This window comes from Bacillus sp. Root920, from assembly GCF_001429445.1.
Classification (GTDB): Bacteria; Bacillota; Bacilli; order Bacillales; family Bacillaceae; genus Bacillus; species Bacillus safensis.
Window position 1 is genome coordinate 1,483,529 of the sequence record NZ_LMJV01000001.1, and the last position, 55,106, is coordinate 1,538,634.

Genomic DNA, 55,106 nt, shown 5'->3' on the forward strand with positions numbered 1-55,106 from the left:
TTGCCTTTCCGATGGGCGTGCAGGCTACACTAGATGCCGCAGGGAAAAAACTGCACATTTCTCCAGGCGTTGCAGCGAAAGAGGCGATTAAATGAAAATTGTCGATGTTCGTACATGCAGAACGAGTGTACCGCTAAAAAAGCCTTTCAAAACCGCTTTAAGAACGGTGTATGACGCAGCATCTCTGATCGTTATCATCACATATGATCAAGGTGATGTCAGCTACGGAGAGGCAGTTCCCACATCGGTGATTACAGGAGAAACGCTGGAAAGCATCGACTATGCCATCTGTGAAGTGATCAGACCCATTTTGCTCGGGGCTTCCTTGGCAGAGTATGAACAAATCTTTTCTGCTATGAACCGCGTGCTCGCAAGCAACACAAGCGCAAAAGCTGCAATCGATATGGCCATTTATGATGGCTTAGCAAAGCAGGCAGGACTTCCGCTTTATCAATACCTTGGCGGATATCGTCATCAGCTCGAAACCGACTATACGGTCAGTGTAAACCGGCCGCTTGAGATGGCAGAAGATGCGAAGCAATACGCAGCTGAAGGCTTTCAGACGTTAAAGATCAAAGTAGGAAAAGATGATATACACACGGACATTCAGCGGATCAAACGGATTCGAGAAAAAGTCGGACCAGATATTCAGATCAGGCTCGATGCAAACCAGGGCTGGACGTGGAAGGAAGCGATCATAGCTATTCGAAAAATGGAAGCGCTGAATATTGAACTAGTAGAACAGCCAGTGCCGAAAGAAGATATCGAAGGCCTGCGCCGTGTGACGGAAGCAACTGAAACATTGATCATGGCAGACGAAAGTATTTTCAGTTTTCATGATGCGATCAAGGTGCTTGAAATGAGAAGCTGTGATCTGATCAATTTAAAATTAATGAAATCAGGCGGCATAAAAGAAGCATTAAAAATCAATGCCCTTGCCGAAGCATACGGTGTTCAGTGCATGGTTGGCAGTATGATTGAGTCAAAGCTTGGCATTACAGCAGCGGCACATTTCGCCGCAAGCCAGCCGAATATCACCCGCTGCGATTTTGATGCCCCGCTTATGCTGAAAGAGGACATGATAGACGGAGGAATCGTGTACAAAGGAAAAGATATATTTTTACCGCTGCATCATGGGTTAGGCATTCAAGGGGTGAAAGGAGTCTCATGATGATATACGAATCAAAGGTTCCAGTCGCTAACGTTTGGACAGCGCCGCAGTCTCCCCGAGAAATCGATCGAAAGGTACTTCAGGACTCCATCAACATCAAAGAATGGATTGACCAGCAAACATATGAAGAAAAGCTGGCTTTATGTGAAGAGAATTTGATTCAATCTCAAGTACTGCTCGGCGGACGAGTGATTGGATTAGAAGAGACAGATGGCTGGATGAAAGTCGTCATACCGCAGCAGGCCAGCCGGAAACATCCGCAAGGCTATCCAGGCTATATACCTGCTGAGCAATTAAAACAAGTAACAGAGGGAAGTGCGTCAGCTGCATCTCTTATCGTTTGTCAGAAAAAAGCCACACTCTATCAAAACGGGGAACCTGATATGGAGATTAGCTTTTTAACAGAGCTGGCAGCCGCCAAAGAAACAGATGATCAATTTCATGTTGTCACCCCAGTAGGAATAAGAGAAATCAACAAAGCGGATGTACGCCCAGTATCGCAAGCTTTCTCTATGACCGGCAAAGATGTCGTAGACGCAGGAAAACAATTTATTGGCCTTTCTTATTTATGGGGAGGCATGAGCAGCTTTGGCTATGATTGTTCAGGCTTTGCTTACAGTATGTACAAAGCGTGCGGATATCTTTTGCCGAGAGACGCAAGTGACCAAGCAGTTCAAGGAACGCCGGTTACATCAAGCCATTTAGAACAAGGTGACTTGCTGTTTTTTGCAAATGAAAACGGAAAGGGAGCGGTCCGTCATGTAGGGATCTACGCTGGGGATGGGATGATGCTTCATTCGCCTAAAACCGGCAGACAAATTGAGCTTCTTTCCCTTCCTGGCACTTCATATGAAAAGGAATGGGCAGGTGCAAGGCGGTATTTACCAAGTGAGAGGAGGAGCGAACATGACAGTTGAACCACTTTTACAAGTAAACAACCTTAAAAAACATTTTCATCTATCGAAAGGGAGAACCTTAAAAGCGCTGGATGGTGTCTCTTTTCAGCTGAAACAAGGTGAAACCTTTGGTCTCGTTGGTGAGTCTGGCTGCGGCAAATCCACACTTGGAAAAGTACTCATGCGTCTTTATGAACCAACAGATGGTGAAGCCTTATATGAAGGGAAAAGTCTTCACCACCTTTCTAAAAAAGAATCATTTGATTTCAACCGGCAAATGCAAATGGTCTTTCAAGATCCGTATTCCTCGTTAAATCCAAGACTGTCAGTAAAAGATATTATGCTTGAGCCAATGGAGATTCATCAGCTTTATGGGAGTCAAAAGAAAAGGATTGCCCGCGTGAAAGAACTGCTCGAAGCGGTAGGATTAAGCTATGATTTTGCTACCCGCTATCCGCACGAATTTAGCGGAGGACAGAGGCAGAGAATCGGCATTGCAAGAGCACTTGCCTTAGCGCCAAAGTTTATTGTCGCAGATGAGCCGATTTCTGCACTAGACGTCTCCGTTCAAGCGCAGGTCGTGAATCTGCTGAAAAAACTGCAAAAAGAGGAAGGATTAACATTTCTCTTTATTGCACATGACTTGTCAATGGTGAAATATATTAGTGACCGGATCGGTGTGATGTATTTAGGCCATCTCGTCGAGTTGACGACAAGCGATGCATTATATCAAACACCGCTTCACCCATATACACAAGCCTTGCTGTCTGCAATCCCCATTCCAGATCCTGACGTAGAGGACAAGCGCAAAAGGTTTATTTTAAAAGGAGAAATTCCAAGTCCAGTGAACCCGCCAAGCGGCTGTGTATTTCGAACAAGATGCCCTGCCGCAATGGATGTGTGTGCTGAAAAAAAGCCGGCATTACAAGCGGTGGAAGAAGGACATGAAGTCGCCTGTCATTTATATAATAGAAAATAGGACAAGCTAGACAAAAGCCAGCAAGTAGACAAGCTGTTCTACATGCTGGCTTTTTTAATAGATGAACGCCGAATAGGCAATGTGCAGCATCTGAAAGAGCCGCCAGATTTAATAATTTCAGAAAATTCCACTTCAATAACGGTGTATCCGTGAGCGGTTAACGCAGCATTTGTTTCTTGGTTGCTGGGCAAGCTGATCACTTTTTTCTGCCCAATGGATAAAACATTTGGTCCAAGTGTGAATTGCTCTTGTTCACTGATTTCAATCAAATTATAATACGTTTTGAGCAGCTGAAGGTCCTTTTGCTTGAGCGCTTCAGGGTAAATTAATAACTCATCATGAGACAGAATATTCATCACACAATCAAGATGCAAAATGTGAGGAGGAAGGTGAATCGGAATGATGTCATGATCCGGCAGCTCCTTTTTGAGCTGGTAGATAGCGGCTGGACTAGTTCTTTTGCTCGTGCCAACAAACACACGGTTCTGATCCACAAGCACATCGCCGCCTTCAATCGTTCCGTCTGTCAAAGTGACAGCTGACCACCCTTTTGCGTGTGCCCATTCTTTTAGGTATTGTTCTTCCCCTTGCCGAACCGGAGCGGCCATACTTGAAACAAACAATGTATGTCCAATCGTAAACCCAATATCCCGAGTGAAGACTTGCTCAGGGAAGCGGTCATTCGCCGGGAGCAGGATGGGCCGTACTTGATTCTCTTTAAGGGTTTGGATCAATTGCTTATGCTGAGCGACTGCTTTCATTTGAGAAATATTTTCTTTCGCAAAATGTTTCTGGGTTTCGTTAATAATTTGTTTGATTTCCATATAAATAGGACTGCATAAAAGAACTTCTTCTAAATCGTCGTATTCACTCATGCATTGTGGCATTTTGTATAATTGCTCTGCTCTCATAGAATCCATCAAATGGCCTCCTTGTTCATTCATAGTTCTATTATTCCTTCTTCTAGCCATGGTTGAAACATTTCCGAAAGAAAATCTCTCACATAAGACTAAAGCTAAAAGTTTAGACAAACCTAAAAGAATAGTGTTTAATAAAAGTCGTTCCGCATCCACGAAAACAGCAAGAAGGAGCTATGATGATGAGTGAAGAAAATTTCAAATACTGCAAGGAATCGAAAGTTGTTAAAACCAGCAGGGTGTTCCCTCTCGATACGAATAACCACCAAACGTTATTTGGCGGGAAATTAATGAGTTATATAGATGACATTGCCTCCATCTCGGCTGCAAGACACAGCCGCAGTGAAACGGTCACAGCTTCAATGGATTCTGTTGACTTTTTAGAGCCGATTGGACAAAAGGAGTCCGTATGCTTGGAATCCTATGTCACATGGGTGGGCACGTCTTCTATGGAAGTGTTCGTCAAAGTCATTAAAGAAAACTTGATGTCTGGAGAGCGCAGACTCGCAGCAACTTCATTTCTGACATTTGTCTCATTAGATGAAAACGGAAAGCCTAAACGAGTCCCGCAGGTGATGCCGGAAACAGAGGAAGAGATCATGCTTCATCAAACAGCGAAGCAGCGGGCAGAGGAAAGAAAAAGCCGCCGAAAGCATAGTAAGGCGCTTGCTGACGCACTTGGGACAGATAAGCCTTGGGCGTAAAAATCACCCTTTAAGCGGTGATTTTTTTCTGGAATGGTATCTTGCATGGCAAGATAGTGTATGGTAAGATAAAGCTATCTTGTGATGCAAGGTACTGGAATCGGAGGAACAATCATGACAACATCCACACAAATGCTAAAAGGAATTTTAGAAGGCTGCCTGCTGTCGATTATTTCTGAGGGCGAAATTTATGGGTATGAAATGACGAAGAAGCTCGCGCATTATGGGTTTGATCAAATAAGTGAAGGCAGTATCTATCCGATTTTGCTGCGTATGCAAAAGGAACAGCTGGTGACCACCGTCACAAAAGCGTCAGCGACCGGCCCGAAAAGGAAATACTATACGCTCACACAAGCGGGAGAACAAGCGCTCACAGAGTTTATTGACCGCTGGAATGAGCTTTCAAAAAATGTAAACCGCTTATTACAAAAAGGGAAGTGAGATTATGGTATCAAAAGAAACAAGACACATTCTACTAGAGCTGCAACTTTATCTCATATCAAAGGGAAAAAATCAGGATGAAATCGATGAGCTGATGGACGAACTGACAGCACATGCGGTTGCGGCTGAAAAAGACGGCAAAACAGGTGAGGATGTGTTCGGCGGAGATCCGCGGAGCTATGCTGATGAACTGGCAAAAGAGCTGTCAGGGAATCATAAAGACTGGGTGCCGTTCGTCAGTGCTTTCTTAATTGGATCGCTTTTTTACATGATTTTAGCAGATGCAATCAGCCAAAACTTATCCTATTCTTGGTTTGCTTTGATTGGATATCCGCTCGTTTTAGTGGCCAATGTTATCATGATCATTGTGATGTTTAGAGCGTCCGCCTTTCAAACAAGCAGCCGGGTATTTCTCTACTTTTGGATGTTAGGAATCTTTCAGCTGACAGCGATGGTGACAATCAAACTATTGGATCAAAAAGTCGGCACACCACTACTTGTCCTTACTTCTGGCCAGAGGTGGGGCGTCATTTTGCTCATGCTGCTATGTATCGTTGTATTTAATGCAATCTTAAAGGCGAATGTCGTTTCATTGATTCCGATTATCTTTTTCGGACCGCAGCTCATCTTCGAATGGATTGGCTGGACGTCACCAAGTGTGATTTTGCTGCAAAGTCTGCTATCTATTGTGATTTTAATAGGGCTTATATTCATTGTACTGCGCCGGACAAATAAGAAAAATGAAAATACGAATGTAAACTGAGCACATCCTATCCGATGTGCTTTTCTTTTTCTAAAAAAATGTAGAAATGGAATTGTATTTTTCATTACAATGGGGAGAGGACAAAAATGAAAAGGGGTTCTGTTTTTGGATATTGTATGGGGATATGTACTCGTTTTTGTATTGGCTGCCTTGCCTTTTTTTGAAGTGATTGGTGTCGTTCCATTCGCAATCTTAAGTGGGCTGCATCCTGTGACAACGGCTGTGATTGGATTCATCGGCAACTTTTTGACAGTCTTGCTTCTCATTGTGTTCGTGGACCGGTTTAAAGCGTGGTGGTTAAAAAGAAAAGAGGAAAAAGGTGATGAAAAAGGAGAGAAAAAGCAGCTGCGGGCGAGAAAAATTTGGGAACGATACGGTCTGCCTGGGTTAGCGTTCATTGGTCCTTTTATCATCGGCAGTCATTTAGCAGCCTTGATGTGCATGAGCTTTGGAACGAAAAGAAAGCAAGTCGCGGTGTGGATGACTGTCAGTTTAATGATGTGGACAGCGCTGGCTGCAAGTTTAACCGGTGCGGGCTTCCATTACTTTGCCCCAGATTCAAATGGATTGTTCGGAGATATTTTTAGCAAGTAAAAAAGGGGGGATCATCAATGACAGTTCAAACAAGAACAGTATTTGAAACAGAGCGCCTGAAACTGAGAACGATGAATGAACATGATGCGTCATTTTTATATGACGAGCTGTTTCAGGATGAAGAAGTGATGAAGTATTATCCTTCTTTGAAGGATGAACAGCAGACAAAAGAGTGGATTGCATGGAATCAAAAAAATGACCGCATGTACCACACCTCGCTATGGATCATTGAAGATAAAGAAACAAATGAACGACTTGGACAAAGCGGCATTGTCCTGCAAAACATTGAAGGACAAACCGAGCTTGAGATTGGCTATATGCTAAAGAAAGCGGCGTGGGGGAATGGCTATGCTGCTGAGGCTGCAAAAGGCTGCCTTACCTATGGATTTGAAGAAATGAAGGTCAGACGGATGGTCAGCCTAATTCGTCCTGAGAATGAAGCGTCGGTGAAGGTCGCTTTAAAAATGGGCATGAAAAAAGAAAAAACCATTTCAAAATGGGACCAAATCGTTGATGTATACAGCATCACCCGTAACGGAGAAAACGGCTCGCTTACCGAATAAGCAGAGCCGTTTTTTTATGCACGCTGTTCTAACTGAAGCAAATATTTCTTCCGTTCAATCCCTCCGCCGTAGCCTCCAAGCTCACCACTTGTTTGAATCACGCGGTGGCAGGGAATGATAATCGCCAATTGATTGGCACCATTTGCATTACCGACAGCACGAACCAAATGCGGATCGCCTAGTTTCGTGGCTAGATCTCGATAGGATCTCGTTTCGCCTGCTGGAATGCGTGAGAGCTGGTCCCACACCTTCATTTGAAAAGGGGTGCCATGTAAAGAAAGCGGTACAGTAAACTTGGTCAGCTTTTTCTCAAAATATAAGGCCAATTCCTTTGCTAATTGCTGATGGACGTTTGTTTCTCCAACTAAAATGCGGGCATGATGCTTCTTTCTTAATGTTTCAATTTCTTTTTCGAGTCCCCGCCTGTCCATAAACTCCAGTAAATACACATGTGTGGTATCTGTCACACTCATCATCCGCCCGATCGGTGTGGAAATAAAATTAGCATAGAGAATGTGAATCTGCGCTTTTTTGGGAGGATTTCCCATGATTTTTGTAAATGCATCATTGAAGGCACTTGAAGATTCATAGCCGAAAGTGACCTGCTGATCGATTACTTTTTTTCCGTTCAAAATTTCTTTAAAGGCAAGTCCCATTCGGCGTGATCTTGCATATTGAACAAAGGTCATGCCGTAAATGTCTTTAAACTTTCTTCGAGCTGTGGCAGAGTGAATCCCTAATTGGCGGAAGTCCTCTTCCTTCCAGCGTTTCTCAGGATTTTTTTCTACTGCTGAAACGAGTGTTTTGACTTCTTCAGGAATGCTGTTAGGGTATGTTAATGGTGTGCAGCGCTTGCACGGGCGATACCCTGCCAGCAGTGCTTCCTCCGCTGTAAAGAAAAACTCACAGTTTTCAAATTTTGGCTTTCTGGCCGTACATGTGGCATGACAGAAGATACCGGTTGTCTTAATACAGGCAAAGAATGTGCCGTCATATTGCGGATTCTTGTCAACAAGTGCTTGATAAAATTCATGTTTTTGTTCATCGGTCATCATCATATGAAGCCACCTCTTGATTTTCTATAAAATGTTTTTCAGCATTGTTTGGGGTACGACGGATGATCTGTAAATACATCATCCTAAAGTTGAACGTTCATCACATCAATCTGATTTCATTATATCAGCGATGTGATCATTGACGTATCCGGGCTTTAAGGAATGCGGAATAGATCCTTTTTACAATCAAGCATCATAAACATGTCAATCTCCTCCTTTTCTCATTCCTGTTTTAGTTCATATATTTTAGCTGCTTTTGTTTCATTTCTTCATAAAATGCTTCAACTTCTTGTTCGTAAAGTACGGTCTCCATGTCCTTGTATTTCCGCTTGATCGTCAATGTGATAAAAAATAAATGGATTGTCATATACGCTCATTTCCCTTCAGTCCGCAGCACGCGAAACAGCCCGCAAATCTTCTTTATCAGTGGACCTGTTTCTAACACTTAGTATACGGCGGTTCCATAAAAATTCTTTCGAAAAATGAACAAGTATATTTGCATGTGGAAAGCAAAGCGGTAGACCGGTATTTCGGGGTGTGATACAATTTTGACACACAGAATCTGCTTTAAGTAGATCTGCTTATTAAGAAATGGTTTTCTAGGGTTCCGTGCGGGTGGCGCAGTCTGGACCGAGAGAAAACACATAGGGTCTAGACAATAGACCGTATGGACACGGAGGGATAAAAGCCCGGGAGATTTGATCAAACGATCGATTTCCGGGCTTTTTTTATTGCTTGGAATCGTTCAGAAAGGAAGAGAATCGGATGAAATGGGGAAATGTATTGATTGCAGCCATCTTTGAAGTTGGCTGGGTGATGGGGTTGAAATATGCTGACTCTTTATTGGAATGGGCCGCAACCATCGTTTGTATTGTCGTGAGCTTTTATTTACTCCTGAAAGCCACGACTGTACTGCCAGTTGGCACACTTTATGCCGTTTTCACCGGACTTGGGACAGCAGGTACTGTCATAGTAGGTATGGTACTGGGAGAGCCAGTACAGCTAGTGAAATTACTTTTAATCATGGTGCTTTTAAGTGGTGTATTAGGGCTTAAACTAACCACAGGTGAAAAGAAAGGAGAGACTGAATCATGAGCTGGCTTTTACTCATTGGTGCAGGCATTTTAGAAATGCTTTGTGTCACCATGATGAATCAATTCCAGAAAGACCGGCATGTCAAATGGATTTTATTCATTGCAGCTGGATTTTCGCTGTCCTTTCTCATGCTCTCTCTTGCGATGAATACAATTCCGATGGGAACGGCATACGCCATTTGGACTGGCATTGGAGCTGCTGGAGGAGCCATTGTCGGCATGCTGTTTTACGGTGAGTCGAAGGACGCAAAACGTATATTCTTTATCGCACTGATTTTATCTGCGGCGGTCGGGTTAAAAATCATTGAATAAGAAAAGGCTGTCATCTGTCTGCCAGCCTCAGAATGTAGACAAACCCACGCATTCTTTGTCAGACCTGCAATGGTTTTCTATCACGCTGAAAAAGAAGAAAAAGGGCTAAAATAAAAATCATTTTAGCCCTTTTTTGTTACATCGAATGATGATTGGAATCGTTTTCATTTTTGCGGTAAAGCTGACTCACTAGAAGAAAACAGACACCAAATGTGAGCAAAGGAATGAGTCTCTCACCGGCCATAAAAAGATAAATACCTGTGATCAGACATACGATGCCGAGCCAAAAGCTCACTTTACCAAACAAAGTCATGCTTTTCATCTCCATCACTCCTTTTGTGATAAAAGGTCTACTCACATTATATCATGCTAGGTGCAGAATTGAATGAATATTCAATAAAAAATGGACTCTTCATTGCTTTTTCTCTTTCCAGTCCAGTATAATATTTCATTAGAATGAAAACGCAAATGAGGTCATGATACATGAGAACATTGATTACAGAGAAACTTGAATTACACAGACAAAAGCACGAGCAAAAAGGCAGATTACTTGTCAGCTGCCCAGATCAGCCTGGTATTGTATCAGCTGTTTCTTCCTTTTTATTTGAGCACGGAGCGAACATCATTGAATCGAGCCAATACACAACCGATCATGAAAGCGGCCGGTTCTTTTTAAGAATTGAATTTGATTGGAAAGACATCTCGGCGAATATGGATCAATTGAAAAATAGTTTTGAGCCAATCGCAGCATCATTTCAAATGACGTGGAGCATGTCGCGTGCAAGTGAGCTTAAAAAGCTGGCAATCTTTGTCTCAAAAGAGCTTCATTGTCTGCATGAGCTTCTGTGGGAATGGCAAAGCGGAAATTTAATGGCTGAAATCGCAGTTGTGATCAGCAATCATGAAACGGCAAAAGATACAGTAGAATCGCTTGGAATCCCATTCCATTTTGTAAAGGCGAACAAAGACATTCGCAAAGAAGCTGAAAAAGAGCAGCTCGCCTTATTAGAAGAGTACGACATTGATGTGGTTGTGCTTGCTAGATACATGCAAATTTTAACGCCTGGATTCATTGAAGAGCATCCGAACAAAATCATTAATATTCATCATTCCTTCCTGCCAGCGTTTATTGGTGCAAACCCATACAAGCGGGCATATGAGCGGGGGGTCAAATTAATTGGTGCGACTTCTCATTATGTCACCAATGATTTAGACGAAGGCCCGATCATTGAACAGGATATTGAGCGGGTCGATCACCGGGATGATGCGGAAGCCCTAAAAAATATTGGCCGGACAATTGAGCGCAGTGTGCTTGCACGTGCTGTCAAATGGCACCTTGAAGATCGCATTATTGTTCATGAGAATAAAACGATTGTCTTTAATTGACCGCTTGACTTTTCTTTAGCAATTGGTGATAATATAAAAAAATTAACGAGCGTTGAAAAGGAATAGTAAGCAGGAACTGATGCGTAAAGAGAGCAAATGATGTGCTGAAACATTTGCCGCAGACAGCTGCTGAACCTGCCCTTTGAGCCTTAGAGGAAAAATCTAAGCGCGTGCCTGGCGTTACAGGAGTTGAGTGGAATAAGCAGATTGCATGCTTATTCAATGAAGGTGGTACCACGGAAAATCCCTTTTCGTCCTTTACATAAGGAGAAATAGGGATTTTTTTGTGCCTAAAGGTATAGCGGAGGGAATCAAGGATGAAAAAGCAAAGGATCGTCATAAAAATTGGCAGCAGTTCATTAACAGAGCAAAAAGGAGCCATTGATGAACAAAAGATGCAGGATCATGTAAGAGCCATAGCAAAGCTCAAAGAAGCAGGTCATGAAATCATTTTAATTTCATCAGGAGCCGTTGCAGCAGGATTTGGCAGTTTAGGCTATCCATCAAGACCTGTGACCTTAAAGGGGAAACAGGCAGCTGCCGCCGTTGGACAGGGTTTGTTAATGCAGAAATATACAGAGCTTTTTTCACAGTTTCATATGACACCTGCTCAAATGCTTTTAACACGTAATGACTTTTCAGATCGAACAAGATATCGAAATGCGTACGCAACGATGATGGAGCTGCTTGAAAGAAAAATCTTGCCGATCATAAACGAAAATGATTCAGTCTCCATCGAGGAGCTTACCTTTGGGGATAATGACATGCTGTCAGCTCTTGTCAGTGGATTAATTCATGCAGACCAATTGATCATATTAACAGACATCAATGGCATTTATGATGCAAATCCAAATGAGCATCCTGAGGCGAAGCGATTTGATGTCCTGACCCACATTTCAGAAGAATTGTTTTCATATGCAAAGAGCACCGGTTCAAAGGTTGGAACAGGCGGAATGAAATCGAAGCTCTCAGCTGCACAAACGGCACTTTCACTTGGCGTGAAAGTCTTCATTGGCACAGGCACTGGGGAAGACAAGCTGCTTCGCATACTTGCGGGTCAAGGCGACGGAACGTATATCGGTGAACAGGATTTATCAGCTGTGAACAACCGCCGTCAATGGATTCAATTCCACTCACCGGTCTCTGGGAAGATCATGATTGATGCAGGAGCGGAAGCGGCGATTTTGCATAATGGCAGAAGCCTTCTTCCGGCAGGAGTTATTGATGTCGCTGGTGACTTTTCTAAAGGAGAAGTCGTAGAAGTCGTCGGTCCAAACGGATTAGTTGGTAAGGGACAAACCTTGTACGCCTCCGATGAGCTTCTCGGCATTAAAGGAATGCGAAGTGACGAGCTTGCAAAAGAGAAGCCTGAGGTCATACACCGAGATCACTGGGTACAGCATGTACAAAACTGAGGAGGGAATACGATGAATGAAGTTCTTGAAAAAGCAAAAAAAGCAAGTGCAGCCAAAGATCAGCTGCTTCTAAAAACGACGGAACAAAAAAATGCTGCCCTGCACGCCATTGCCAGTGCACTAAAAGCATCTTCAGCTTATTTAATAGAAGAGAACCAAAAAGATGTTCAGGCTGCTGAGGAAAAGCAGTTCACGCCATCTGTCATTGACCGGATCACACTCACGGAAGAGAGAATTGAAGCCATTGCAGATGCGACCCTTCAACTCATTCAGCTAAAAGATCCAATTGGTGAAACGTTAGAAACCATTCAAAAAGAAAACGGTCTGTTCATCGAAAAGGTTCGTGTACCGCTTGGAACGGTTGGAATGATTTATGAAGCAAGACCAAACGTGACAGTCGATGCTGCGACCCTTTGCTTGAAAACTGGGAATGCTGTGATTCTGCGCGGAAGCTCCTCTGCTATTCATAGTAATAAAGCGATTGTAAAGGTGATTCATGAAGCGCTTCATACGACGGATATTCCAGTAGACAGTGTGCAATTAATTGAAGATACTGGCCGTGAAACGGCGAAAACGCTATTCACTTTAAATGAATACCTGGATGTCCTCATTCCGCGCGGCGGGAAGAATTTAATTGATCTTGTCGTGAGAGAGTCAACTGTGCCGGTGCTTGAAACAGGTGCAGGAAATTGTCATATCTACATTGATGAAACAGCGAAAAACGAAATGGCTGAGCGGATTGTGCTGAATGCCAAAACTCAAAGACCTTCTGTTTGTAATGCGATCGAGAGCATTGTCATTCATAAAACATGGGCAAACAACTACGGTGCTTCCTTATTTGAAGCCCTTCAATCCAATGGGGTAGAAATACGCGGTGATGAAGCCGTTTGCGCGCTTGCTCCTAGTGCTGCATTAGCGACAAATGAGGACTATGCAACGGAGTTTTTAGCACCGATCGTCAGTATTAAAATTGTAGAAAACATAGAACAAGCGATTAAGCATATTCAAACATATAGCTCTAAGCACTCTGAAGCGATCATTACGGAAAACGATGAGCATGCAGCCCTTTTCTTAACAGCTGTCGATGCTGCCGCTGTTTATCATAATGCTTCTACTCGTTTCACAGATGGATTTGAATTTGGCTATGGAGCGGAAATAGGAATTAGTACGCAAAAACTTCATGCAAGAGGGCCAATGGGTCTGCCAGCCTTAACGTCTGAAAAATTTGTCATTCGTGGTCAAGGACAAATAAGAGAATAACGAATTTAAAAGAGAGTCTTGTGACAACAGGCTCTCTTTTTCCTTTCATTTTTGTATTTCTCCGGTCAAGTATGATAAAATATGGTAATGTTTTATATTTTGAGAAGATTGGAGAAGGCAACGTATGGCGAAAATCATTCCCTCTTCGGATATTGGAGTGAAAATCAACAAGTGGTATGAATTAATCCGCAGATTTGATTCCGAACAAGCAGAACTGTTAAAGCAGGAAATTCGCACCTCTCTTGATTCAATGGAAGAAGATCAGAATTTGCTTCTCTATTTTTCTTTAATGGAATTTAGGCATGAGGTCATGCTCGATTATTTAAAGCCATTAAAGGAAGGAAAGCTTCGCGCCAACTTTTCCGAGCTTTCGAAAGAAATAGATGAGCATCAAACGCATGTCACAGGCATGCTTGAATACTACTATCATTTTTTTAGAGGCATGTATGAATTCGGGCGGAGGGAGTATATTGCTGCCATATCGTCTTATCAAAAGGCAGAGCATAAGCTTTCTTTTGTATCAGATGATATTGAACGTGCGGAATTTCATTTTAAAATGTCAGAAATATATTATCACATGAAACAAACTCATATCTCGATGCACCATGCTAAACTAGCGCTGGATGTTTATGTTCAGCATGAACTGTATGCGCTTCGCACGATTCAGTGTGAATTTATTGTGGCCGGTAACTACGATGATATGAGAAGGCATGAAAAAGCATTACCACATCTCGAAAGAGCACTTGCGAGATCAAGAGAGTTTCAAAATGTGCGTTTTATTGCCTCCTCTTTGTTTAATATGGGCAACAGTTATTACCGAATGGGAGACTTGGGCCGCGCACTCGAATTAATGAAAGAATCCATCTCGTTATTTGATCAAAATCAATCCGATCATCTTCGTCGATCTATAGACCCTCTTTATACAGCCGCTCAGATATTATACAAACAAGGAAAACACGAAGAAGCATTACACTACAGAGAAGAATGTATGAAGAGAGCAGAAGCTCTTCAAGATGACATTCATATTCAGAAAACCATATTTCTAGAAGCATTGTATTTAAGACAAGATGCTGAGCATATTAAACGAATTTTCCATTTTTTAGAGTCTGCCTATGCATATCCAGATATAGAGGAGCTGGCATTAGATACCGCAAAGTATTATAATGAAATGGGGGATTATGAAAAATCTTCCATGTTCTATGGGGAAGCGGAACATGCTCGAATCTATATTCAGAGAGGGGATTGTTTATATGAATTTTAAAAAATGGGCAGTCGTCTGTACAAGCATCACCATTATGGCATTGTGGCTGGCAGCAGCAAATGCCGACCCAGATAACAGAAACCATACGCTAGAACAACCGAATCCGCAGCATGACACGATCTAAAAGCCCTTTTTAAAGGGCTTTTTTTACTGCCTAACAATTTCCGGACATACTCATAAAAAGGGTTCAGGCAGGAAAACTTAAAAAAGAGTATTTATTGATTGACTCTGTAATTTAAATTGTGTACAATTCAATTGTAGAAAACATTATTGGAGAGAAAGAGGGTTATATTCATGTCAGACGTTTTATTTACAGCAACGGTATCAGCTGTCGGAGGAAGAGAAGGTAAGGTTGTTTCAACAGATGGTGTACTTGAACATGATGTAGCAATGCCTGGAACACCAAGAGCAAAAAAACTTGAAAAAGCAACAAATCCAGAGCAATTATTCGCAGCAGGCTACTCTGCATGTTTTGATTCAGCCCTTCAAATGGTAGCGAGACAAGAGCGTATTCGCTTTGAAAGTGAAGTTACAGCACATGTCAGCTTATTAAAAGACAGTTCAGATGGCGGCTTCAAACTAGGCGTTCAATTAGAGGTAAAAGGAACTGGAATTGAGCAGTCAGCATTAGAAGAACTTGTTCATAAAGCACACGGCGTTTGCCCATATTCAAAAGCAACTCAAGGAAACATCGAAGTAGAACTAGTAGCTGTCGCACAATAATAGACATTATAAAAGGCTGAGGGAATGTTCCCTCAGCCTTTTGATTGTGTTAAATTTTGCAAAAGCTCATGTAAAGAGGCACGCAGTGTTTTTAGCTCTTCTTCCGATCTGCCTGTCCCAGTCAGCATGTGAGACGGAATCGCAGTGGCCTTTTCTTTTAGCTGCTCTCCATATTCCGTTAAACGAATTTGTACAGACCGCTCATCCTCTTTCGAACGTTCTCGGATAATGAGTCCATTTTGCTCCATTCGTTTCAGCATGGGCGTGAGTGTACCGGAGTCTAAATAGAGAAGCTCTCCCATCGTTTTCACATTTAATGTTCCATGCTCCCACAATAAAAGCAGTGCCAAATATTGCGGGTACGTAATGTTTAATTCTTCTAACAACGGTTTATACTGCTTCGTCATCTCTCGTGAACTTGCATATAACAAGAAACAAAGCTGATTTTCCAGCTTCATATGTTCAAATTCATTTGTCATGTCAGTCACCAACTATTTTTTGTCATACTTATCATTGTATAAGATTTTCTTCCTTTTTAAAATAAATACAGACGAAAAATGAAAAATTCTTCAATGTGCGATAAATGTTTGAGAAATGAATAGAACGTGAAAAGGATGAATAGATGAAGGAGGAGATGAAGATGAAACCATTATTCACAGCAAAAGTAAAGGCGCAGCATGGAAGAGCTGGACATGTTCGTTCAGAGGATGGTGTGCTCGACCATAACATTGTCATGCCTAACGCAAAGAAAGATGGAGAGACTGGTACAAACCCAGAGCAATTATTTGCAGCAGGCTATGCAGCTTGTTTCGGAGGAGCACTTGAGCACGTAGCGAAGAAGCAAGGGATAGAAATAGAATCGGAAGTAGAAGGACATGTCAGTCTTTTAAAAGATGAAAGCGACGGCGGCTTTAAGCTTGGCGTAAAGCTGATTGTGTCTGCGAAAGGTCATGATCATGACAAAGTGAAAGAGCTTGTCCATGCTGCACATGAATTCTGTCCATATTCAAAAGCAACAAGAGGGAACATTGAAGTAGAGCTTGAAGTGGCGGAGGAATAGTAGAAGACACCTGCTTACCCGCAGGTGTCCAGCGTGTAGACAAACCCTCGCATTCGGTGTCAGGTCTGCGCTCCGGTGCTCACGAATGTCAAATTCGCTCCGCTCCGCTGCTCGTCCTTCCTAGGGCTGCAAAGGTTTTCTATCACGCTGAAAAGAAGACAAAGGGCTAAAATAAAGATCATTTTAGCCCTTTGTCAACAATCCGCAACACCTGCTTACGAGCAGGTGTCTTTTTTTAATATTCTTTCTTTTTATCGTATGCTTCCCATGCTTCAAATGGTGCAAGGGTTTTTTGAGGTGTCAGCTTGTAAAATGGTATATTTCTTGATTCGTATTCTTTGTTGATTTCTTCATAAATAAATGAGTCATCAAAACCAGAATCCGCTGCATCCTGATGTCCAGCAGCAAAATACACAGCTTTTGGTCTAGCCCAGTAAATAGCGCCAAGGCACATCGGACAAGGCTCGCAGCTTGTGTATAGAATGCAATCTTCTAATTGGTATGTATGTAGAGTTTGGCACGCTTTGCGAATGGCTGTGACTTCTGCATGTGCGGTTGGATCGTTACTCGTTGTCACGTTGTTGCTGCCCTCTGCAATAATCTGACCATCCTTGACAATGACTGCTCCAAAAGGGCCGCCAGTACCACTATTGACTCCTTCTACTGCAAGATCAATTGCGCGTTGTAAAAAATCTTCGTGATTCATTGTCTTCCTCCCTTTGTTCGACTGACTTCTCTAGTATAAACGAATCATGCTAGAAAAGAAATCATCATAGCAGGAGATCGAACAGGCCAATTTGCGCATAAAAAACCCCTGCCGAGTTCAGCAGGGGAGAGACATTCAATTAAGCGTGCTGCGCCAGCTTTTTACGAGCGACTTCAGCAGCTGTGACCATGTTTTTCAAAGCAGCAATGGTTTCAGGCTCTTGTCTAGTTTTTAGACCGCAATCCGGATTCACCCAGAAGCGATCTGTTGGACAAACGTTCAGCGCATCATCAATAATTTTGCTCATTTCTTCAACAGATGGAACGCGCGGGCTATGGATGTCATAAACACCTAGTCCAAGTCCTTTCAAATACGGGTGTTTTTCTAAGTAATCGAGGAATCCGCCATGACTGCGTGAATGTTCAATTGTAATCACGTCAGCATCCAAGTCTTCGATTGTATCGACAATATCCTCGAAGTTACTGTAGCACATATGTGTATGAATTTGTGTTTCATTTTGAACGGATGATGTGGATAAACGGAATGACTCTGCTGCCCAGTTTAAATATTCTGCCCAATCACTTTCTTTGAGCGGAAGTCCTTCTCTTAGCGCAGGCTCATCCACTTGGATCACTTGAATACCAGCTGCTTCTAAAGCTTCTACCTCTTTACGCAAAGCGAAAGCGATTTGGAAAGCAATATCTTTGCGAGAGATATCCGTTCTTGGGAAAGACCAGTTTAAGATGGTAACAGGTCCTGTCAGCATGCCCTTGACTTTTTTCTTTGTTAAACTTTGTGCGTAAACTGTCTCTTTCACTGTCATTGGCTCTGTAAACTCTACATCTCCATAAATGATTGGCGGCTTCACGCAGCGTGATCCATAGGATTGAACCCAAGCAAATTTTGTAAAGGCAAATCCGGCTAGCTTCTCGCCGAAGTATTCAACCATGTCTGTACGTTCAAATTCCCCATGTACGAGCACATCCAGACCAATTTCTTCTTGAATATCAATCCATCGTTTTGTTTCTTTCTTAATAAACTCATCGTACTCTGCATCTGTCCACTCATTTTTGCGCCACTTTTGACGAGCACTGCGCACTTCGGCAGACTGCGGGAAACTGCCAATTGTTGTTGTTGGAAGAAGCGGGAGCTCAAGAGATTCGTTTTGGATACGAAGGCGTTCTTCAAAGGCAGCTGGACGTTTAAAATCTTTCGATGAAAGATTGTTGCGTTCCGCTGTTAGATCCGCATTTGTTCCTTTTGCGAACTCTTTTAAGGTAAGAAGTGCTTGTGCTGCTTCGTTAATATCAGCATCAATGGCAGCTGCTCCTTTTGTTAAACCTTCTTTTAGCAGTGTCAATTCAGCCAGCTTTTCAGTGGCATAAGACAGTCCGTTTAATAGTTTTTCTTCAAGCTGTTCGCTTGGGTGTTTGGCAACTGGCACATGCAGTAAGCTACTTGATGGCTGCAGCCATACTTCTTTCGGCTGAACGTCAGCAATGACTTCAGAAATAAAGGATAATCTTTCGCCAAGGTCTGATCTCCAAATATTTCTTCCATCAATGACGCCTGCTGCTAAAATTTTATCTTTCGGGAAGCCGTGCTTTTTCACTTGATCAAGGTTGCGCCCTTGATCATGGACAAAATCAAGACCGATTGCTTCAACAGGATATGTGACAAGCTCTTCATACGCATCTACTGAATCAAAGTATGTTTGAAGAAGAATGTTCAACCCAGGTACGGCTTCTTTGATCGTTTGATAGATTTCTTTTACGGCTTTTACGTCTTCACTGGAAGCTGTGACAAGTGCAGGTTCATCAATTTGAACCCATTTGACGCCTGCTTCTTTAAGTTCTTTTAAAAGCTGAGTATAAAGCGGCACTAGACGCTGCTGGATTTCTTTTACTTCATTTGCTTCATAACCTTTAGAAAGTGAGACAAATGTATATAGACCAAGTACAACCGGTTTTGTTTCAACACCAAACGCCTTTTTCACCTTTTCGTAAGCTTCAAGCGGTTTGTTGTGTGTGAGTTTAAATTCTGTGCTTTTTTCGTATTCTGGAACGATGTAGTGATAGTTTGTATTAAACCATTTTGTCATTTCACTTGAGACGGCATCTTTTGTTCCTCTTGCCATCGCGAAGTATGTATCTAGCGGGTCTTTTAAGCTGCGGAAGCGCTCTGGAATCCAATTGAACATAACAGCGGTATCCAGCACGTGATCATAGAAGGTAAAGTCTCCAGAAGGAACAACATCAATTTGTTGATCGATTTGTGTTTTAATGGCAGTTAAAAATTGTTCATCCAGTGTGCTTAAGAGGGTTTCGCGGTCTGTTTGACCTTTCCAGTAAGACTCAAGTGCTTTTTTCCATTCTCTGTTTAAACCAATTCGCGGAAAGCCTAGATTACTTGTTTTAACAATTGTCAATTCCAATTCCTCCTCTAAATATAAAAAGACATTTACGCTCATGATCATGATTGATGAGGTAAATGTCTGGTTTAAAAGACAAAATGTGTGTGCGAAATAAGGCGTGAGTATCACTGACGCTTTTCCGACATCTCCTATCAACCGTAGGGGGGTTTGATGTGATAGAGCGGCTGGTATCCTGGCTGGTGAATCTGCAAGCTTTTCATCCTTCCCATCCTAATGACAGTGGATTCCTGAGAAAAGCTCTCCTCACTCACAGTGGCGGGACCGCGCCGGATTTTCACCGGTCTTCCCAATTAAAATTCGACGTGTAATCGAATTACCGACTCTCAAACTATGAATTTATTGTGTTCGATTATATAACGTTCACTTCATTTCGTCAAAGTAAATTTTGAATAATTTTAATTAAAAAAATCCTGAGAAAATTCTATCTTTTCTCAGGACCTCTATTTAAGCTATAGAGATAAAAGATCTGCTTCCAATGTTTTTTCTAAAAGGACATCAGGTGCAGTTAAATATAAAAATCCATTCCCTACAAGGGCTTTCGACTGTTTTAATGGAAGGGTTCTTCTGACAAGCTGAGCATAAACCTCAGGCTCTGTCAGCTTGCGCTGGAACGCTTCTTCTTCGGCATTTTTAATAATGGCTAGTGCACCGCTTACGTGAGGGGCAGCCATTGAAGTCCCTGTGAGCCTGCCATATTTATGGTTAGGAAGAGTGGATAAAATGTCTTCTCCTGGAGCGACGAGGTCGATTTCTTTATTGGCGTTAGAAAATTCAGAGGATTCTCTAGCAAGGGAAACAGAACCGACGGCAATGACTTCATTGTATGCTGCTGGGTAGGAGAACTCTTCCGTACGCTCGTCCCCGTCCCCTTCATTTCCTGCTGCACACACAACAAGCACACCGCTTTTTACCGCATTTTGAATGGCTTCTTGCAGGGCAGGCTCATTGCTTGGACCACCGAGAGACATGGAGATAATATCAACCTTCTGCTCTGCGGCATAGTTGATGCCATCAATGATCCACTCATATTTTCCGCTGCCATTTTCACCGCCAAGAACTTTCACGATGAGCAACTTGGCTTCAGGGGCAACCCCTAAAATTCCGCCATTTTGATCGGTTGCGGCAATCGTTCCTGCTACATGGGTACCATGCCCATTGTAGTCTTTTACATTTTCAGCATCTCCATCGTCATCATCGGTAAAGTTCTTCCCACCGATAATCTGATCTTTTAAGTCGGGATGCTCTGTGTCACAGCCTGTATCAAGGACAGCAATGGTTATGCCTTTTCCTTTGAAGCCACTTGACCAAAGTTCGGGTGCTTTAATCTCCTGAATACTTTCCGGCGTCTCTTTCGCTTCCATCACATTGGCTTTTACTTCATACGGAATTAAGCGAATTTCACCTTTCATAAGAAAGCCCTCCTTATTTTGTTTTCAAAGTAGATTCAGGCTGCATAATGTTATTGTATAAAAGAAACTTTTGATCGGAAAGGGTCAATTGTAATAATTTTTCAAATAATCAATCTATTATCAAAAGTGCAGTTCTCCTCACATATTGACGAAAGAGCTCACCTTTTGAAGAAAACTCTTGATATCATATGAAAAAGAAGGAAATGCTGCATAGTGAGGTTGCACCTGTACAGATGAAAATGGGTGAATAGAACTAAAAGCGGCAGACTAAAAAATAATGAGATGAAGTAACAACTTGAGAAGTAGGCTCAAGTTAAATGTTTTTTCTCAAAAATAATTCCCTCCATAAAAAAATAGATGTGAAGATTGTGACTGTTCCAAATAAGAAAGGCAACATATAATAATGGAAAGACAAGCTTGCCTTTTAGATAGGAGAGATAGAGATGAACAAAGGGAAGATACTCGTAGTCGAAGATGAAAAGAAAATCGCAAGGGTGCTGTCACTTGAGCTTGAATATGAAGGATATGAGGTGACAGTCAAAGAGACAGGAATAGATGGGCTTCAGGCTCTTGAAGAAGATAGCTTCGATTTGGTTCTGCTTGATGTCATGCTTCCAGAGTTAAGCGGGCTTGAAGTGCTGAGAAGGGTTCGAAAGACAAATACAGCGACACCTATTATTTTGATTACAGCAAGGGGAAGTGTTCCTGATAAAGTTAGCGGGCTCGATCTTGGGGCGAATGATTATATAACAAAACCTTTTGATATAGAAGAATTATTAGCACGAATTCGTGCACAGCTAAGGTTGAATATACATGCACAAGAAGAAAAGGAGACAGAGCTGAGCATAGCAGACTTAACGGTCAACGAGAAAACAAGAGAAATACAAAGGGCTGGGCAAATGCTTGAACTCACACCGAGAGAATATGACCTGCTTGTTCACTTACTGAACCATCAGCAGCAAGTGCTCACAAGAGATCAGCTTTTAACAGCGGTTTGGGGTTTTGATTATTTCGGTGATACAAACGTGGTAGATGTCTATATCCGTTATTTAAGGAAAAAAATCGATTACCCATTCGAAAAACAGCTGATTCACACAGTGAGAGGTGTGGGTTATGTGATGAAAGGATAAAGAATGAGATTAAAAAATAAGATTCAGCTTTATACGTCGTTGTCTTTGTTTTTAATGGTGCTCTTGTTTCATACAGCCATTTATTTTATTTTTTCGATGACCTTGACGCAAAAAGATATGTCCCGCTTGTCTGAGGTGGCTGAAAATATTGCGATTGCTTTAAAAAAATCAGAGGAAGAGGGTCTTCCGTCCTCGGAGCTGCTGAAGGCGTACCTGCCTCAAAATGGTATGATCCGTGTCGTGACAGAAACGGGAGAGTCAAAACTGACTGTCACAAAGGAATCAACGTTTAGCTCACTGCCTTTTACATACGAATCTGGCCAGACAGCAGAAATCAAAGAATACAATAAGCATATGATTGCGTTCGCTGCTATTCCGGTCATTTGGACAAATGGTGAGATTATGTCGCTTCAAGTATATGAAGAAATCGAAAATACGGAAGAGAACTTAGCGTTACTAAAAATGATTTTAATCGCTACCGGCGTTTTGTTTATTGTGCTTTCCTATTTTGCAGGCCACGTTTTAACAAAGCAAATTGTCCGGCCGATTAGCAGAATGACGAGTACCATGAAGGCAAGTATGAAAGAGAAGGCGTTTAAACGAATTGAATTAACAGGCGATTCAAAGGATGAACTATATCAAATGGGACAAACCTTTAATGAAATGTCCGAGATTCTCGAGAAGCATTATGAAAAAGAACAGCAATTTTTGCATGATGCCTCCCATGAATTGAAGACACCGATTACCGTCATTATGAGCTACAGCAATTTACTCAAACGCTGGGGGCAAACACGTCCAGAGGTTGTAGAAGAATCCTCCCAAGCGATTCATGATGAAGCGAAAAAAATGAAAAGACTGACAGATCAATTACTGACATTGGCGAAAAACGGCCAGCCGTTATACTTGGATATGAAGCCGGTTGATCTTGGTCATTTGTGCAAGCAGCTATGCCATACACTTGAAGTGGCCACCAATCGAACGATTCAATCTCATGTGCAGACAGATCAGCCGCTGATCGCAGAAGGAGACGAAGAGAAAATCAAACAGCTCTTGACTATCTTAATTGATAATGCGGTCAAATATAGCAGAGAGCCAGTTGATGTGACCTGCGGATGGGCAGGAGACAAGCCATTTATTTCAGTGATTGATCAAGGAATTGGCATAAAAGAAGAGGATCTGCCGAAAATCTTTGACCGCTTTTTCCGTGTGGATGAAGCGAGAAACAGTGAGACGGGCGGAACCGGACTCGGTCTTTCAATTGCGAAGCAAATTGCAGAAGAACATGAAGCCGAGCTGAAGGTAGACAGCCGTATCGGCGAAGGAACAGCCATGACCATTCTTTTTCAGAAATAAATGGGTCTTTTCTCATCAATTTCTCATTTCCTCCTTATAAAATAGGAAATAGGAAGGAGGCGCTGCATGTCTAGAAAAACGAAAATGGTGCTTGCGCTCGCAGGATGTCTTGTGATTCTTGCGGCCTTTGCAATGCTCATGATCCAAACCATTGATCAAAAAATATTAAGTGAAGCAGAAATGAAAAAAATGATCTCAAAAGACTATAATGGAAACATTACACATATTGATTTAATCAATCATAAACAGGACTACACAATGACGCTCGAAAATGCAAATGGCATCTATCAAATCATTGCATCTTCTGCAAGCGGTCAAATGAAAGAAATTAGACAGTTAAAAAGCTATCAGAAGCCAAATGAAAAAAATGCTGAGCTCCAGGCGGAAGAGGCGGCTGTTAAAAAGGTGAGCGGAACCGTCATTCAAAAAAAGGAGACGTCAGATCGTTTCATTTTTACCATCCAATCAAAAAAAGAATTGTATCAAGTTGAGGTCGGCAAACAGTCATTTAAGGTGCTTGAAGCAGAAAAGAAAAAACCAACCTCTAAAGAAAAGAAGCTCACGAAAATCACCGTCGAGGAAGCCATCCAAATTGCCGTCAAAGAAGTTGGCGGAACAGTGGATGATGCTGATCTTGAAACATTCAGCGGTATGCTCGTATTTGAGGTGGAGCTGGATTTGCCTGACGGCAGAGAGGCAGAGGTGCTTGTGAACGCCTATACAGGAGACATTGAGGGCATTACGTACGAAAACTAATCCTTTTCTCATGATATTCTCATGTTTCTTTCCTTCCTTTATCATCTTGTTTTCTTAAGATATAGAAGAAATCAAACAGAGGAGGAAATGAACATGATGAAAAAAGTACTAGTAGCTACAGCATTAACGGGAACTCTTGTCGCAGGTGGTTTCACACTTCAAGCGCAAAATACAAATCAAACAGCAAACGCCGAGCAAGTCGTGCAAAAGAAATCGTCATTTGTTTCAAAGAAACAAGCTGAAAAAGCAGCCTTAAAAGTGGTGAAAGGCTATGTGGATGATGTGGATCTTGAGCGTAAAAAAGGAAAATGGGTGTATGAGGTCGAGATCAAAAAAGGCGGCTTTGAATATAAAGTATATGTCGATGCAAAAACTGGAAAAGCGCTGAATGATCCAGTCAAAGAAAAGAAACAGAACGTGAAGATCACGAAAAAACAGGCTGAAAAAATTGCTCTTGCAAAAGTAAAAGGCACAGTCACAGATTCTGATCTAGATAAAGAAAATGGTGTGTACATTTACGAAATTGAAATCACAACACCAAGCGGCGAGGAAGTTGATTTTGAGATTTTCGCTAAAACAGGCAAAATCCTGAAGCAAGAATGGGATGATTAAGCTATGACCAAACCTTACACTTTCATGTGTAAGGTTTTCATCGTGTAGACAAACCCTCGCATTCGGTGTCAGATCTGCGCTCCGGTGCTCACGAATGTTTCATTCGCTCCGCTCCGGTGCTCGCCCTTCCTAGGGCTGCAAAGGTTTTCTATCACGCTGAATAGAAGACAAAGGGCTAAAATAAAGATCATTTTAGCCCTTTGTCAACAATCTGCAAACCTTACACTTTCATGTGTAAGGTTTTTTCATTGGGACAAACTACGGGAAAGGAGGCGAGAGAATATGAAGAAAAAAGAAGAAGAGCAAACAATGGATCACGCGGAATACGTTCCGCATCCTGATGGAGAAGGATATGCTTTGTTTTTGCATGATTCCTTTCATCTCCTCTCCCAAGAGGATATGAATCAGCCGGAAGAGGAATAAAAAGACATGAAAAGGGCGATGGCTGAGCTGTTTATCGCTCTTTTTTTGAAAAGTAAGCGAATACATAAGGATACTTGGCATCTTGCTTATTGACATCATTCCGCTTTTTCTGTAATCTCAGTGTGTTAACAATATGAGACTTCGTTAGGTGAGGCTCCTGTATGGAGATACGCTGCTGCCCAAAAATGTCCAAAGACGCCAATGGGTCAACAGAAATCATCGACATAAGGTGATTTTTAATGCAGCTGGATTTGATCCTATGCCATACAGTGCTAAAGCTCTACGATTGAAGGAGCAAGTGTTTATTTTGTCATGCTTACAAAGCGCCTTCATTCGGTTGAAGGTGCTTTTTTATGAGAAAAGGAGGTGTGGGGATGGATCATCCCGATTCGAGACACATAAAGAGTATGTCAAAAGATCAGATTGACGCATCAGACAGAGGAGATCCTGACCCCCGCACATTCTAAGGGATTCGGGTATCTCCTGACTTTGGGGAGGTAACAGCGATGATACAGAACATTACGTACGATGAACTCATTTTAAGAATCATTATTTTATTAAGAGACGGCAAACGCAAAGAATTTAAAAACATTATGGAAGAACTTCAGCCATATGATATGGCCTATTTATTTAAAGAACTTCCAGAAAAACACCGAGGCCGTTTCCTCAGCTTTTTAACAATCGATGATGTGACGGAAATGATGGGTGAGCTTGAGCGCGAATACCAAGAAATTGTGCTTGAAAAAGTAGGAAAAGACAAAGCCACCTTCGTCACAAACAAAATGGATAACGATGACCTAGCCAACTTGTTTGATGAAATGGATGATGAGCTGAAAGACCAGCTTTTATCAAACATGGAGGCGGAGGAATCAAAGGCCGTCCAGCTTCTCATGAATTATCCTGCTGAGACAGCAGGCCGGATCATGACCAACCGGTACGTTTGGATTCCTCAGCACTATACGGTTCAGGACGCAGTTGTAAAGCTGAAAAGCTTTGCTGAAATTGCAGAATCGATCAACTATTTATATGTCATTAATGATCAAAAGCAGCTTGTAGGGGTTCTGTCGTACCGGGATCTCATTTTAGGTGAACCAGATGAAAAAGTGCAGGATCTTATGTTTACAAGAGTCATTGCCGTTGGAGCTTTTCAAGATCAGGAAGAAATCGCAAAGCTGATTGAACGGTATGATTTTCTGGCCATTCCTGTTGTAGAAGAGAACAATGTCCTGGTTGGAATCGTCACAGTCGATGATATCATTGATGTCGTCATTCAAGAGGCAGGAGAAGACTATGAGAAGTTCGCTGCCTCTGGTAAAGATATTACATTTGACACGCCCGCTTTTGTTGCGGCATACCGCCGTCTCCCGTGGCTCATTTTACTCTTATTCATTGGGCTGATTTCAGGCAGTATTTTAAATTACTTTGAAGATACCCTTCAGCAAGTCGTCGCCTTAGCCTTCTTCATGCCAATGATTGCAGGAATGACAGGGAATACAGGCACACAGTCGCTTGCCGTCGTCATTAGAGGGCTTTCAAAAGAAGAATTAACGAAAAAAACCATTATGCGCCTGATTTTTAGAGAGCTCCGAACAAGTATTTACATTGGGATTGTCTGTTCCATCATTATTACAGTCGTCGCAATGGTGTGGCAGGGCAATATGATTTTAGGATTTGTTGTCGGTTCCTCACTGCTTGCCACACTGATTATTGGAACGATGGCAGGTACGATCGTGCCTATTATTTTACACAGATTAAACGTCGATCCTGCGATTGCATCTGGGCCGCTGATTACAACATTGAACGATATTTTATCATTGCTTATCTATTTTGGTATTGCGACAGCGTTCCTTCATACACTTATGTAGCAAGAAGACTGTAAAACATGACGTTTTGCAGTGTCAGCGCGCTGACAAACCCTTGCATTCGGTGTCAGTCCTTGCGTGCCGGTGCTCACGAATGTTCAATTCGCTCCGCTCCGGTACTCGTTCTTCCTTGACTTCAAAGGTTTTCAGATCGCGCTGAAAGGTAGACAAAGGACCATCCTTTGTCCGCAATCTAAGCCTGTAAAACATGACGTTTTACAGGCTTTTTTTGTATAAAGATTGCATATAGCGCTTTCATCCTTTACATTTTAAGGAGAAGGTGGGAGAGAAACATGAAGAAATTCTTATTCGTTTTGATGTGTATGTTTTTGCTGAGTGCATGTCAAAGGGAGGACGAGGGGAAAGACCGAAGGCTAGTGGCTGCAGAGCATATGCTTGAAGCCATCACCGAAGGAAATAAAAGAAAAATGGAAGATATCTACGTCGAAGGTGCGGTCCCGAGCCCGGATGACATTCTGAAACTGAAAAAAGAATGGGGCATAGACACGCTTTCTTATGAGGATTTTCAATTGGAAGAAGCCAGCATTCATGTGTTCCATGCGAATTACGAAGATGCAAAAACCGGGAAGAAAAAGGCACTTGCCCTGCGGGTGAAAGAAGATCCTGAAAGAGGTGGCGTGCTGATTGACTTTGTAGGGGTTGTAGAAGGTACTGAAGCTTCCTCTAAATAAAAAGAATCGTTCAAAAGAGCGATTCTTTTTTTGTTTAACGATTTTTATACCGAAAGTGTGCGTTAATCTGACCTTCCAGCATTTTTTTCTTAAATTGTCCGCTTTTTAGCGCTTGTTCTTTTTTCTTCATGTCTTTTAAAATTTCAGCTGTCTGCACACCGTCTTCCCGTTTATTGGCGATGTCCATCAAACGTTCAACATCTGCAAAAGAATATTTCCGTGTGCCTCTTGTTGAGCGCTGGGGGTAAATGAGTTTACGTTCCTCATAATATCGGATTTGCCTGACGGAAAGCCCTGTTAGCTCACTGACAATCCCGATTGAAATGACTTTTTTATCTTTATAAGATACATCTTCCTGCGTCATATACTCACCCCTGCAAGTCTTTTCTTCATATTATATAGAACGAGAAGTGAAAAAACCTATCGTTTGTTAGAAAATATAACACAAAAACGAAAAAAATGAAAAAACCATGGGAGGAAAGATTACAGAGAGTGTGCAATACATCTTACGGCGGCATATAATCATGGTGAATTGACATAGGAGGAGGAGCATATGATGGAGGAAGCACAGATCATTCGTATGGCAAAAGAAATCATCGCATTAGATGTGAAGAGGGATGAATTGCTCGAGCAATTCATGCAGGCTGCAGGTCAGAATGCACATGCGCTTCTAAGAGCCATACAAAATGATTTGTATAAGAAGTCTTCATAAGCACCCGATCCAAATCACTTGATAGGAGGGATAATCGGTGCGGCGTATATTAAAAGAAGCTTTAGCAAAGGAAAGACATTATTATACGAAGCAGCTATGTTCATTAGGGGTTTACAGCCCTGATGAGGCCAAGAACATGACAATTAGTGACTTAAAAAAAGAGTATCATTTCTTTTTCAACAAAACAGAACGCTGTCTGTAAAAATCCCTTGAAATGTGCGTATGTCACATAAAGGGTTCTTTTTTTTGTTTAATATTATAGCAATATTGAATTTTGTAGAAATTTGGCGAATGAAGTGCAAGAAACTATAGATTCTTTACAGATTTTGTTAAAGTGTGTCGCATCTTGATGGTTTGCTGAAAAAGCTTTTTTTCGAGATGATTGTGAAAAATAAGAAGGATTTTAAAAGTTTATATCGAAACCTTATACATAACACGAATGGAGTCACTTATGTGGTTGAAAGGGTTTTCAAAAACGTACTTCTATTTTTTACGAAAGGCTCCAACTGCACCGCAAGACAGCCTTGAAGTTAAAAAAATATTATAAGAGGTAGATATGTGATGAGACTATCGTTTAATGAAGAAGAAGTAGAACGCTCAATGACGCTTTACAAGGTTTTTGCAAGAGCATTTAAAAGCGTTTCAGAACACAGTATTAGAGACAGCAAAGAGCATGGGTTTAATCCAACTGAATTTGCCGTTCTTGAATTGCTCTACACAAGAGGTGCTCAAAAGCTTCAGCAAATCGGCTCAAGACTCCTGCTAGTCAGCGGGAATGTGACGTACGTAATTGACAAATTAGAACGAAATGGTTTCATTGAAAGAGAACAGGACCCCAAGGATAAACGGTCGGTTTATGCCCATTTAACGGAAAAAGGGCGAAGCTATCTTGACAAGATTTATCCGATCCACTCTCTTCGAATTGCGCGTGCATTCTCTGGTCTGACGCGTGAAGAGCAAGAGCAATTGATTAGTCTATTGAAAAAAGCAGGTATTCACAGTCAGCATTTATTATTTAGATAAAACGAAAAGGTGCCATCATTGGCACCTTTTAAATTGTTGACAAAGGGCTAAAGTGATCTTTATTTTAGCCCTTTGTCTTCTTCTCAGCTCAGCGTGACAGAAAACCTTTGAAGTCTAGGAAGGACGAGTACCGGAGCGCAGCGAATTGAGCATACGTGAGCACCGGCACGCAGGACTGACACCGAATGCGAGGGTTTGTCTGCACGCTGGAAGGTGCCATCATTGGCACCTTTTTTATGTGTCAAGCAGCGCCGGATAGGCGATGAATTTTTCAATATCGCTTGCTGGCAGCGGTTTGGCATAATAAAACCCCTGCAGGTCGTCACAGCCCTGGGCAGATAATAGCTGAGCCTGTGCAAACGTTTCAACACCTTCTGCTATCACTTCGAGAGATAATTGGTGTCCCATCGCTATAATAGCCCCTGTAATCTGTTCAGATTTTGAATCACTTAAAATGTCCTCAATAAAGGATTTATCAATTTTCAGTCGATGAATCGGTAAATCCTTTAAATAGCTTAATGAGCTGTGTCCTGTACCGAAATCATCAATACTAATGCGGACGCCAAGTTGTTTTAGCGACGTTAACACCTGTTTTGATTGCTTGATATTGTCCATTGTCATACTTTCTGTGACTTCAAGCTCCAAGAGTGACGGTTTCAGGTCGTATTTTTTCAGTGTGAGCTTGATCAAATCAATTAAGTCTTCAGAATTGAATTGTTTCGCAGATAAATTGACAGCCACAGGAATTTTCAGACCATCGTCATACCACATTTTTGCCTGCTTGCCAGCCGTATCAATGACCCATCTGCCAATATCAATGATCAGACCTGATTCCTCTGCCAGCTCAATAAAAGCCTCAGGTGATTTTAAGGAACCATCTGGTGCCTTCATTCTCAAAAGGGCTTCAACCCCAGTCATCTTTCTTGTTTTGGCACTGACTTGCGGCTGGTAGTGAAGGACAAATTGCTCTCTTTGAATGGCATCCCTCAGCTCCAGCTCCCGGTTTAACCTGTCCTCACTTAATCTTTCCATGGATTCGGTAAAGAACTCATAACGGCTTTGCTTATGTTTTTTGGATAAATACATAGCCATATCGGCTTTTCTCATCAGCTCCATCCCGTCTTTGCCATTTTGCGGAGAGATGGCGATCCCAATGCTGATTGACGTAATGAGTTGATGGTTCTGGATGAAAAAAGGACGTTCAAATTGATACATGATATTTTTAGAAAATTGTTCGATTTTATGTGTATCATGATCCATGTGGGGAAAGATCATTAAAAATTCATCACCGCCAAGTCTTGCGATAAAGCCATTGTCCGGTAAACATTGCGTCAGTCTGTTTGCGGCAGCTTTCAGCAGTAAATCTCCTATGTTATGCCCGAGTGCATCATTAATAATTTTAAAACGATTTAAGTCCAGAAACAGAACCGCTGTTGACGTTTTTGACTTTTCTTGAGCGGAGAGAACATCATTTAAATGATTGATGCCGTGGCGGCGGTTAGGAAGCTCTGTTAGTGCATCATAATGTGCCATCACATGAATTTCTTTTTCTGCAATCCGCTGCTGCGTTAAATCTTTTAAAACAAGATAAATGCTGTCGAGTGAATTGTTCACATGAACAGGTATGTAAGTGACATGATAATAATAAAAACGATCTGCTGTTTTCAGTTCTGCTTCACGTGTGATAGCTTTTTTTGACTGAGAAATAAATTCTTCCCACAACTCAGTCGGCATCACATATTGGCTGACATCATCACCAATCTTAGAATTGTACAACTCTAAGATTTGTTTACCAGAGTCATTTGCAGAAAGAACCTTTCGATCGACAGATAACACGATAATCCCGTCTATATTATGTTTGATAAGCGATTGAAACCGCTGTTCATTTTCTTTCAGCTGATCTGACTGCGTCATGATCCGGTGATCAATATAGGCACCAAAAATCATCAGTGTTTGGACTATAAGTGTCATTAAGCCGACAAAAATCGACAGACTGAATGGCGACATTTCAAGAGATCCACCTATAGCAGCCTGTCCATTTGAATGATAAAACATGGTAGAGGCAGCCATACCAGTATAATGCATACCTGCTATAGCACCGCCCATCAACATTGAACCAAGACTCTTTAAAAGATAATTCTCCCGTTTACTTTTCTTGCGGTCAACAAGAAAGAAGAGTTTCAATGAGAAGTAGGAGGTAATGGCAGCAATGAAAAACGAAAGAAAAAAGAGGACTGGATCATAGCTGATTGAGACATTGGCCATTGATTCCATTCCAAGATAATGCATGCTGCAAATAGCTGAACCCATGGTGATTGAACTAATGAGCAGCCGTCTTCTAGAGAGCTGCTTTTGAATGCATATTGAAAAAGCGATCAAGGATCCGATAAATGAGGCCAAAATCGATAGAATCAGTAAGGATGTATCATATGTGATGCCAACACGCATTTGAAATGCCATCATGCCAATAAAATGCATCGACCATATCCCCATTCCCATGATCATTGCACCAATGAGCAGCCATACCTTTTTCTTTGCACCGCTTGACTGTGCTACCCTGCTGGCTATATGAAGAGCTGAGTAGGAGGCGACAGCGGCGACAGCGATTGACAGAAAGACAAGCCATCCATTGTAGCTTCCTGTTAAATGGGTCATGTAAGAAAACCTCCTGTACTTTAAAACAGACATATACTTAATATATCGGATCGAATGGCTTCTGTGTTCACCTTTCCTTCACTTAAATACAACAATCAACGTTTTTTTCACCCTTCTTTTATAGTAAAATCAAATTTAATGTAAAAAAACGACGAAAATCGAATCGTTTCTTCGGTTTTATTCGTTTAATATATGGTGTGATTCTAAAAGAGATAGAATCAGTCAAATGATTATGTGTGAAAGGGATTGATAAACATCGAAGATTTTATTATTTCTTTAGCTGATGCCTTTAAGAACTTGTCATACTTTGGCATCTTCCTCGCATTATGCATTGAATTTGTACCTGCTGAAGTGGTTTTGCCTCTTGCGGGTTACTGGGTCTCAGAAGGGGACATGGCTTTTATCGGTGTTGTGGCGGCCGGCTCCATTGGCGGCGTGGCTGGTCCTTTGACCTTGTACTGGTTAGGACGTTACGGCGGCAGACCCTTTTTAAATAAATATGGAAAGTACTTTTTTATAAAACCTGAGTCGCTTGATAAATCGGATGCTTTCTTTGAAAAGCATGGCGGATTCGTCGCATTCAGCGGCCGGTTCATACCAGGAGTCAGAACGCTGATCTCCATCCCGTGCGGTATTGCCAAGATGAATGTGTGGGTCTTTTGCTTGTATACGTTTTTGGCAATTACACCAATTACGTTTGTGTATGTGTATCTTGGGTTTATGCTTGGGGAGAATTGGAAAGAGGTTGGCGCCATGATAGATCCTTATCTTTTACCAATTGGGATCGGTGTTGTGTTATTGTTTGTTGTCTACCTATTGATAAAACGAAGAAAAAGAAAAACAGAAACGCCAACTGCCTAATCAATGGATTGAACAGAAAGTCAGCTGTTGACAATCCAGTGTCTATTGATTATGATATAAGTAATCTAAATATTCTAAATCCCGCCAAAGGGGAGTAGCGTCCGGTTTTTACCGGAAACAAAGTCGTCATTACATGGACTGATGTTCATCGGCTTTGTTGGCATGATTCTACATATCACATGTCTAGCAAGACCTTTGCCATTACAGGCAAAGGTCTTTTTTGCATTCATAAGCCTTTGTCTGTTGTGGGACAATAGATAAAAACAAGGAGGAATGATGATGGATGCAGCTATTATTTTAGAGTACGGGTGGGTTCTGCTCGTACTGATTGGATTAGAAGGGATTTTAGCAGCTGATAACGCGCTGGTCATGGCCGTGATGGTCAAACACCTTCCTGAAAAACAAAGAAAAAAGGCATTGTTTTACGGACTTGCAGGTGCGTTTGTCATGCGGTTTGGTTCACTGTTTCTTATTTCGTTTTTAGTGGATGTGTGGCAAGTTCAAGCCATTGGTGCAATTTATCTTCTTTATATTTCCATTCACCATATTTTAAAATCGCACGTATTTAAGAAAAAGGAAACTGAAACAAATGTGAAACAAAGCGGCTTCTGGGCAACAGTCGTGAAAGTAGAGCTTGCCGACATTGCTTTTGCCGTAGATTCCATTTTAGCGGCCGTCGCTTTAGCTGTGACACTGCCAAAAACAAGTCTTCCGCAAATCGGTGGACTCGATGGCGGTCAATTTATTGTCATTCTTTTAGGCGGTATCATTGGTCTTGTTATTATGCGATTTGCAGCAACGGTCTTTGTGAAACTGCTCAAAACAAGACCGAGCCTAGAAACAGCAGCATTTGTCATTGTCGGATGGGTGGGTGTGAAGCTCACGCTTTATACACTGTCACATCCAGCTATTGGGGTCGTATCGTCTCATTTTATCCATTCAGCATTATGGAAAGTCATTTTCTGGACAGTGCTTCTCGCAATTGCAGCATTTGGCTGGTTTTTATCAAGTCCATCAAGAAAAGGCGGGCAGGAAAACGAGGAGAAGCAAGAGGCACGCCTGGGAGAGTAGGTTTTTTGAAAGAAATATCATTTCATTTTCATAACACGTATATTACAAATAAGGGGGAGATACCCCCTTATTTCTTTGCTTTTAGACGAAACATTGTAAAGTAGATGGTGACATACATGTCATAATTAAGTAACAGGAAATGAATTCCTCATTTCTTCCTTTGCGCTTCCCTCATAAATTAGCTATCATAAATGAGTAATATAGGGAGAACTGAGGTGAAACCATTGCTTAGCCTTTTGTTTAAAAAAGGAAAGAAAAAGCAAACATTAGAGCAGTCGGCTATCAGTATTCAACAAGGTGATATCGAACTGCAAAATGCATTAATAGAGCAATACAAACCATTTGTCGCTAAGACGGTTTCATCCGTTTGTAAACGATATATAGATGAAAAAGATGATGAATTCAGCATAGGCTTAATCGCCTTTAATGAAGCGATAGAAAAATACTCTGCCGAAAAAGGAAACTCACTGCTTGCTTTCGCAGAATTAATTATTAAAAGAAAAGTGATTGACTATATTCGAAAAGAAGCAAGAAATGCGCCAACGGTTCAAATGGACCTGCAAGAAAGTGAGAACGGCGAATACTCTCAAAGCATGATTGAAGCGGAGCTCTCTGCAAATGAATATAGGCGTTTAATTGAACAAGAACATAGAAGAGAAGAGATTGAACATTTTAAAGAACGATTGAAAGTATACGGTCTCACGTTTCAAGAGCTGCTTGAGCATTCACCAAAGCATGCAGATGCCAGGCAAAATGCCATTAAAGTAGCCCATACACTCGTTGAACACGATGAGCTGAGAACCATTTTATTTCAGAAGAAACAATTGCCTGTCAAACAGCTGGAAAAGTTAGTGGAAGTCAGCCGCAAAACGATTGAGAGAAATAGAAAATATATCATTGCGATGGCGATCATTATGACAGGTGATTATGTGTATTTGAAAGATTACCTTAAAGGGGTGCTTAATTCATGAGAAGAGGCATTATAGTAGAGAAAAACAAAAAATATGTCACGCTGCTGACCCCTGATGGACAATTTCTGCGGACTAAATATGAAGAGCAAAACTATGAAATCGGCCAAGAAGTGACATTTCCGAATGAATCACGTCTCGAAAGAAAAAGAGCCGGTTTTTTTGACCTGCTTCGTTTACGTCCGTTAAATGCAGGAATCCTATCAATAGCAGCGATTATTGTCGTAATTTTTACTATGATGCCATCTTTCTCAAGTCAAAAAGCATATGCGTATATGACAATTGATATTAACCCAAGCTTTGAGCTGAAGCTTGATCACAATTATCAAGTGATCGGTGTCACACCGCTGAATAAAGATGCAAAGCAAGTACTGGCGAGTATGAAGGATTTAGAAAAAAACGACATGACCAAAGTCGTGCAGGAAATTATAGATGACTGTGACAAAAAAGGATATGTGAACCATTCTAAAAGTATTTATATTTCAACCGTTTATGAAAACAAGCAGGACAATACATATAAAACAAACGTAAAAAGCAAAATTAACACCATTTCTGGTGAATATCAAAAACGCAATTATAAGTTGGAAACTGTGGAAAGTGACATGGAAACAAGAGAAAAAGCTCAAAAGGCAGGCATTTCAACAGGAACATATATTAGAAATCAAGAAATGCAAGATCAAGAACATGAAGACATCAAAAAGGATGAAGACGGAGCAGATAACGATGCTGTGAAGGAAGAAGATCCTAAGAAACATGATGAAGAACAAGCAGATAAAGTCAAACAAGAAGACGAAAAGACAGACGATAGCGAAGAGATGCAGCCAGATCATGAGGCTCCTGAAGCTGAGGACAAAGAGCAGAAGGAGACAGAGAGGGAAGAGCAAGGATCTGTTCAAAAGCCTCAAAAACCTGATGATGCAAGCAAAGACAACAAGATAAAGGAAGAAAAAGATCATTCTTTCGATAAAGAGCAAAAAAAAAATCAATCAACTGATCCTGATGAAAGAAGACACTGGAACGGCACATCACGTGGTGATTCGGAAAAACATGCAAAAAAAAACGGCAGGGATCAGAACAATCCATCCGCTGAACAAAAAAGAGAACATGCGAAGCAAAAAGGGAAAGGTGCACCGTTTCCTTATCGCGATAACCGGCATGAGCACACATATGAACAAAAAAAAACGCCAGATTAGCTCCGGCGTATTTCACCATGTCTTTATTTAGATTGATTGCCCATTTGTGATTGAGCCTGTTGAACGAGTCTTTTTGTGATTTCACCGCCAACAGAACCGTTTGCACGTGAGACTGTATCTGAACCGAGAGTGACGCCAAATTCTTGAGCGATCTCGTATTTAAATTGATCTAAAGCTTGTTCTACTCCAGGAACAAGAAGTTGATTTCGATTTGCCATGTCATATTCCTCCTTTCACCTCATGTTTGTTGCGCCTTCTTATTTTGAAAAAAAAGCCGCACATTTATGCTGGCAATTGCTGTACAAAAAAACCGAGATGATGAAGGTCACCTCGGTTCTTATTTATCCCTTATTCAGCTGAAGCGTATTATACATCATTTCTTGAGCTGTACTTTGCAAATGAGAAGTAAATACAGAGAAGACGGTAGAACTGATAATGCCTTTAATCAAATTCCATTGGCTCTTCGTCAATTCTGTAAACTCGTCATGGAGTTTGTCTGTCTGCTCCTCAGTTATTTCTCGTAAATTTGTTTCCTTTAATGGAAATTGTGTATGGTGATAAATAAAATCAAGGACGTGCGCATATGCTTCATAAAAACGGATTGGACTAATAATATCATCTGTTCGATCTGTGATGGTGTTAAATAAGGCAGATAAGATCATACGAATGGTATCGAAGTCAAAAACTGATTTTAAATCCCTGACAATTAATAAAATAACGACCTGATCAATAGAGTACTTCTTGCCAAGCTCTGGATGGCCAATCATATCTTTAATATCACGTTTGATCCAATTTTGAATCGCCGTCGATTTAAGAGAAGTCAGCTCACACAAGTTGCCAAGCTCAACAATTTCATTTGTAGAAAGACCATGCTCTGATTTTTGCTTCCGCCGTTCAAGCTTCTCAAAAAAAGACGGGATCTTTAATTCATCATAGTCATGATCCTTGCCATTTTTTACAGATAGTTTCAAAAGCTGAAGCGGAGTCAGATCTCCCTCTCCTTTTAGAGAATACAGAAGTCTTGTCATGTCAATTCTCGTTAATTTAAAAGTAACCATGTTCCACCTCATTTGTACGTCAAAACGTGATTATTGATCTAATTCAACATCATAGTCTCTTTTTGATGAAAATGCAAAATAAACTCAAATTCAAACCTGTGCGTCACAATTTGTTCACTTTTCTGCTGGGGCAAATGTCGTAAATATTGATGTGATGGGGCTTTAGCCGTTATGATAAACAGAGAAAGTGATTCCTTTTTCCTTGCAATTTGAGACGTTTATTTTTATAATTTTATTAATAAGTTCATTTGAACTTAATATGACAGCGGAGGTTATGTATGGGTAAGAGAATATTTCTGTTTATATTAACGAACATTCTTGTTATCACTACGATTGGTATTGTACTGTCGGTTATTAGTGCAGCAACTGGTGTTGGTTCTTATATAGGAGCAGACGGAAGACTTAATATCCTTTATCTTCTTGTATTCAGTGCAGTTGTTGGTTTTGTTGGCTCGTTTATGTCACTTGCAATGTCTCGCTGGATGGCAAAAATGATGATGGGTGTACGTGTGTTAAATCCAGAAAAGGATTCATTAACATATGATGAGCAGCAGCTTGTTGACCGCGTGCACAGACTTTCAAGAGCAGCAGGTCTTTCTAAAATGCCTGAGGTTGGTATTTATCAATCATCTGAAGTCAATGCATTTGCAACAGGTCCTTCTAAGAGAAGATCACTTGTTGCGGTATCAACTGGATTGCTTCATGAAATGGATGATGCAGCAGTTGAAGGTGTCATCGCCCACGAAGTCGCTCACGTTGCGAATGGTGATATGGTGACGATGACGCTGCTTCAAGGAATCGTCAACACGTTCGTTGTGTTCCTTTCAAGAATTGCGGCATGGATCGCAAGCCGTTTTGTTTCACGTGAAGAGCTTGTGCCGATTGTTCACTTTATCGCTGTGATTGTCTTCCAAATCATTTTCTCTATCCTAGGAAGCCTTGTCGTGTTTGCATATTCTAGACACCGTGAATTCCATGCAGACCGCGGCGGAGCCGACCTTGCAGGTAAAGATAAAATGATTCATGCGCTTCGTTCACTTGAGGCGTATACGTCAAGAATCAAAGATGATGATCAAACAGCAGTCGCTACGCTGAAAATCAGCGGTAAACGAAAAGCTTCTCTTTTCTCAACACACCCTGATTTGAACGAAAGAATCAGAAGACTAGAAGCAAAATAAGAAAGACGAAAAGACATTCTTTAACAGGATGTCTTTTTCTTTTTGATGAAAAAGAAAATAAAGCATAAAATAGCTTTAAAATCATGTCTCTTTTCATTAAAATGATAAAGGTATTCGAAAAGATAGATAAAAGAAGGAATGACAATGAATCCTATAAAAAAGCTAATTGACCGGCTGTCAGCTTTTCAGTTGATTGCCCTTTATTATTTTCTTGCTGTGACCGTGTCGTTTATTCTTCTCAGCCTGCCAGTGGCTCATCAAGAGGGAGTCAAATGGACATTCATTGATGCCTTGTTTACAGCCGTGAGTGCGGTAAGTGTTACAGGACTGACTGTTGTCGACACCTCACAAACATTTAGTGTGGCAGGGATGTGGATCCTTGCGTTTGTTCTGCAAATTGGAGGCATCGGCATTATGACGCTCGGTACCTTCGTATGGCTTGTCATGCGAAAAAGAATTGGAATTAAAGAAAGAAAGCTGATCATGGCAGATCAAAACCAAAGCAATTTATCTGGAATTGTGAAACTAATGAAGCAGGTCTTATATTTAATTTTGCTGATTGAGTTTGTCGGCGGGCTGATTTTAAGCATGTATTTTCTCAAGTATTACGATGTGCAAAGCGCTTTCTTGCATGGCTTCTTCTCAAGTATTAGTGCGACAACCAATGGTGGCTTCGATATTACAGGGAGCTCTCTTATCCCTTACAAAGATGATTATTTCGTCCAGTTTATTACAATGCTGCTGATCATCTTTGGAGCGATTGGCTTTCCTGTGCTTGTGGAAGTAAAGGATTATTTGTTCAATCAGGACCGTAAGCACGCATCGTTCTCATTGTTTACAAAAATCACCACGCTCACGTTCGGCGGCCTTGTCGTTGTTGGAGCGATTGGAATCTATGCACTTGAAGCCGGGTTTAGCTTTGTAGGGAAAAGCTGGCACGAAATCTTGTTCTATTCTTTGTTTCAATCGACTGCAACAAGAAGCGGTGGGCTGACAACGTTAGATATTACGCAGCTGACGGAACCGACGCTTTTATTTTTATGTATGCTCATGTTTATCGGGGCTTCCCCAAGCTCTGTGGGGGGCGGCATTCGGACAACTACGTTTGCTCTTAATTTACTCGCCTTGTTTCATTTTGCTAGGGGAAATAAGTCCATTAAAATCTTCAAGAGAGAGCTTCATCAAGCGGATATTAATAAATCCCTTATGGTAACCATGATGGCGTTTATTTTGGTCTTTGGCGCTACGTTCCTGTTATCCTTAACAGAGCATAATACACTTCTTGAAAATTTATTTGAAGTTTGCTCTGCTTTCGGAACAACGGGGCTGTCGCTTGGGATCACCTCAGATCTCACTGTGTTTGGTAAATGTATCATCATGGTGGTCATGTTTATTGGCCGGATCGGCATTCCAAGCTTTTTATATTTAATAGGCCGAAGAGAAAGCGAAGCAAATTATCATTATCCGAAAGAGCGCGTCATTATTGGTTAAACAGCATTCCATTTGAATGCTGTTTTTTTATTTCCATTATCTAACTGGCTAAATCATATGGGATGTTCGCAATCTATAGGTAAGAGGTGAACGAGACGTGCTTGATGTATTATGGAAAGCAATTGTCATGCTGCTAGTTGGTACCTTGCTGCTGAGAATAGCAGGGCCTAAATCCATTAGTCAATTAACTGTACAACAAACAGTGATTATGATTTCAATCGGATCGATTATTATCCAACCCTTTATTGAGCATAATTTACTTGAAACCATTTATGCAGCTACCATCTTTATTGTGGCACTTGTCATTATGGAAAAGCTGTCAATTCAATCGGATTTTTTTGAAAAATTGCTTTCAGGCAAATCGGTTGTGATTTTACAAGATGGCGAAATGCTTGATCATAAGCTGAAGAAAACAAGGCTCACAAGGGATCAATTTAAAATGCGTTTAAAGCAGCAAGGCATCACTGACATCAGCTGTCTCAAAAAAGCCACGCTAGAAGCCAATGGACAAATTGGCTATGAGTTAAAACCTGAGGAAAAGCCAGTGACGGTCAAGCAAATGAAAGAACTCCTTGACCAATTAAGAGAAGAACTAAACCTGTCAAAAAAGGACTGAATGTAGATGAAAAGAAAAGCAGCGAAAAATGAAGCATTAACAAATAATATGACGCCGACAGAAAGCATGGCACATGATCAAGGACAAACTCAATTTGACGAACAATCAAGAGATCGTCAGGCAAACCGAAATTCTCATAAAGGAAAACAAGGGGGAGCATCTCGTGACTAAGAAGCATATGAAGAGCAAAGAGATGAAGGACCATAAAAAGCCAATGGACCCAGATATTTTAGAAGAGGAATTTGGCAGTGAGCTTGGAGATATTAACAGCAGCAAATGGATTGATACATTGGTGAAGCCAAAGAAAGATGCTGCATGTCAGCAGAATAAGAAATAGAAAAAAACGATCCATGAAGGATCGTTTTTTATTTGATATAACTGCCTTGCCTGCCGGTGATTGTTCGCATGAGATTGGTCATTTTGAGCTCAATCACTGGCTGTGCAACGGTTTTGACAAAAGTGCTAGACAGGGTAAAGGTTAACAAAATGGTCAGCAGCAATAAAATGAGTACACTTGCTGCATTTAGCGCCCAGTCATCAAACCAAGTGGTTCTTAGCAGTTTGATTACAAAGCCATGTAATAAATAAACATATAACGTTCTTGTTCCCCATTTTGTAAAGAAGAAACGGCGTGTTGGAACTAATGCAAAGAAGCTGAATGTAGCGCCAAATGCAAGCAAATACCATGCCATTCGTTTCATCGCCGCAATCATTCCTTCATCTCCAAGAGAAGCATACGACTTTGAGCCAAATAAGAAGGAATAATCAAATTCATAGAAGTAGCAAAACAGGAACACAGCCATTAATACAAAAAGTGCTGCAAGTTTTCCTTTGCTTGTACGGATGAATTCAAAATGCTGCTTTTTTAAATAGAATCCAGCTAAAAACATAGGCAAAAAGACAAACGTACGTGATAAGCTGAGTGTATCGCTGATGCTGTCCACATAACCGACAAGTAATGCAATCGATAAACTGACAATCATCGCCCAGTGGAACGGCAGTTTTGAAAAAGGAATAAGCAGCAAGTTCCAAAAGAATAAACTAATTAAAAACCATAAGGACCATTGCGGATCAATTGGATTTAAATTGGCCATGCTTTGATCCTGTAATAGATAATAGTAAACCGAATAGATCACCTGAAAGATTAAATATGGGATGATCAGCTTAACGGCGACTTTTTTCATAAAGCCCGGTTTTCTAAACCCTTTTGCAAAAAAGCCAGAAACTAAAATAAAGGCGGGCATGTGAAAGGTATAAATAAACTTGTATAAATAGAGCATCCAGTCATTATCATGAATGAATGATCGTAACAAATGACCAAAAACAACTAGAAAAATCAGAAGGAATTTCGCATTATCAAAATAACTATCTCGTGAAGATGCCATAACATCACCTTTCCTGCTCGTTTTCGAACATAAATGTTCTAAGTGCACTGTTCCCTTATTTGCCTCATTCTAAAATACATTTTGGCTTAATTCGCTATTTGATGTGAAATTGTAGAACGGTTGTAAAAGAAGCGTAAGAAAAGTGAATCGTTATACAATCCTGTCATCCAAATGAAATAAATGAGACAGTCTTCGTATAAAAAGTTATCTTTTTTTATGAGTCGAATGAAGGAACAATGAAAATATTGTAGAAATATTGTAGAGGAATGAGGCTGGAAAAGGAGTGTAAGAGAATGACTGAAACGCTCGATGGCAATAGGTTAACCCCTGCGGGAGATATCAGAAAATTAGAAAAAGAGAACGAATATTTGCGAACTGAGTTGATGCAGCAAAAAATGCTGTTAAATAAGACGCTAGATGCCATTTTTATATTTGATCAGCACCTCAACATCATCCAAGCTAACGAAGCAACTTGCAGGCTTGTCCAGACACCGAAAGAAGACCTCCTCAATAAATCCGTTCTAGATTTCCTATACGGCATCCCGAAAGATAAAGTTGAATGCTCACTCGATCTATTTTTTCGAAAAGGTACGTTAAAAAGAGAAATCTCCATTCAGCTGGAAAATGGCGAAACAAAATACATTGAATTTGTCGCAGAGCACGATACCATGAATCAGCAGTATATAGTGGTTATGCGAGATATTTCATCAAAGAAAATATTAGAACGAGAACGCTCCATGAATGAGCAGCTGTTCAAAGATTTGTTTGACCGAGCGATTGATGGGATGGTCATTTTTGATCAGGATGGCTGCATGATTGATGCGAATCATTCTTTTTGTCAGAGCTTTGAGCTGCAAAAGACTGATTTAACCGATCGTTATTTACATGAATTTGTCGAAGAAGAAAACCTTCCCGCCTTGCAGCATCTTTTAACGTCACTTAAAGAAACAGGGAAAGCAAAAGGGGAGCTTCCTGTTACCCTTCAATCTGGCCAGCAAAAATTATTTGAACTCACCATTACATCAAATGTGATGAGTGGTTTTTATATGTCCATCATGCGGGATATTACAGAAAAAAGACTGATGGAAGAGAAGCTGTTAAAAAGTGAAGAACGCTTTAGAGAAATTTTCGAAAATGCAATGGATGCCATCATCATATGGGCGGACGATGGAGAGATTGTGAGAGCCAATGAATCAGCCTGTCGAATTTTTGAATTACCTATGCACTCACTGATTGGCAAAAAACTTACCGACTTTCTCGTCAAATCTGATAAGAGATATAGACCAACAAGAAGACGCTATATCCGGAATCATGAAATAAGGGAAGAGCTATTATTTAAAATGGCAAATGGCCAGTATAAAGAGCTTGAGTTTACATCAAAGCATGCGGTATTAGAAGGACAGCACTTAACCATTTTACGTAATGTAAGTGATCGAAAAAGAATGGAGCAGGAACTGCGCGAAAGTGAGCTTAAATTCCGCAAAGTATTTAATGGATCAATGGACGGCATTGTTCTTTTTGATAATCAATACCGAATCATTGAAGTTAATCCATCTGCCAGCGAGCTGCTTCAATTGAAGGACGATCATTTAACAGAAATGAATCTTTTCCACATCCTTGCCCCTTATCAAATAGAAAATTTGGCTCAGCCCGCCGAGGCGATGTCATTAGATGAAATGGATAATGAGGTTCCGTTTGTACTGAACCATCCAGATCAGCGTATCCTGGAATTCTCTTTTAAACGCAACATTATCCATAATATGAATTTGGCGATCTTTAGAGATGTGACAGAGCGGAAGGAATTAGAAGAGCGGGTGAGAAAATCAGATACCCTTCATGTGGTCGGAGAGCTTGCCGCTGGAATTGCTCATGAAATTAGAAACCCGATGACAGCCTTAAAAGGCTTCATTCAGCTGTTAAAAGGAAATATAGAAGGGGAGTATTCGCTCTATTTCAATGTCATCACATCAGAGCTGAAAAGAATTGAATCCATCATCACCGAATTTTTGATTTTAGCGAAACCGCAAGCCATTGTATATGAAGAAAAAAATGTGGTGCAGATTGTGAAAGACACGATGGATCTTCTTCACGCACAGGCGAATCTTGGCAATGTTCAAATGCATCTCAATGTGCTGGATGAGATTCCGCTCATTTATTGTGAACAAAACCAATTAAAGCAGGTCTTTATTAACATTTTAAAAAATGCAATTGAAGTCATGCCGCGCAAAGGAAATGTCTATGTGAGCATTCAGCGGAAGGGCGAGGAGCATATTGTCATTTCACTGCGTGATGAAGGTTGCGGAATGGCAGAGGATAAGCTAAAGCGTCTAGGTGAGCCTTTTTATACAACGAAAGAAAGAGGAACTGGACTTGGCTTAATGGTTAGTTATAAAATTATTGAAGAGCATCAAGGAACCATTGAGGTAGAAAGTGAGGAAGGCGTAGGAACCGTCTTCCATCTCACGCTGCCACTTAGGCAGCAGAAACAAGAAGGAGAGCAGTAACGTGTATTATACCGTCTATCACGCACCCATCGGGCAATTATACATACTAGAAAAGGATGGTACCATCATCGAGGTGATGTTTGATGATGAACCGTTTTTAGCAAAAAAGCAGGCAGCGAATCTAAAGCAAGCAGATACGCCTGTCTTACAAGAAGCGAAAAAACAGCTAGATGAATATTTCAAGGGTGAGCGTCAAGTATTCGATCTCCCGCTCAAGCAAGCAGGTTCCCCGTTCCAAGAGCAGGTGTGGGGAGCATTGTCGGCCATACCATATGGTGAATCAAAAAGCTATGCAGACATTGCAGAAGCGATTGGCAATCCAAAGGCTGTAAGAGCCATCGGACAAGCTAACAGACGAAATGCATTACCTATTTTTATCCCATGTCACAGGGTGATTGGTAAAGACCGGTCTCTGACGGGCTATGCAGGATCGAAGACAGACATGAAAGCGGTCCTCCTTGAATTAGAAGGCATCCCATTTGTTCAAAAATAAATCGATTGACCTGTTCCAAATGTTTGTCAAGCGACATATCCTTTTATTAAGCTAAAAAAGTTGGTTGAGGGAAAAAGGAGGGCGCTGGCATGTTTTGGGGCAAAAAAGGTAAAATGTATGCCGTTACGTCACTATGTGTCAAAATGAACGTTTTGACAGAAGAACAAAAAAAAGAAATCTTAACAAAAACGAATCAAGAAACAAAAAAGCGCGGTGCTCTTAAATGACAAGAACACGGCGCTTTTTTGCGATCATTGGGAGATGCTTTCGGCGAAAAGAGCATCAATCTCTTCTGCATAGTTCGATGTGATAATTCCCTTTTCTGTAATAATGCCTGAAATAAGATGATGAGGAGTGACATCAAAGGCGGGATTGAATACCTGAACATCAGGCGGTGCAATGGGGACGCCGTTTAATTCCTTTACTTCCAGCGGGTCGCGCTCTTCAATTGGAATATCTGACCCGTCGCGGGTGGATACATCAAAGGTTGAAAGCGGTGCTGCTACAAAAAACGGAATGTTAAAATGCTTGGCTAGAACGGCAAGACCTAACGTTCCAATCTTATTCGCTGTATCTCCATTACGGGCGATACGGTCAGCTCCAACAATGACAGCAGAAATTTGCTTTTCCTTCATCGTATGGGCTGCCATGTTATCTGTAATGAGCGTCACATCCACGCCGCCTTGCATAAGCTCCCATGTTGTCAGACGAGCACCTTGAAGAACAGGGCGTGTTTCACATGCATAAATGTGAAGATCAAGATTTTTCTTTTTGGCTAAATAAAAGGGAGCAAGGGCTGTTCCGTACCGGCTCGTTGCGATGGAGCCTGCATTACAAATGGTCATGATACGGTCACCTGATTTAAAGAGCTGAAGAGCATTTTGACCGATTTGTCTGCATGTTTCTTCATCTTCTATTTGAATTTGAATGGCTTCATGGACAAGGTCTGTTTTGGCTGCATTCACTGATGCTGCACGCTGAATGCGCTGCAGCAGCCGGTCTAATGCCCAAGCGAGGTTCACAGCGGTTGGACGAGCACTGTTTAAATATTCTTTGATTCGAATGACTTCTTGTTTAAACATATCCATTTCTTCTGTCTCAATGGCTTGCGCACTAAGCGCCAGCCCAAAAGCTGCTGTAATGCCAATCGCAGGCGCTCCGCGTACTTTTAATGACACAATCGCATCATACACATCTTCTTTTGTATATAAATGCTCAAATACGGTTTCGGCCGGTAATTTTTGCTGATTTAAAATGTGAATACGGTTTTCTTCCCATTCGACAGAACGGGGGACTTCAAATTCTTTAGACAAAACCCGTCACTCCTTTACAGATGGCTGGAATAATGCGACGAGATCAGACGCTGTTTCCACTGTATGATATTGTTTGATAAATGTTTTTCCAAGTGTCAGTGCTGCTTTTTTCTGCTGAATCCGTCTAGTTGGTGATGGAATCGCATCAAGATCAGCGGCATGAGCAAGACCGATTGTTCGGCGGACAAGCTCACAGCCGGCAAAGCCTGTCGCTTCTTTTAAAATCCGGTCAAAGGTTGTTTCTAAAAAGCTGTCCGATACACTAAACGCTTCAATGCTGTCCTCTTTCCAAGCTTTTGTGAACACTTCTTTGAATGTTGCCCATACATTGACGACATGGTCAAAAAGGTGCTGCTGCTCGTGTTCATTCTCGCGAGATAAAGCATTCAGGAACAGATTGGCGATAAAGTGGCCGATATCGAATCCAAAGGGACCGTAAAACGCGAATTCTGGATCAATGATTTTCGTTTCAGTCTCATTTGCAAAAATACTGCCTGTATGAAGATCTCCATGAACCAATGTTTCAGCTGATGTCAGGAAGATACGCTTCAATTCCGCTGCCTTGGCTTGCAGCTCAAGATCTTTCCAAAGCGCTTCTGCTGATTCTCTTAATTCTTCTTCGAAGTCATTTGTTTCACTATCAAAGAAAGGGTCTGTGAAGACGAGTTTTTCTGTAATATCACACAGGTCAGGGTTCGTAAACTGCTTCACAAATTGTTTTTTGATTTTAGGATTTGTAGCAAAGTCAGATGTGTAAAAAAGTGTTTTTCCTAAAAATTCTCCAACATGATCAGATAAATGCGGATATTGTTTTCCGGCAATTAGCCCTTTTCTGACGATTTCTAAGTGAGATAGATCCTCCATGGCTGTCACTGCAAGAGCTGTATCTGAATAGTAGACTGCTGGTACGAGGTGCGGCGCATATTCTGACTGCTTGATCAGGGCGGCACTTTCAATTCTTGCCCGGTCTAATGTAAGCGGCCAGCTCTCCCCAACCACCTTTGCATAAGGCAGCGCCTGCTTGATGATCAATCCTTTTTCTTGTTTGTGATCATAAATATGAAAGACGTAATTTAAATTCCCGTCACCAATTTCAGTACATGTCAAATGACTGCTTTCTTGGATCAAACCAAGTCTAATTGCGAGTGCAACTGCCGAGCTTTCTGTTAGTTCTTCATATGATGCCGTAAGTGTAACCAATTGCTTCCCCTCCAAATCATATAAAAAAGCCTCTTTCTCCTGAGAGAAAGAGGCTTGATGGTGTGTATGCTCAAAGCCTCTCTTATCTCTCAGCACATACGTCTGATGGAATTAGCACCGTGCCCTATAAGACAATTGTCTTGGCGCGTTACTTGCTGCGCCCCACTTCACAGTGGTATTAACGGTCGGTTGCTGTTGGGGTCAAAAGGCCAAATCCCTCGCCCAACTCTCGATAAGAGAAATCAATATGTAATTGTTTCGTGTCTGTTTGCATTTCTTAATTCAAGATATTATCAGAGCGTTGCTTTACATGTCAATCTTTTTTCAAAATTGCTTTACAATTCATAAAACAATCCATTACAGTGATTGTATTGTCACGTAACTTGAATAGAAGGTGAAGAAATGGAATTCCAGCAATCAGATGTGTTGAAACAATTACCGAAGCAATTTTTTGCGTCCCTTGTCCAAAAGGTGCAGAAAAAAGTGCAGGAAGGGGCAGATATCATTAATTTGGGACAGGGAAATCCTGATCAGCCAACTCCTCCGCACATTGTAAAAGCCATGCAGGAAGCGGTAGCAAAACCTGAAAATCATCAATACTCCTCATTCCGTGGAACAGCGAAATTAAAAAAGGCTGCTGCCGCTTTTTATGAAAGAGAATATGGCGTCACACTTGATCCAAAGACGGAAATTGCGATTTTATTTGGCGGGAAAGCAGGGCTTGTTGAGCTGCCGCAATGCCTGCTGAATCCGGGTGATACGCTTCTTGTCCCTGATCCTGGCTATCCTGATTATTGGTCAGGCGCTGTGCTTGCTGGAGCGCAAATGGTAACCATGCCACTTCTTGAAAAAAATCATTTTTTACCTGACTACGATTTGCTGCCTGAGGATGATAAGAAAAAGGCAAAATTAATGTATTTAAATTACCCCAACAATCCGACGGGGGCTACGGCAAGCCGTTCATTTTTTGAAGAAACCGTTACGTTTGCGAAAGATCACAAGCTATGTGTTGTCCATGATTTTGCATATGGCGGCATTGGATTTGATGGAGAAAAGCCGCTCAGCTTTCTGCAAATAGAGGGAGCGAAAGAGACGGGAATAGAAATTTACACATTGTCTAAAACGTACAATATGGCAGGGTGGAGAGTAGGATTTGCAGCCGGAAATTCGTCTGTTATTGAAGCCATTGAGCTTTATCAGGATCATCTGTTTGTCTCCCTGTTTAAAGCCACTCAAGATGCAGCAGCGGAAGCGCTATTAAGCGATCAAACGTGCGTACAGGTGCAAAATGATCGATATGAGAAAAGGCGGAATGTATGGATTGCTGCCTGCAAAGAAATTGGCTGGGAAGTCAGTGCACCAAAGGGATCATTTTTTGCTTGGTTAAAGGTGCCGGAAGGATATACATCTGAAGCCTTTTCTGACTTATTATTAGAGAAGGCACATGTTGTGGTTGCGCCAGGTAATGGCTTTGGTGATCACGGTGAAGGGTACGTGAGAGCAGGGCTTCTAACAAGTGAGGAGCGGTTACAAGAAGCTGCTCAGCGCATCGCTGCCTTGAATCTGTTTGAAAAAAAGCCATTGACAACATAAAAAAATGGTGCGATAATTCAGGCAATATTTAAGAAAATTGAATATTCTTATCAAGAGTAGGCAGAGGGACTAGCCCAATGAAGCCCGGCAACCGACTTCCATGAAGCACGGTGCTAATTCTTGCAGCAAGCGCTGAGAGATAAGATTCGGATGAATGACACGAAACAACCTCTTTAAGGCGCTCAAGAAGCACTTGAAGAGGTTTTTTTATTGAACATATGCATGACGCAATCGAAAGGGGATTCCTAGTGAGTGAATTACTGGCAACATACGTATTAACACATCGAGAGGATGAACAAATAAATCGAAAAGCGGAGCAGATCGCGCTTGGTTTAACAGTTGGATCATGGACGGATTTGCCGCAGCTCAAAAAGGAGCAGCTTCAAAAGCATAAAGGCCGAGTTGAAAAAGTATTAGAAAAGGCTGCTCCAGCCGAAAATGGTCTTTATCAATCAGAGGTGACGATTGCTTATCCTGAGGCAAACTTTTCAGCTGATTTACCAGCTGTTTTCACGACGATTTTTGGAAAGCTTTCACTAGACGGAAAAGTGAAGCTAGTCGATATCCAATTTTCTGAAGAATTTAAAAAAAGCCTGCCAGGACCTGTATTTGGAATTGATGGCATACGAAAAAAGGTAGGCGTGTTTGATCGTCCATTATTGATGAGTATTTTTAAAGGCGTTATCGGCCGTGATATGCAGGATTTAAAAGAGCAGCTCCGTTTACAGGCATTAGGCGGGGTTGACTTCATCAAAGACGATGAAATTTTATTTGAAAGTCCATTAGCTCCTTTTGAAGAGCGAATCAAAGAAGGAAAAGCGATTTTAAAAGAAACCTATGAAGAGACAGGACACCGCACGCTGTATGCTGTCAATTTAACGGGCAGAACCTTTGACCTGAAGGATCGGGCGAGAAAGGCTGCAGAACTTGGGGCAGATGCGCTCTTATTCAATGTCTTTGCTTACGGCCTTGATGTCATGCAAAGCCTAGCTGAGGACCCAGACATTCCACTGCCGATTATGGCGCATCCCGCTGTGAGTGGTGCTTTGACATCCTCTCCTGAATATGGATTCTCGCATTCTCTTCTTTTAGGCAAATTAAATCGATATGCTGGCGCTGATTTGAGCCTTTTCCCCTCTCCTTATGGGTCGGTAGCACTTCCGAAAAAAGATGCCCTTGGAATCTATGAAGCTTGCGTGAAAGAGGATACGGTTCAAAAAACATTCCCTGTCCCGTCAGCAGGCATTCATCCAGGAATGGTTCCAGTATTGATCAAAGATTTTGGAATTGATCATGTGATAAATGCAGGTGGAGGCATTCACGGACATCCGCGGGGAGCCATCGGCGGAGGGCAGGCATTTCGTTCGATCATTGATGCCGTGATTCATGAAGAGTCCATCCAAGATAAGGCGGCTTCCTGCCAAGACTTAAAAGCGGCACTTGATCTTTGGGGAAGGGTAGCAGAATAATGAAAAAACCAATTGTATGTTGTGATTTTGATGGAACAATTACAAAAAATGATAATATCATCCGCATCATGAAACAGTTTGCACCAAGTGAATGGACGAAGCTGAAGGATGGTGTCCTGTCAAAAGAAATCACCATTCAAGAAGGCGTCGGGCAAATGTTTCAATTACTGACAAGTGATCAAAAGGATGCCATTCAATCATTTATTTTAGAGGATACAGAGATTCGAGAAGGATTTAAGCAATTTGTGGATGAGGTAAAAAAAGCAGATATTCCTTTCTATGTACTGAGCGGGGGGATGGACTTTTTTGTCTATCCTATCCTCGAAGGCATTGTCGATCGAGACAATATTTATTGCAACCATGCATCATTTGGGGAAGACCATATTCAGATTGAATGGCCGCATGCCTGCGATACGCAATGTCAAAATGGCTGCGGATGCTGCAAGCCCTCAATCATTCGAAAGCTGACTCATGAGGATGATTTCATCATCATGATCGGAGATTCAGTGACTGATGTGGAGGCGGCGAAGCATGCGGATCTTACGTTTGCACGAGACTATTTGCTCAATGAATGTCAAGAGCTCGGGCTCGTACATAAGGAGTATGACACATTTATTGATCTACACGCGCAATTTGTTCAAATAAAGGAAGTGAAGGAATGGCAGACGCAAAGAGCAAACGCTGGCAGGAGCTAGCAGACGTTAAACGGGAACTGGCACAAAGAGACTGGTTTTTCGGAACAAGCGGTAATTTATCGATCAAGGTGTCGGATGATCCAATCACGTTTTTGGTGACGGCAAGCGGCAAAGATAAACGAAAAGAAACAAACGAAGATTTTGTGCTAGTGAATGCGGCAGGCCAGCCTCATGATCCGAACGAGCCGCTTAGACCATCAGCTGAAACACTGCTTCACACGTACGTGTATGAACGGACGAAAGCAGGCTGCTGCCTCCATGTCCATACAATCGATAATAATGTGATGTCAGAGCTGTATGGGGATAAGGGAGAGATTCGTTTTAAAGGCAACGAAATCATCAAAGCGCTTGGTTATTGGGAAGAGGATGCAGAAGTGTCGATTCCGATTATTGAAAATCCAGCTCATATTCCGCAGCTTGCAGAGCAATTTGCCAAACATCTGACACTAGAGGCGTCATCTGGTGCTGTACTCATTCGCAATCATGGCATCACGGTCTGGGGAAAAACAGCCTTTGAAGCAAAACGAGTATTAGAAGCATATGAATTTTTATTTAGCTATCACTTAAAATTAACGCTTTATCAACAGCAGCTTGTAAGATAAAAAGGAGGAAAAGCACATGGCGACGATTTTGATTCATAACGAAGAGAACACATTACTTGAGAACGAACAAGAGGTAGCATCATATTTAGAAAACCAAGGGGTCATTTATGAGCACTGGGATATTGAAAAGCTGCCAAACCGTTTATCAGAAATGTATGATTTAACTGATGAGGAAAAGGAAGAGATTTTGACTGTTTTCCAAAAGGAAATCCAAAGTATTTCTGAAAAAAGAGGGTACAAAGCGCAGGATGTCATTTCATTGTCTGATGCCACTCCAAATCTTGATGAGCTGCTCCAAAACTTTAAACGTGAGCATCACCATACAGATGATGAAGTACGCTTTATTGTGAGCGGGCACGGAATCTTTGCTATTCAAGGCAAGGATGGCGTCTTTTTTGATGTGAGATTGAATCCAGGTGATTTAATTTCTGTGCCGCCAAACATTCGTCATTACTTTACACTTCAAGAGGATCGCAAAGTGGTCGCAGTTCGCATATTTGTCACAACTGAGGGCTGGGTGCCGATTTACGAGGAAGAAACGGTTTAATGATAGAGCTGATCATTCCGCATGAGGCGGAAGATCAGCTTTTTTTAGGAAATTAGACATAAAATGAGAAAGAAAATAGTTGATTTTGATCTTCTGCATAGGATAAAATTCTGTTTAATCAATGTGTCAGTCCTGTCCAAATTTGAAGTTTACCCCCAAATTTGATTGGGTAAAAGGTCTTTAGGCTGTAAAAAATTAAATAAAATAAGCATATTTAATTTAATTTACAAATAAAGTATAATTTTGGTGTCGGATCATTTTGAGCATAGACAGTCGAATTCATTGCGGGAGCTGAGATCATGAATATTTATGTAAGGAAAGAACAATTGCTGATGTCCATTGATGAGAAGAGAAAACAAATGGTAGAAGCTGCTCAAGTGGAAGGGTACACTGGTGAGAAGACAATTAAATATAGTCAAGAACTGGACAACCTGATGAATGAGTATCAGCATCTTCTTTTTCATGAGAAACAATCTGCCCCCTCCTTTCATGATCTTGTGTCTCAAATGAGTCTTTTATCTGTGAACCGCCCCTCTTATTGACATGAAAAACCGGTCTTGCATAAGCAAAACCGGCTGACATCTTCAGTTATGCTGAGTGAGCAGAAGGAAGCATGATCATAACAGTCGTTCCTTTATTCACTTCGCTATGAATATCAATTGTTCCGCCATACATCGAAATGATTCGTTTACACACGACAAGCCCAAGACCTGTGCCTTTTTCCTTCGACGTAATAAAGGGGAGGAAGATGTGCTTTAACATCTCTTCTGGTATGCCTTCACCTGTATCCTCTACTTTAATGATGACATGTTCTTTTTCAGCTTCGATCACAATCTTCAAGTGACCGCCGTTTGGCATCGCTTCTAAAGAGTTCTTTGCTACATTTAAAACGACTTGTTTAATATGATCCTTTGTGCAATACACGCCCACATCTTGAATCGTATTGATTTGCAAATCCACTTCCACATTATAAAGGTTTGCCTCAGAGAAAACGATCGGCATGATCTCACTTACAATTTCTTTTACAGAGTTATTTTGCCATTTTTCTGCCGTTGGTTTTCCTAATACAAGAAATTCACTGACGATTTGGTTGATCCGTTTAATTTCTTCCTCGATGACAGAAAAATAGAGCTGATCTTCTTCTGAATGATACTTCTTTTGCAATAGCTGGATAAATCCGCTAATCCCTGTTAATGGGTTGCGAATTTCGTGTGCTGTACTTGCCGCGAGTGTTCCGATCAATTCAAGCTTTTGCGCTTCATTTTCATGACGCTCCTGCTGAGTTTGCCGCCTTAACACGATATATTGGACGAGTGTGAATAAAATATTTAATAAAATAAACGCACTGGATAAAGGGATGAGCATCACAGACAGCACTTCACTAGTTGAAGCACGCTGCGGAAAGACCTCCAGCTTCCAGCTGTTTTCATCTAAATATGTAGACACGGTGCTGCCGCCCTCGGGTACTGGCTGTGGACCGCTTGTAAATACGACATGTCCATTTTGATTCAGCATCTTAAAATGAAGATCAGGGTTCAATACATTCATAATATTTCTTAAATAATCAATTTGAATGGCGGCAATCAGTACATTGGTGACCTCTTCGTTTTCATCGAGAACAGGCACACAAATGGAGAGAATCCGCTGTTTTGTAATTCGGCTCACATAGTTGTCTGTGATCACGGTCTGCTTGGTCACTTGAATGCGTTTAAAGTAATCTCTGAATGATAGGTTGATTTTTTCCTTTAACGGGGTGGTGCTTGCTGTTACATTTCCTTTTTTGTCTAGGAGATACAGACCTGAAAAACGAGGTTCTTGTTTATAGATTTTCTCTAGGATGTTTTGTACTTTTTTCGTCTCAAGCGGCTGGTCAAATCCCATGGCAAGGGAAGTTAATCTCGCTTCTGTCTCACTTATTAAATAATTCATTTGGTTTTTGTGAATATTTAACATAAGTGTAGCGGTTTGTTTGTTCTTTAAATCGATTTTTTCAGTTTCTTTTTCGTAGATAAAATAACTAATGATTAGGGTTGGAAGCATGACCAAAATAAGGTAAAGCCTGATCTTCTTCCAAAACCCTTTCAGTTTACTCATCATTCATCGCTCCAACGTATTACCTAATAGACTTATTATAGCATTGAACCTATCTTTATTACGATGACTTGTGTGATTTTTAAAAAATTAGGTGATTCGTTCTGGTCTCATTTTCGTGCTAAAGATGGATCAAAATGTTGACATTTTACTTATTGTTTATTAATGTCACATTAGTAGGTTGCATTTCATAAAGGATGATAAAAAATGGAAAATCATAATGTTGAAAAATCATTGAAACTATTTATTGTATTATCACGTGCCTATCGCTCAATTAATCATCACATGAACAAACATATTGTGAAGCACGGGCTGAATCCAACTGAATTTGCTGTGCTAGAATTGCTATATCATAAAGGTGATCAGCCGCTTCAGCAAATCGGTGATAAGATTTTACTTGCAAGCGGCAGCATCACG

Annotated in this window: 63 protein-coding genes, 6 riboswitches and 1 other annotated feature (2 of these 70 running past the window's edge); of the genes, 47 read left to right on the top strand and 16 right to left on the bottom strand. The window is 41.3% G+C overall.

The annotated features are described in order from the left end of the window. The 4 genes in view from ASE42_RS07195 to ASE42_RS07210 are tightly spaced (each overlapping or abutting the next) and all read left to right on the top strand, a layout consistent with a single transcriptional unit that may run on beyond the window. A protein-coding gene (locus ASE42_RS07195) for a S66 peptidase family protein (RefSeq protein WP_056766250.1) crosses the window boundary here: on the top strand, window positions 1–95 show its end. It extends 847 nt beyond the left edge of the window; the window shows 95 of its 942 coding nt (coding positions 848–942); its start codon lies beyond the left edge, outside the window; its stop codon occupies window positions 93–95. Next, the gene (locus ASE42_RS07200; protein ID WP_056766252.1) at window positions 92–1,171 is read left to right on the top strand and encodes a mandelate racemase/muconate lactonizing enzyme family protein; all 1,080 of its coding nucleotides are present in this window, start codon (window positions 92–94) and stop codon (window positions 1,169–1,171) included. The genes ASE42_RS07195 and ASE42_RS07200 overlap by 4 nt, the downstream gene beginning before the upstream one ends. Further along, window positions 1,171–2,088: a C40 family peptidase gene (locus ASE42_RS07205; protein WP_056766254.1), complete on the top strand. Its 918-nt coding sequence runs from the start codon at window positions 1,171–1,173 to the stop codon at window positions 2,086–2,088. The genes ASE42_RS07200 and ASE42_RS07205 overlap by 1 nt, the downstream gene beginning before the upstream one ends. Continuing rightward, complete coding sequence (locus ASE42_RS07210; protein ID WP_024426800.1) at window positions 2,078–3,046, top strand: ABC transporter ATP-binding protein; 969 nt, start codon at window positions 2,078–2,080, stop codon at window positions 3,044–3,046. The genes ASE42_RS07205 and ASE42_RS07210 overlap by 11 nt, the downstream gene beginning before the upstream one ends. A 38-nt stretch (window positions 3,047–3,084) precedes the next feature. Here the strand turns inward: ASE42_RS07210 and ASE42_RS07215 are convergent, their stop codons facing one another. After that, window positions 3,085–3,966 (bottom strand): dimethylarginine dimethylaminohydrolase family protein, encoded by an 882-nt coding sequence (locus ASE42_RS07215; RefSeq protein ID WP_056766256.1) that lies wholly within the window; start codon window positions 3,964–3,966, stop codon window positions 3,085–3,087. Window positions 3,967–4,145: 179 nt separating this feature from the next. Here ASE42_RS07215 and ASE42_RS07220 point away from each other — a divergent pair, with 179 nt between their 5' ends. The 5 genes from ASE42_RS07220 to ASE42_RS07240 all read left to right on the top strand — a co-directional run bounded on the left by ASE42_RS07220 (window position 4,146) and on the right by ASE42_RS07240 (window position 7,028). Next, complete coding sequence (locus ASE42_RS07220) at window positions 4,146–4,667, top strand: acyl-CoA thioesterase (protein ID WP_008346212.1); 522 nt, start codon at window positions 4,146–4,148, stop codon at window positions 4,665–4,667. Window positions 4,668–4,781: 114 nt separating this feature from the next. Then, the gene (locus tag ASE42_RS07225) at window positions 4,782–5,108 is read left to right on the top strand and encodes a PadR family transcriptional regulator (protein WP_024424630.1); all 327 of its coding nucleotides are present in this window, start codon (window positions 4,782–4,784) and stop codon (window positions 5,106–5,108) included. 4 nt (window positions 5,109–5,112) lie between these two features. Then, window positions 5,113–5,871 carry an HAAS domain-containing protein gene (locus tag ASE42_RS07230; protein ID WP_056766258.1) on the top strand — a complete coding sequence of 253 codons (759 nt, stop codon included), beginning with the start codon at window positions 5,113–5,115 and terminating at the stop codon, window positions 5,869–5,871. A gap of 105 nt (window positions 5,872–5,976) precedes the next feature. Then, complete coding sequence (locus ASE42_RS07235) at window positions 5,977–6,465, top strand: small multi-drug export protein (RefSeq protein ID WP_056766260.1); 489 nt, start codon at window positions 5,977–5,979, stop codon at window positions 6,463–6,465. 17 nt (window positions 6,466–6,482) lie between these two features. Next, entirely contained in the window at window positions 6,483–7,028 is a 546-nt protein-coding gene (locus ASE42_RS07240) for a GNAT family N-acetyltransferase (RefSeq protein ID WP_034623387.1), read from the top strand. Window positions 7,029–7,042: 14 nt separating this feature from the next. On the opposite strand, the gene ASE42_RS07245 is transcribed toward ASE42_RS07240, so the two are convergent. Further along, the gene (locus tag ASE42_RS07245) at window positions 7,043–8,086 is read right to left on the bottom strand and encodes a bifunctional transcriptional activator/DNA repair enzyme AdaA (protein ID WP_034623385.1); all 1,044 of its coding nucleotides are present in this window, start codon (window positions 8,084–8,086) and stop codon (window positions 7,043–7,045) included. 229 nt (window positions 8,087–8,315) lie between these two features. Beyond that, on the bottom strand, window positions 8,316–8,450 hold the full coding sequence (locus tag ASE42_RS18545) for a YrzI family small protein (RefSeq protein WP_080652936.1): 135 nt from the start codon (window positions 8,448–8,450) through the stop codon (window positions 8,316–8,318). A gap of 221 nt (window positions 8,451–8,671) precedes the next feature. Further along, window positions 8,672–8,781: riboswitch (guanidine-I (ykkC/yxkD leader) on the top strand. A gap of 67 nt (window positions 8,782–8,848) precedes the next feature. Here ASE42_RS18545 and ASE42_RS07250 point away from each other — a divergent pair. Both ASE42_RS07250 and ASE42_RS07255 read left to right on the top strand, forming a co-directional pair. Next, the gene (locus ASE42_RS07250) at window positions 8,849–9,178 is read left to right on the top strand and encodes a DMT family transporter (protein ID WP_025092310.1); all 330 of its coding nucleotides are present in this window, start codon (window positions 8,849–8,851) and stop codon (window positions 9,176–9,178) included. Beyond that, window positions 9,175–9,489, top strand: a complete 315-nt coding sequence (locus ASE42_RS07255) for a DMT family transporter (RefSeq protein WP_024424636.1) — start codon at window positions 9,175–9,177, stop codon at window positions 9,487–9,489. The genes ASE42_RS07250 and ASE42_RS07255 overlap by 4 nt, the downstream gene beginning before the upstream one ends. 136 nt (window positions 9,490–9,625) lie before the next feature. Here ASE42_RS07255 and ASE42_RS07260 read toward each other — a convergent pair whose 3' ends face one another. After that, a complete protein-coding gene (locus tag ASE42_RS07260) occupies window positions 9,626–9,811 on the bottom strand; it encodes a hypothetical protein (RefSeq protein ID WP_024424637.1) in 186 nt (61 codons plus the stop codon). A gap of 161 nt (window positions 9,812–9,972) precedes the next feature. On the opposite strand from ASE42_RS07260, the gene purU reads away from it, so the two are divergent. The 6 genes from purU to ASE42_RS07290 all read left to right on the top strand — a co-directional run bounded on the left by purU (window position 9,973) and on the right by ASE42_RS07290 (window position 15,534). Beyond that, window positions 9,973–10,875 (top strand): formyltetrahydrofolate deformylase, encoded by a 903-nt coding sequence (purU, locus tag ASE42_RS07265; protein ID WP_024424638.1) that lies wholly within the window; start codon window positions 9,973–9,975, stop codon window positions 10,873–10,875. Window positions 10,876–10,918: 43 nt separating this feature from the next. After that, window positions 10,919–11,137: a binding site (T-box leader), on the top strand. 55 nt (window positions 11,138–11,192) lie between these two features. Further along, a complete protein-coding gene (proB, locus tag ASE42_RS07270; RefSeq protein ID WP_024424639.1) occupies window positions 11,193–12,290 on the top strand; it encodes a glutamate 5-kinase in 1,098 nt (365 codons plus the stop codon). 12 nt (window positions 12,291–12,302) lie between these two features. Then, a complete protein-coding gene (locus tag ASE42_RS07275) occupies window positions 12,303–13,550 on the top strand; it encodes a glutamate-5-semialdehyde dehydrogenase (protein WP_025092312.1) in 1,248 nt (415 codons plus the stop codon). Window positions 13,551–13,674: 124 nt separating this feature from the next. Continuing rightward, window positions 13,675–14,811, top strand: a complete 1,137-nt coding sequence (locus ASE42_RS07280) for a Rap family tetratricopeptide repeat protein (protein WP_056766262.1) — start codon at window positions 13,675–13,677, stop codon at window positions 14,809–14,811. Further along, window positions 14,801–14,935 (top strand): hypothetical protein, encoded by a 135-nt coding sequence (locus tag ASE42_RS07285; protein ID WP_024424642.1) that lies wholly within the window; start codon window positions 14,801–14,803, stop codon window positions 14,933–14,935. Before ASE42_RS07280 ends, ASE42_RS07285 begins: the two co-directional genes overlap by 11 nt. 170 nt (window positions 14,936–15,105) lie before the next feature. Next, the gene (locus ASE42_RS07290; RefSeq protein ID WP_024424643.1) at window positions 15,106–15,534 is read left to right on the top strand and encodes an organic hydroperoxide resistance protein; all 429 of its coding nucleotides are present in this window, start codon (window positions 15,106–15,108) and stop codon (window positions 15,532–15,534) included. Between the two features lie 32 nt (window positions 15,535–15,566). Here the strand turns inward: ASE42_RS07290 and ASE42_RS07295 are convergent, their stop codons facing one another. Further along, on the bottom strand, window positions 15,567–16,013 hold the full coding sequence (locus ASE42_RS07295; protein ID WP_024424644.1) for a MarR family winged helix-turn-helix transcriptional regulator: 447 nt from the start codon (window positions 16,011–16,013) through the stop codon (window positions 15,567–15,569). A gap of 161 nt (window positions 16,014–16,174) precedes the next feature. On the opposite strand from ASE42_RS07295, the gene ASE42_RS07300 reads away from it, so the two are divergent. Continuing rightward, entirely contained in the window at window positions 16,175–16,594 is a 420-nt protein-coding gene (locus tag ASE42_RS07300) for an organic hydroperoxide resistance protein (RefSeq protein ID WP_056766264.1), read from the top strand. A gap of 235 nt (window positions 16,595–16,829) precedes the next feature. Here ASE42_RS07300 and ASE42_RS07305 read toward each other — a convergent pair whose 3' ends face one another. From ASE42_RS07305 to ASE42_RS07315, 3 genes are all read right to left on the bottom strand, one after another. Next, the gene (locus ASE42_RS07305; protein ID WP_024424646.1) at window positions 16,830–17,300 is read right to left on the bottom strand and encodes a nucleoside deaminase; all 471 of its coding nucleotides are present in this window, start codon (window positions 17,298–17,300) and stop codon (window positions 16,830–16,832) included. Between the two features lie 139 nt (window positions 17,301–17,439). Beyond that, the gene (metE, locus tag ASE42_RS07310; protein WP_056766265.1) at window positions 17,440–19,728 is read right to left on the bottom strand and encodes a 5-methyltetrahydropteroyltriglutamate--homocysteine S-methyltransferase; all 2,289 of its coding nucleotides are present in this window, start codon (window positions 19,726–19,728) and stop codon (window positions 17,440–17,442) included. Window positions 19,729–19,878: 150 nt separating this feature from the next. After that, window positions 19,879–20,070: riboswitch (cobalamin riboswitch) on the bottom strand. Window positions 20,071–20,183: 113 nt separating this feature from the next. Then, window positions 20,184–21,143, bottom strand: a complete 960-nt coding sequence (locus ASE42_RS07315) for a S8 family peptidase (protein ID WP_024424648.1) — start codon at window positions 21,141–21,143, stop codon at window positions 20,184–20,186. Between the two features lie 443 nt (window positions 21,144–21,586). Here ASE42_RS07315 and ASE42_RS07320 point away from each other — a divergent pair, with 443 nt between their 5' ends. The 7 genes from ASE42_RS07320 (at window position 21,587) to ASE42_RS07345 (ending at window position 27,971) form a co-directional block, all read left to right on the top strand. Beyond that, the gene (locus tag ASE42_RS07320; RefSeq protein ID WP_024424649.1) at window positions 21,587–22,273 is read left to right on the top strand and encodes a response regulator transcription factor; all 687 of its coding nucleotides are present in this window, start codon (window positions 21,587–21,589) and stop codon (window positions 22,271–22,273) included. A gap of 3 nt (window positions 22,274–22,276) precedes the next feature. Beyond that, the gene (locus ASE42_RS07325; protein ID WP_056766267.1) at window positions 22,277–23,626 is read left to right on the top strand and encodes an ATP-binding protein; all 1,350 of its coding nucleotides are present in this window, start codon (window positions 22,277–22,279) and stop codon (window positions 23,624–23,626) included. 66 nt (window positions 23,627–23,692) lie between these two features. Continuing rightward, on the top strand, window positions 23,693–24,382 hold the full coding sequence (locus ASE42_RS07330) for a PepSY domain-containing protein (protein ID WP_024424651.1): 690 nt from the start codon (window positions 23,693–23,695) through the stop codon (window positions 24,380–24,382). A gap of 93 nt (window positions 24,383–24,475) precedes the next feature. Beyond that, window positions 24,476–24,994, top strand: coding sequence for a PepSY domain-containing protein (locus tag ASE42_RS07335; RefSeq protein ID WP_056766269.1), 519 nt, complete (start codon window positions 24,476–24,478; stop codon window positions 24,992–24,994). Between the two features lie 282 nt (window positions 24,995–25,276). Further along, window positions 25,277–25,417 carry a hypothetical protein gene (locus ASE42_RS19060; RefSeq protein ID WP_003212346.1) on the top strand — a complete coding sequence of 47 codons (141 nt, stop codon included), beginning with the start codon at window positions 25,277–25,279 and terminating at the stop codon, window positions 25,415–25,417. A gap of 133 nt (window positions 25,418–25,550) precedes the next feature. Further along, window positions 25,551–25,715, top strand: a riboswitch (M-box (ykoK) riboswitch). Window positions 25,716–25,923: 208 nt separating this feature from the next. Then, window positions 25,924–27,282 (top strand): magnesium transporter, encoded by a 1,359-nt coding sequence (gene mgtE / locus ASE42_RS07340; protein WP_024424654.1) that lies wholly within the window; start codon window positions 25,924–25,926, stop codon window positions 27,280–27,282. Window positions 27,283–27,572: 290 nt separating this feature from the next. Then, a complete protein-coding gene (locus tag ASE42_RS07345; protein WP_024426817.1) occupies window positions 27,573–27,971 on the top strand; it encodes a hypothetical protein in 399 nt (132 codons plus the stop codon). A 34-nt stretch (window positions 27,972–28,005) separates the two neighbouring features. Here ASE42_RS07345 and ASE42_RS07350 read toward each other — a convergent pair whose 3' ends face one another. Beyond that, window positions 28,006–28,335 (bottom strand): MerR family transcriptional regulator, encoded by a 330-nt coding sequence (locus tag ASE42_RS07350; protein WP_024424656.1) that lies wholly within the window; start codon window positions 28,333–28,335, stop codon window positions 28,006–28,008. 192 nt (window positions 28,336–28,527) lie between these two features. Here ASE42_RS07350 and ASE42_RS19065 point away from each other — a divergent pair, with 192 nt between their 5' ends. The 3 genes from ASE42_RS19065 to ASE42_RS07360 all read left to right on the top strand — a co-directional run bounded on the left by ASE42_RS19065 (window position 28,528) and on the right by ASE42_RS07360 (window position 29,706). Next, window positions 28,528–28,683 carry a hypothetical protein gene (locus tag ASE42_RS19065; RefSeq protein WP_162860201.1) on the top strand — a complete coding sequence of 52 codons (156 nt, stop codon included), beginning with the start codon at window positions 28,528–28,530 and terminating at the stop codon, window positions 28,681–28,683. 37 nt (window positions 28,684–28,720) lie between these two features. Beyond that, window positions 28,721–28,885, top strand: a complete 165-nt coding sequence (locus ASE42_RS07355; protein ID WP_056766271.1) for a hypothetical protein — start codon at window positions 28,721–28,723, stop codon at window positions 28,883–28,885. A 356-nt stretch (window positions 28,886–29,241) separates the two neighbouring features. Continuing rightward, window positions 29,242–29,706: a MarR family winged helix-turn-helix transcriptional regulator gene (locus ASE42_RS07360; RefSeq protein ID WP_087975546.1), complete on the top strand. Its 465-nt coding sequence runs from the start codon at window positions 29,242–29,244 to the stop codon at window positions 29,704–29,706. Between the two features lie 234 nt (window positions 29,707–29,940). On the opposite strand, the gene ASE42_RS07365 is transcribed toward ASE42_RS07360, so the two are convergent. Beyond that, window positions 29,941–32,361: an EAL domain-containing protein gene (locus tag ASE42_RS07365; protein ID WP_056766273.1), complete on the bottom strand. Its 2,421-nt coding sequence runs from the start codon at window positions 32,359–32,361 to the stop codon at window positions 29,941–29,943. Window positions 32,362–32,607: 246 nt separating this feature from the next. Between ASE42_RS07365 and ASE42_RS07370 the strand changes: the two genes are divergently transcribed. The 4 genes from ASE42_RS07370 (at window position 32,608) to ASE42_RS07385 (ending at window position 36,454) form a co-directional block, all read left to right on the top strand. Beyond that, window positions 32,608–33,222, top strand: coding sequence for a DedA family protein (locus ASE42_RS07370; protein WP_025092317.1), 615 nt, complete (start codon window positions 32,608–32,610; stop codon window positions 33,220–33,222). Between the two features lie 77 nt (window positions 33,223–33,299). Then, window positions 33,300–33,406, top strand: a riboswitch (yybP-ykoY riboswitch). Window positions 33,407–33,501: 95 nt separating this feature from the next. Beyond that, the gene (locus ASE42_RS07375) at window positions 33,502–34,293 is read left to right on the top strand and encodes a TerC family protein (RefSeq protein ID WP_025092318.1); all 792 of its coding nucleotides are present in this window, start codon (window positions 33,502–33,504) and stop codon (window positions 34,291–34,293) included. A 215-nt stretch (window positions 34,294–34,508) separates the two neighbouring features. Further along, window positions 34,509–35,264, top strand: a complete 756-nt coding sequence (gene sigI, locus ASE42_RS07380) for an RNA polymerase sigma factor SigI (protein WP_003210952.1) — start codon at window positions 34,509–34,511, stop codon at window positions 35,262–35,264. Next, window positions 35,261–36,454 (top strand): anti-sigma factor domain-containing protein, encoded by a 1,194-nt coding sequence (locus tag ASE42_RS07385; RefSeq protein WP_056766275.1) that lies wholly within the window; start codon window positions 35,261–35,263, stop codon window positions 36,452–36,454. Before sigI ends, ASE42_RS07385 begins: the two co-directional genes overlap by 4 nt. A 23-nt stretch (window positions 36,455–36,477) precedes the next feature. Here ASE42_RS07385 and ASE42_RS07390 read toward each other — a convergent pair whose 3' ends face one another. Together ASE42_RS07390 and ASE42_RS07395 are read right to left on the bottom strand one after the other, a co-directional pair. Beyond that, window positions 36,478–36,672 (bottom strand): alpha/beta-type small acid-soluble spore protein, encoded by a 195-nt coding sequence (locus ASE42_RS07390; protein WP_024424662.1) that lies wholly within the window; start codon window positions 36,670–36,672, stop codon window positions 36,478–36,480. Window positions 36,673–36,795: 123 nt separating this feature from the next. Beyond that, a complete protein-coding gene (locus tag ASE42_RS07395; RefSeq protein WP_025092320.1) occupies window positions 36,796–37,512 on the bottom strand; it encodes a DUF1836 domain-containing protein in 717 nt (238 codons plus the stop codon). 278 nt (window positions 37,513–37,790) lie between these two features. Between ASE42_RS07395 and htpX the strand changes: the two genes are divergently transcribed. From htpX to ASE42_RS19075, 5 genes are all read left to right on the top strand, one after another. Continuing rightward, window positions 37,791–38,690 (top strand): protease HtpX, encoded by a 900-nt coding sequence (htpX, locus tag ASE42_RS07400; RefSeq protein WP_024424664.1) that lies wholly within the window; start codon window positions 37,791–37,793, stop codon window positions 38,688–38,690. Window positions 38,691–38,834: 144 nt separating this feature from the next. Then, entirely contained in the window at window positions 38,835–40,181 is a 1,347-nt protein-coding gene (locus ASE42_RS07405) for a TrkH family potassium uptake protein (RefSeq protein ID WP_080652937.1), read from the top strand. A 97-nt stretch (window positions 40,182–40,278) separates the two neighbouring features. Next, on the top strand, window positions 40,279–40,797 hold the full coding sequence (locus tag ASE42_RS07410) for a DUF421 domain-containing protein (RefSeq protein WP_024424666.1): 519 nt from the start codon (window positions 40,279–40,281) through the stop codon (window positions 40,795–40,797). A 6-nt stretch (window positions 40,798–40,803) separates the two neighbouring features. After that, window positions 40,804–40,968, top strand: coding sequence for a hypothetical protein (locus tag ASE42_RS19070; RefSeq protein ID WP_087975542.1), 165 nt, complete (start codon window positions 40,804–40,806; stop codon window positions 40,966–40,968). Beyond that, on the top strand, window positions 40,961–41,134 hold the full coding sequence (locus tag ASE42_RS19075; protein ID WP_166644678.1) for a hypothetical protein: 174 nt from the start codon (window positions 40,961–40,963) through the stop codon (window positions 41,132–41,134). Before ASE42_RS19070 ends, ASE42_RS19075 begins: the two co-directional genes overlap by 8 nt. A 28-nt stretch (window positions 41,135–41,162) precedes the next feature. Here the strand turns inward: ASE42_RS19075 and ASE42_RS07415 are convergent, their stop codons facing one another. Next, entirely contained in the window at window positions 41,163–42,182 is a 1,020-nt protein-coding gene (locus tag ASE42_RS07415) for an acyltransferase family protein (protein ID WP_041116436.1), read from the bottom strand. A 293-nt stretch (window positions 42,183–42,475) separates the two neighbouring features. On the opposite strand from ASE42_RS07415, the gene ASE42_RS07420 reads away from it, so the two are divergent. The 3 genes from ASE42_RS07420 to ASE42_RS19080 all read left to right on the top strand — a co-directional run bounded on the left by ASE42_RS07420 (window position 42,476) and on the right by ASE42_RS19080 (window position 45,406). Beyond that, window positions 42,476–44,686: a PAS domain-containing sensor histidine kinase gene (locus tag ASE42_RS07420; protein ID WP_056766277.1), complete on the top strand. Its 2,211-nt coding sequence runs from the start codon at window positions 42,476–42,478 to the stop codon at window positions 44,684–44,686. Between the two features lies 1 nt (window position 44,687). Continuing rightward, window positions 44,688–45,179, top strand: a complete 492-nt coding sequence (locus ASE42_RS07425; RefSeq protein ID WP_056766279.1) for a methylated-DNA--[protein]-cysteine S-methyltransferase — start codon at window positions 44,688–44,690, stop codon at window positions 45,177–45,179. 89 nt (window positions 45,180–45,268) lie between these two features. Then, window positions 45,269–45,406: a hypothetical protein gene (locus ASE42_RS19080; protein WP_162860203.1), complete on the top strand. Its 138-nt coding sequence runs from the start codon at window positions 45,269–45,271 to the stop codon at window positions 45,404–45,406. A gap of 24 nt (window positions 45,407–45,430) precedes the next feature. Here ASE42_RS19080 and mtnA read toward each other — a convergent pair whose 3' ends face one another. Further along, window positions 45,431–46,492, bottom strand: a complete 1,062-nt coding sequence (gene mtnA / locus ASE42_RS07430; protein WP_056766280.1) for an S-methyl-5-thioribose-1-phosphate isomerase — start codon at window positions 46,490–46,492, stop codon at window positions 45,431–45,433. A 6-nt stretch (window positions 46,493–46,498) separates the two neighbouring features. Further along, window positions 46,499–47,692 (bottom strand): S-methyl-5-thioribose kinase, encoded by a 1,194-nt coding sequence (mtnK, locus tag ASE42_RS07435; protein ID WP_056766282.1) that lies wholly within the window; start codon window positions 47,690–47,692, stop codon window positions 46,499–46,501. A 79-nt stretch (window positions 47,693–47,771) separates the two neighbouring features. Further along, window positions 47,772–47,931: riboswitch (SAM riboswitch) on the bottom strand. A gap of 163 nt (window positions 47,932–48,094) precedes the next feature. Here mtnK and ASE42_RS07440 point away from each other — a divergent pair. The 6 genes from ASE42_RS07440 to ASE42_RS07465 all read left to right on the top strand — a co-directional run bounded on the left by ASE42_RS07440 (window position 48,095) and on the right by ASE42_RS07465 (window position 53,140). Next, the gene (locus tag ASE42_RS07440) at window positions 48,095–49,285 is read left to right on the top strand and encodes a pyridoxal phosphate-dependent aminotransferase (RefSeq protein WP_024426831.1); all 1,191 of its coding nucleotides are present in this window, start codon (window positions 48,095–48,097) and stop codon (window positions 49,283–49,285) included. 44 nt (window positions 49,286–49,329) lie between these two features. Further along, window positions 49,330–49,431: riboswitch (SAM riboswitch) on the top strand. Between the two features lie 102 nt (window positions 49,432–49,533). Continuing rightward, complete coding sequence (gene mtnW / locus ASE42_RS07445; protein WP_056766284.1) at window positions 49,534–50,754, top strand: 2,3-diketo-5-methylthiopentyl-1-phosphate enolase; 1,221 nt, start codon at window positions 49,534–49,536, stop codon at window positions 50,752–50,754. After that, window positions 50,754–51,449, top strand: a complete 696-nt coding sequence (locus ASE42_RS07450) for a 2-hydroxy-3-keto-5-methylthiopentenyl-1-phosphate phosphatase (protein WP_034623363.1) — start codon at window positions 50,754–50,756, stop codon at window positions 51,447–51,449. The genes mtnW and ASE42_RS07450 overlap by 1 nt, the downstream gene beginning before the upstream one ends. Then, window positions 51,413–52,051: a methylthioribulose 1-phosphate dehydratase gene (locus ASE42_RS07455; protein ID WP_056766286.1), complete on the top strand. Its 639-nt coding sequence runs from the start codon at window positions 51,413–51,415 to the stop codon at window positions 52,049–52,051. Before ASE42_RS07450 ends, ASE42_RS07455 begins: the two co-directional genes overlap by 37 nt. Before the next feature lie 16 nt (window positions 52,052–52,067). Continuing rightward, entirely contained in the window at window positions 52,068–52,598 is a 531-nt protein-coding gene (locus tag ASE42_RS07460; RefSeq protein ID WP_056766287.1) for a 1,2-dihydroxy-3-keto-5-methylthiopentene dioxygenase, read from the top strand. A gap of 299 nt (window positions 52,599–52,897) precedes the next feature. Then, a complete protein-coding gene (locus ASE42_RS07465; RefSeq protein ID WP_024424676.1) occupies window positions 52,898–53,140 on the top strand; it encodes an aspartyl-phosphate phosphatase Spo0E family protein in 243 nt (80 codons plus the stop codon). A gap of 46 nt (window positions 53,141–53,186) precedes the next feature. Here ASE42_RS07465 and ASE42_RS07470 read toward each other — a convergent pair whose 3' ends face one another. Beyond that, on the bottom strand, window positions 53,187–54,692 hold the full coding sequence (locus ASE42_RS07470; RefSeq protein ID WP_056766289.1) for an ATP-binding protein: 1,506 nt from the start codon (window positions 54,690–54,692) through the stop codon (window positions 53,187–53,189). Between the two features lie 204 nt (window positions 54,693–54,896). Between ASE42_RS07470 and ASE42_RS07475 the strand changes: the two genes are divergently transcribed. Next, on the top strand, window positions 54,897–55,106 hold the beginning of the coding sequence (locus tag ASE42_RS07475; RefSeq protein WP_024424678.1) for a MarR family winged helix-turn-helix transcriptional regulator. It continues 246 nt past the right edge of the window; 210 of the gene's 456 nt are visible here — the first part of the coding sequence; the start codon lies at window positions 54,897–54,899; its stop codon lies beyond the right edge, outside the window.

Bases quoted from the DNA above. Each gene is read 5' to 3' on its own strand.
- ASE42_RS07345 (WP_024426817.1), top strand. From the start codon at position 27,573: ATGAAGAAATTCTTATTCGTTTTGATGTGTATGTTTTTGCTGAGTGCA.
- ASE42_RS07450 (WP_034623363.1), top strand. From the start codon at position 50,754: ATGAAAAAACCAATTGTATGTTGTGATTTTGATGGAACAATTACAAAA.
- mgtE (WP_024424654.1), top strand. From the start codon at position 25,924: ATGATACAGAACATTACGTACGATGAACTCATTTTAAGAATCATTATT.
- ASE42_RS07320 (WP_024424649.1), top strand. From the start codon at position 21,587: ATGAACAAAGGGAAGATACTCGTAGTCGAAGATGAAAAGAAAATCGCA.
- ASE42_RS07305 (WP_024424646.1), bottom strand. From the start codon at position 17,300: ATGAATCACGAAGATTTTTTACAACGCGCAATTGATCTTGCAGTAGAA.
- ASE42_RS07390 (WP_024424662.1), bottom strand. From the start codon at position 36,672: ATGGCAAATCGAAATCAACTTCTTGTTCCTGGAGTAGAACAAGCTTTA.
- ASE42_RS07255 (WP_024424636.1), top strand. From the start codon at position 9,175: ATGAGCTGGCTTTTACTCATTGGTGCAGGCATTTTAGAAATGCTTTGT.
- ASE42_RS07460 (WP_056766287.1), top strand. From the start codon at position 52,068: ATGGCGACGATTTTGATTCATAACGAAGAGAACACATTACTTGAGAAC.
- ASE42_RS07285 (WP_024424642.1), top strand. From the start codon at position 14,801: ATGAATTTTAAAAAATGGGCAGTCGTCTGTACAAGCATCACCATTATG.
- ASE42_RS19065 (WP_162860201.1), top strand. From the start codon at position 28,528: ATGGAGGAAGCACAGATCATTCGTATGGCAAAAGAAATCATCGCATTA.
- ASE42_RS07210 (WP_024426800.1), top strand. From the start codon at position 2,078: ATGACAGTTGAACCACTTTTACAAGTAAACAACCTTAAAAAACATTTT.
- ASE42_RS07325 (WP_056766267.1), top strand. From the start codon at position 22,277: ATGAGATTAAAAAATAAGATTCAGCTTTATACGTCGTTGTCTTTGTTT.
- htpX (WP_024424664.1), top strand. From the start codon at position 37,791: ATGGGTAAGAGAATATTTCTGTTTATATTAACGAACATTCTTGTTATC.
- ASE42_RS07240 (WP_034623387.1), top strand. From the start codon at position 6,483: ATGACAGTTCAAACAAGAACAGTATTTGAAACAGAGCGCCTGAAACTG.
- ASE42_RS19070 (WP_087975542.1), top strand. From the start codon at position 40,804: ATGAAAAGAAAAGCAGCGAAAAATGAAGCATTAACAAATAATATGACG.
- ASE42_RS07245 (WP_034623385.1), bottom strand. From the start codon at position 8,086: ATGATGATGACCGATGAACAAAAACATGAATTTTATCAAGCACTTGTT.
- ASE42_RS07365 (WP_056766273.1), bottom strand. From the start codon at position 32,361: ATGACCCATTTAACAGGAAGCTACAATGGATGGCTTGTCTTTCTGTCA.
- ASE42_RS07200 (WP_056766252.1), top strand. From the start codon at position 92: ATGAAAATTGTCGATGTTCGTACATGCAGAACGAGTGTACCGCTAAAA.
- ASE42_RS07220 (WP_008346212.1), top strand. From the start codon at position 4,146: ATGAGTGAAGAAAATTTCAAATACTGCAAGGAATCGAAAGTTGTTAAA.
- ASE42_RS07230 (WP_056766258.1), top strand. From the start codon at position 5,113: ATGGTATCAAAAGAAACAAGACACATTCTACTAGAGCTGCAACTTTAT.
- ASE42_RS07455 (WP_056766286.1), top strand. From the start codon at position 51,413: ATGGCAGACGCAAAGAGCAAACGCTGGCAGGAGCTAGCAGACGTTAAA.
- ASE42_RS07405 (WP_080652937.1), top strand. From the start codon at position 38,835: ATGAATCCTATAAAAAAGCTAATTGACCGGCTGTCAGCTTTTCAGTTG.
- ASE42_RS07275 (WP_025092312.1), top strand. From the start codon at position 12,303: ATGAATGAAGTTCTTGAAAAAGCAAAAAAAGCAAGTGCAGCCAAAGAT.
- ASE42_RS07315 (WP_024424648.1), bottom strand. From the start codon at position 21,143: ATGAAAGGTGAAATTCGCTTAATTCCGTATGAAGTAAAAGCCAATGTG.
- ASE42_RS07335 (WP_056766269.1), top strand. From the start codon at position 24,476: ATGATGAAAAAAGTACTAGTAGCTACAGCATTAACGGGAACTCTTGTC.
- ASE42_RS07205 (WP_056766254.1), top strand. From the start codon at position 1,171: ATGATATACGAATCAAAGGTTCCAGTCGCTAACGTTTGGACAGCGCCG.
- ASE42_RS07385 (WP_056766275.1), top strand. From the start codon at position 35,261: ATGAGAAGAGGCATTATAGTAGAGAAAAACAAAAAATATGTCACGCTG.
- ASE42_RS07395 (WP_025092320.1), bottom strand. From the start codon at position 37,512: ATGGTTACTTTTAAATTAACGAGAATTGACATGACAAGACTTCTGTAT.
- ASE42_RS07420 (WP_056766277.1), top strand. From the start codon at position 42,476: ATGACTGAAACGCTCGATGGCAATAGGTTAACCCCTGCGGGAGATATC.
- ASE42_RS07280 (WP_056766262.1), top strand. From the start codon at position 13,675: ATGGCGAAAATCATTCCCTCTTCGGATATTGGAGTGAAAATCAACAAG.
- ASE42_RS07295 (WP_024424644.1), bottom strand. From the start codon at position 16,013: ATGACAAATGAATTTGAACATATGAAGCTGGAAAATCAGCTTTGTTTC.
- ASE42_RS07350 (WP_024424656.1), bottom strand. From the start codon at position 28,335: ATGACGCAGGAAGATGTATCTTATAAAGATAAAAAAGTCATTTCAATC.
- ASE42_RS18545 (WP_080652936.1), bottom strand. From the start codon at position 8,450: ATGACAATCCATTTATTTTTTATCACATTGACGATCAAGCGGAAATAC.
- ASE42_RS07250 (WP_025092310.1), top strand. From the start codon at position 8,849: ATGAAATGGGGAAATGTATTGATTGCAGCCATCTTTGAAGTTGGCTGG.
- ASE42_RS07215 (WP_056766256.1), bottom strand. From the start codon at position 3,966: ATGGATTCTATGAGAGCAGAGCAATTATACAAAATGCCACAATGCATG.
- ASE42_RS07300 (WP_056766264.1), top strand. From the start codon at position 16,175: ATGAAACCATTATTCACAGCAAAAGTAAAGGCGCAGCATGGAAGAGCT.
- ASE42_RS07225 (WP_024424630.1), top strand. From the start codon at position 4,782: ATGACAACATCCACACAAATGCTAAAAGGAATTTTAGAAGGCTGCCTG.
- purU (WP_024424638.1), top strand. From the start codon at position 9,973: ATGAGAACATTGATTACAGAGAAACTTGAATTACACAGACAAAAGCAC.
- ASE42_RS07290 (WP_024424643.1), top strand. From the start codon at position 15,106: ATGTCAGACGTTTTATTTACAGCAACGGTATCAGCTGTCGGAGGAAGA.
- ASE42_RS07330 (WP_024424651.1), top strand. From the start codon at position 23,693: ATGTCTAGAAAAACGAAAATGGTGCTTGCGCTCGCAGGATGTCTTGTG.
- ASE42_RS07470 (WP_056766289.1), bottom strand. From the start codon at position 54,692: ATGAGTAAACTGAAAGGGTTTTGGAAGAAGATCAGGCTTTACCTTATT.
- ASE42_RS07415 (WP_041116436.1), bottom strand. From the start codon at position 42,182: ATGGCATCTTCACGAGATAGTTATTTTGATAATGCGAAATTCCTTCTG.
- ASE42_RS19060 (WP_003212346.1), top strand. From the start codon at position 25,277: ATGAAGAAAAAAGAAGAAGAGCAAACAATGGATCACGCGGAATACGTT.
- ASE42_RS19080 (WP_162860203.1), top strand. From the start codon at position 45,269: ATGTTTTGGGGCAAAAAAGGTAAAATGTATGCCGTTACGTCACTATGT.
- ASE42_RS07260 (WP_024424637.1), bottom strand. From the start codon at position 9,811: ATGAAAAGCATGACTTTGTTTGGTAAAGTGAGCTTTTGGCTCGGCATC.
- ASE42_RS07440 (WP_024426831.1), top strand. From the start codon at position 48,095: ATGGAATTCCAGCAATCAGATGTGTTGAAACAATTACCGAAGCAATTT.
- ASE42_RS07465 (WP_024424676.1), top strand. From the start codon at position 52,898: ATGAATATTTATGTAAGGAAAGAACAATTGCTGATGTCCATTGATGAG.
- ASE42_RS07375 (WP_025092318.1), top strand. From the start codon at position 33,502: ATGGATGCAGCTATTATTTTAGAGTACGGGTGGGTTCTGCTCGTACTG.
- proB (WP_024424639.1), top strand. From the start codon at position 11,193: ATGAAAAAGCAAAGGATCGTCATAAAAATTGGCAGCAGTTCATTAACA.